This window comes from Aeromonas sp. CU5 (assembly GCF_002586745.1).
Classification (GTDB): Bacteria; Pseudomonadota; Gammaproteobacteria; order Enterobacterales; family Aeromonadaceae; genus Aeromonas; species Aeromonas sobria.
Genome location: NZ_CP023817.1, coordinates 3460943 through 3512500, shown reverse-complemented (window position 1 = coordinate 3512500; position 51558 = coordinate 3460943). Strand labels below are relative to the sequence as shown.

Below are 51558 nucleotides of genomic sequence, written 5' to 3'. Positions count from 1 at the left end.
TTAGCGCAAGCGAAGCTCTTGATCGAAGCCCCGGTAAACGGCGGCCGTAACTATAACGGTCCTAAGGTAGCGAAATTCCTTGTCGGGTAAGTTCCGACCTGCACGAATGGTGTAACCATGGCCATGCTGTCTCCACCCGAGACTCAGTGAAATCGAATTCGCCGTGAAGATGCGGTGTACCCGCGGCTAGACGGAAAGACCCCGTGAACCTTTACTACAGCTTGGCACTGAACATTGAACCTACATGTGTAGGATAGGTGGGAGGCTTTGAAGCGATAACGCTAGTTGTCGTGGAGCCGTCCTTGAAATACCACCCTTGTATGTTTGATGTTCTAACGCAGGGCCCTGAATCGGGCTCGCGGACAGTGCCTGGTGGGTAGTTTGACTGGGGCGGTCTCCTCCCAAAGAGTAACGGAGGAGCACGAAGGTTGGCTAATCCTGGTCGGACATCAGGAGGTTAGTGCAATGGCATAAGCCAGCTTAACTGCGAGACGGACAGGTCGAGCAGGTACGAAAGTAGGTCATAGTGATCCGGTGGTTCTGAATGGAAGGGCCATCGCTCAACGGATAAAAGGTACTCCGGGGATAACAGGCTGATACCGCCCAAGAGTTCATATCGACGGCGGTGTTTGGCACCTCGATGTCGGCTCATCACATCCTGGGGCTGAAGTCGGTCCCAAGGGTATGGCTGTTCGCCATTTAAAGTGGTACGCGAGCTGGGTTCAGAACGTCGTGAGACAGTTCGGTCCCTATCTGCCGTGGGCGTTGGATGATTGAAGGGAGTTGCTCCTAGTACGAGAGGACCGGAGTGAACGAACCTCTGGTGTTCGGGTTGTCACGCCAGTGGCACTGCCCGGTAGCTAAGTTCGGAATCGATAACCGCTGAAAGCATCTAAGCGGGAAGCGAGCCCTGAGATGAGTCATCCCTGACCCCTTGAGGGTCCTAAAGGGCCGTTGGAGACCACAACGTTGATAGGTGGGGTGTGTAAGCGCGGCGACGTGTTGAGCTAACCCATACTAATTACCCGTGAGGCTTAACCATACAACACCCAAGAAGTGTTTCTGGCCTTGTAGCAAGTGCATGAACTACTTAAAAATTCAGTGATAGTGATGAAGCCACGAGCGACATCATTACTCACGTCAGCTTTCTCAGATTGAATTAATTTGCCTGGCGGCCATAGCGCCGTGGAACCACCTGATCCCATGCCGAACTCAGAAGTGAAACGCGGTAGCGCCGATGGTAGTGTGGCATTCGCCATGCGAGAGTAGGACACTGCCAGGCACCCAATTAAACAGTGATGTGAAGAATCACATCATTGGCCGAGAGGATGACACCTCTGATAAGCGGCAAAAGATTTAGCGAAAAGCTAACCAAATAGCGGAGCGGTAGTTCAGTTGGTTAGAATACCGGCCTGTCACGCCGGGGGTCGCGGGTTCGAGTCCCGTCCGCTCCGCCACTAATTTTAAAGGCCTTCCCGAATGGGAAGGCCTTTTTGCTATGGGCAGATTTTGCCCATAGAACCCCTTGTTTGCACACCAGCGCGAACACCAAAGCCCGGTCTCTCGACCGGGCTTTGTCATTTTTAGTGTGTTAAATAGTCAATACTTGGCGTTTACCTGCCGGAAGAGTGCCCAACAGCCTGCAATCCCCTCCTTTTTGTATCTATACCGCGACCTTATCAGCTCAATCTACAGCCATTTGAATGGTGCTATGACCGACCAAATCAGACTTCTGCCGCCTGTTGGCTACAGGGCAGTTCCATATTGACCACCCCATCCTCCATCTGGACGTCGATCTTGAAGCCGAGCCGCTTGGCGAGATTAACGATACCGAGATTGCCGAGCGTGACGGATTAATCAGGTGCAGCGCAAACAAAAAGGCCTTCCCGTTGGGAAGGCCTTTTTTCTTTATCTATCAGGTGATTGCCATCACTTGGTCGATTTATCAGGGCTTCACTTTGCTACCAATGCTCAGGCCCAGCTTGATGGAGAGGGCTGCCAGTAGCAGCAGCATCATGATCAGGGAGAAGAAGTTGCTGCCGAGTTCCGGGTATTGCACCTTGAGCAGCGCGGAGTGGCCGAAGGCACCGATAAAGAAGCAGAGCAGGGTGCAGATGGGGGTGTTGCCCACCATGGGTTCATGGCGATAGTGCTGGAACAGCTGATAGGCCGCCAGCCAGAGGGCAATCAGCGGAAAGAAGGAGAAAGGCACGACCGAGTTGGTCAGTGCTGTCAGAGAAGCATCACCACAGATGCCAATCAGCATGGCCATGGCGAGCGGTTTTTTCGGGATCATAAGCTGTTCAGGCATGTCGTTCTCCATCCTGTGGTCATGGGTGAGTTTCACGGCGCTTCTGGTTTTGCACCTCGGCGCCCATGGCGATCATCCGCAGTTGGCTAATGGTGCGGTCGGAGAGTGCCCGGCACTCTTCGCTGGTCATGTCGAGCGCATCGGCACCGGCACTGAATACGATGGTGACCATGGCTTCTGCCTGGATGTAGGCATCTTCCCGTGGCGCTTCGGTGGTGGCTTCCAGATAGTCGGTCAGCTCGGCGATGAAGTGCTGGATCTCGCGCGCCACCGCCTGACGAAATGCGGCCGAGGTGCCGGAGCGTTCCCGCAGCAGCAGTCGGAAGATGTTGGGGTTGTTCTCGACGAACTCCATAAAGGTCTGCACCGAGGTGCTGATGACACTGCCGCCACCGGCAATGCGCTGGCGTGCCTGGCGCATCAGTTGGCGCAGGGTGAGGCCACCTTCGTCAACCAGGGTCAGGCCCAGCTCCTCCATATCACGAAAGTGGCGATAGAAAGAGGTGGGTGCAATACCCGCTTCACGAGCGACTTCCCGCAGGCTGAGATTGGAGAAACTCCGATTGGCGCACAGTTGGCTGAATGCAGCGTCGATCAATGTACGCCGGGTTTTTTCTTTTTGTTGAGCGCGAATACCCACGAAATCAGTCACCTTCAGCTTATTGAGGCCAAATGATAACCCGAAGGCGCCTCAGGGGTCAGGTTTGTATCCTACTTTTTTACCATTGACCGTGAGGAAATCACCATAGAAAATGGCTAACAGCTGTTCGCTGAAAGGATGCAATGAGATGGCCAGACCCCCAATAATTTTGACCAATACCCTACTGTTCTCCCTCTCCGGGATAGTGGCGCTGATTGTCGTGCCCTGGTACGGCGTGAGCCACGGTTACGATCTCTGGCAGTGGGCCAGTTTCCTGTTGTTGTTCTGCCTGAGTGGTCTCTCCATCACCGCAGGCTATCACCGGCTCTGGTCGCATAAGGCCTATAAGGCGCACCCCGCTTTGCAGTGGTTGTTTGCCATCGGAGGTGCATTGGCATTGCAGAATTCGGCCCTGCACTGGTCAGCTGATCACCGCCGTCACCATCGTCATGTGGATGACAACGAAAAAGACCCCTACAGCGCGGGGCGCGGTTTCTGGTACTCCCACATCGGCTGGATGTTGCGGGAGCATCAGGGAGAGCGCTATGGCGATTACAGCAATGTGCGGGATCTGCAGAATAACCCTGTGGTCGCGTTTCAGCATCGCCACTATCTGGCGCTGGTGCTGGCGACCAATCTGGGCCTGCCGCTGCTGTTTGGCCTGATCCACGGGGACCTGCTCGGCATGCTGTTGTTGGCGGGCGTGCTGCGGACGGTGATGACTCACCACACCACCTTCTTCATCAATTCGCTGGCCCATATCTGGGGCAGTCAGCCCTATACCGACCGCAATACCGCTCGCGACAACGGCATCCTGGCCTTTTTCACCTTTGGCGAGGGGTACCACAACTTTCACCACCTGTTCGAGAATGACTACCGCAACGGCATTCACTGGTGGCAGTTCGATCCGACCAAGTGGCTGATCCGGCTCGCCTCATGGTGCGGTCTGGCGGGGGATCTCAGATCCTCGCCGGAGGAGCGTATCGAGCAGGCAAGGCTGCAGATGCAACTGAAACGGGCGCAAGCCAGATTGCGCAAGCAGGAAGATCGCGAGCTGTGGCAGGAGTTGCTGCAGGAGGAGTACGACAAACTGAGCGAGCAATTGCAGCACTACTACGCCAGTCGCAAACGGCTGCTGGAGTTGCGCAAGCGCAAGGCATTGGCCCGTTATGATCGCCTCAAGCTGCAACTGGAGTATCGGGCCCTGCGGGACGGCTTCATCGCAGGTAAACGCAACTGGAGTCGCCTGCTGGCAGGCATTGCATGATACCGTCCGGGTATCACACAGACCAATAGAGAAGACCGCCAGTTGGCGGTCTTCTCTATTGGTCTGCATGTTTGAACGGGCTAGTTGGCTTGGCTCTGCTGTTGCAACTGATCCAGTGCCTGTTGCTCCTGCTGGCTGAGACCCAGCTGTTCGCAGGCTTGCTCAAAGCTGATCCCCAGATGGCACATCATGATGTCCAATAACGGGAGGGCTAGTTGGCTTGGCTCTGCTGTTGCAACTGATCCAGTGCCTGTTGCTCCTGCTGGCTGAGACCCAACTGTTCGCAAGCCTGCTCAAAGCTGATCCCCAAATGGCACATCATGATGTCGATGGCGGGCAGATAGTTTTTCATAGCTTCTTCCATGGTGATCCTCCAGACCCGTCTCTTATGCCCTGAACCACACGAGGGGGCAATTAGACTTTAGGCTTAGTCTGCCCATTTGATAAGCACCTCTGCCACTGCAGCAAGGAATTTGTTACCCTGCACCATGATAAAAACGGTTGCCGTATGACTGCGAGCAACAGGTGAGGAGCAGGGCATGTTATTGAGTTTCTTGATCATCGCTTCCGGTTGGTGGCATATCCGCGCTGCCTACGGTTCAGATAGTCGCCAGTTTTATATCAGCAAGCCGCTGACCATGCTGCTGATCATTGCGCTGGCGTTCGGTTATCAGAGTTATGACCACGATGGTTCTCACGCCTGGATCTTGCTCGGTCTCTGCCTCTCGTTAGCGGGAGATGTATTGCTGATGCTGCCAACTGATCGCTTTATTCAGGGACTGGCCGCATTTTTTGTCGCGCACCTCTGCTATATCGTCGGCTTTGCCCAGGGGCCGCTGGTGCTCAAGTTGGTCGATGGCTTGCTGCTGTTACTGGTCGCAGGCATGGTGTTTGGCATCTTGTGGGGCAAGCTGGGGGAGATGCGGATCCCGGTCTTCTGCTACATGCTGGTGATCATCGGTATGGCTTGGGTTGCAGCCGGTGCCTGGCACGCCTCTCTCACCGCAGGTTCTGCGGCAGCGCTGGTCGGTGCCCTTATGTTCCTCTTCTCCGACTGCATGCTGGCACTTGATCGTTTCCGCCGCCCCTTTCCCCACGCCCGCGCCTGGGTCATGAGCAGTTACTTTGCCGCGCAATTCCTGATTGCGGGGTCACTGGCGGGATAGTGCCATGTGGTTGAGTGCAGGTAACAGATAAAGAAAAACGGGCGTTTGCCCGTTTTTTGTTTTATGCCCCGGCTGTTTTTCAAGCCTCCAGCGGTTCTGCATCCGCCGCCCGCGGGGCCGGGGATTTGAGCAGCAACATCAGGGCGCTGGCGATCAGCAGAAAGATCCCCATGATGTAGAACACCTGATTGTAGGCCATGATGGCTGCTTCCCGGTTGATGGTATTGGTCAGCATGGCTTGTGCCTGCTGCTGGGCGATCTCCGGGCCTGATCCCTGATCCATCATGGTTTGGGCCAACTGCAGCAGATAGCTCTGCCCCTCGATACTGCTGGCGGCCAGGGTGCTGCTGATCTGCACCACATGAGTGCGAGTATCGTTGTCGAGCAGGGTGGCGATAATGGCGATACCGAATGCACCACCGAGGTTGCGCAGCACGTTGAGCAGGGTCGAGGAGGAGGGGATTTCGTCGTGGGTCAGGCTGGCGGTCGCGACCAGGGAGAGCGGCACCATGATGAAGGGTTGCCCCAGTGCCCGTACGATCAACGCTTGTATTAACTGTGGCCCGGCATAGTCAGCACTCATATTGACGTTCATAAAGCAGCTGACGGCGAAGATCAGAAAGCCGAAGCTCACCAGATAGCGCGGGTCTATCTTGTGGGTCAACCTGGGCACCAGCGGCAGCACCAGCAGTTGCGGCAGTCCCATCCACATCAGCACCTCGCCGATTTCCAGCGCGTTGTAGTTGTGGATCTGGGTCATGTAGAGCGGCAGCACATAGATGGAGCCCATCAACGCCATCCCGAGGATCAGATAGGCGAAGCAGGCCAGCGCGAAGCGCGGGTTGTGCAGCAGCCGCAAATTGACCAGTGGGTGACGGCGAATAAGCTGGCTGATGACGAAGAACACCAGTGCCACCGCCGAGATGACCGCCAGTCGTACGATGAAACTCGAGCCGAACCAGTCCTCTCGGTTGCCCTCCTCCAGTACCACCTCCAGCAGGCCCAGGCCGAGTGCCATAGTGACGATGCCGATCAGATCGACTTGCTTGATCACTGCCCAGTCCACCGGTTTCTTGTCCAGCCCGTAGGCCAGCATCGCCATCACCAGCAGTCCCGGCGGCACATTCATGTAAAAGATGTAGTGCCACGATATCTGTTCGGTGAGCCAGCCACCCAGGGTGGGGCCAATGGCCGGGGCGAAGGTAGCACAGAGGCCGAACAGCGCCATGCCGGTGGCTCGTTTATGCAGTGGCAGCAGGGTAACAATGAGGGAGAAGGCCATCGGGATCAGCGCGCCACCGGTGAAGCCTTGCAGCGCCCGGAAGATGATCATGCTGGTGAGGTTCCAGCTGAACGAGCAGAGCACGGAGGCGACGATAAAGGCGCCGGTGGTCCAGAGCAGGTAGCGGCGCACGCTCAGCCCCCGGCTCAACCAGCCGCTCAGGGGGATGGCGATCATCTCCGCCACCAGATAGGAGGTGGAGATCCAGGAGCTTTCGCTCAGGGTGGCAGAGAGCGCCCCCTGAATGTCCTTCAGGGAGGCATTGGTGATCTGGATATCGAGGATGGCCATGAAGGCGCCGATAAGGCCCCCCATGACCGCGATCCAGTTGCGACGTGGAATGGGTTCCATCAGTTGGCGGCAACCACGGCTTCAGGAGTATGGGTATCCACGATCACCTCGCTGGAGAGACCCGGCAGCAGCTTCCCTGCCAGCGGGCCCGGCTCGGGGATGCGGATCTTGACCGGTACCCGCTGGACGATTTTGGTGAAGTTGCCGGTGGCGTTCTCCGGTGGCAGCAGGGCGAACTTGGCGCCAGTGGCGGGGGAGAGACTGTCGATAATCCCCTCGACCGGCTGATCCGGGTAGGCATCCAGTACAACTTCTACTTTTTGGCCCGGCAGCATGTGGGCGAGCTGGGTCTCCTTGAAGTTGGCCTCGACCCATACCTGTTGTAGCGGTACCAGACTGGCGACCTGCATGCCGGACTGGACATAGAGTCCCTCCCGCAAGCTGCGCTTGCCGATGATGCCATCGGCTGGCGCCCGCAGTTCGGTGTAAGTCAGCTCCAGCCTCGCCTCTTCCAGTTGTGCTTCGCTCAGGGCCAGCCTGGCCAGATTCTGTTTGCGTTCGGCATCCAGTACCAGTAGTCGCTCGCGGGCGGCCTGCAGAGCGGCTCTTGCCTCTTGCTCCTGTGCCAGATTGACCTGCAGACCGGCCCGCACCTCGTCCAGACTGTCTTGCGAGCTGTAGTGACGCTGGTTGAGCTGGCTGATCCGGTTCACTTGCTGGTGGGCACGCAGTTGCTCGGCACTGGCGGAGGCGACTCTGGCCTCCGCTTGCTGGATCAGGCTCAGCTGCTGGGTGCGGGTGGCGGCCAGATTCTCGGCGGTGGCCTGATTGAGTTGCAGATTGGCTTGGGCTTCTGCCACCTTGTTCTTGTATTCGCGGTCATCAAGACGGGCGATTAGCTGGTCTGCTTTGACCGGCTGGTTATCGGTGACCAGTACTTCGCTGATATAGCCCGGCAGTTTGGATCGGATCCCGGTCACTTCACTTTGCAGATAGGCGTTGTCGGTACTTTCGAAATAGCGGCCGTGCAGATACCAGTAACCGGCGAACAGCAGACCGATCATCACCAGTATCATGGCGGCCAGCAGGGGAATTTTTTGGTGTTGACGCATTTGGCGGGATTCCTGAACGTAAGGCGGGCAGGCTAACACTGGCTGACTGTTTCGATTAGTATTGGTTCACGAGATATACAGTTTCACTGGTGCAACAATGGATCTCAATGCAGCCTTAATTCTGGTGCGTATTGTCGACAAAGGTTCGTTTACCGCCGCCGCTCAGGAGTTGGGGATGACCAAGGCGATGGTGAGTCGTCGTATCGCCGAACTGGAGCAGCGGCTCGGGGTACGTCTGCTCTATCGTTCTACCCGTCAGCTCACCCTGACCGAGGAGGGGGAGAAATACTACCTGCACTGCAGCAAGGCGGTCGATGCCCTGACCGAGGCGGAGCTGATGTTGAGCGCCAGCCAGCAGGAGGTGACTGGCACCCTCAAGCTGGCAGTGCCCATCGAGACGGGGCAGTTGGTGATCGGGCGTATGGTCGCCAAATTTTTGCAGGTCTATCCCGGCTTGCAGGTAGAGCTGGAGTTGACCAACCGGGTGATCGATCCCATCAGCGAAGGGCTGGATGCGGTGGTGCGGGTCGGTGACATGAGCGACTCCAATCTGGCTGCGCGGCGACTCTGGAGCACGAGTCGGCTGCTCTGTGCCAGCCCTGACTATCTGGCGCGTAGTCCGGCCATTACCCGGCCAGAGGATTTAACCGACCATGAGCGGGTGACGGTGAGCAGTGGCTTTCTCGCTTCTCACTGGTGTTTCGACCGGGATGGCAAAGAGGTGCTGGTTGACCCCCCATCCCGTTTTCGGGTCAATAATATTACCTGTGCCCGAGAGGCGGCGAAGGCGGGGATCGGCTTGGCTTCACTACCCGCTATGCTTTGTCAGGAAGAGCTGGCCAGTGGCGAACTGGTGATCTTGCTGCCGGACTGGCAGCAGCCCAGGGTGCCGATTTACCTGCTGTTTCCGGAACGGCGGCTGATGCCGCGCAAGCTGCGGGTATTTATCGATTTCATGATGGAAAATAGCGCCGAGTTTGGCATCGACAAGTTGTTGTAAGGGGGAGCTATGGATAACTGGATCAATCTTTATCGCGCTTCTCATACCCTGGAGGCCCACGCCCTGAAAGGGGCACTGGAGGCGGAAGGGGTGGTGGTGCGGCTCAATGGCGATGGACTGTTTGGCGCCCTGGGAGACCTGCCGGTAGACATGCTGCAGGTGACCCTGCTTGTGCGTGGCGAAGACCGCAGCAAGGCGGGGCGGGTCATCGAGCGTTACCAGCAGCGCCAGGGTAATGGCTGGCTCTGTGGCCAGTGCGGGGAGGAGAATGGCGCCAACTTTGAGGTCTGCTGGCGCTGTCATCACGATCCCCACGACAGCTGATCTCTCTTCCGCTAGCGCAGCGGGAACTCGATATCTTCCCCTGCGCTGGCATCATGGTAGGTCGTCAGATCCAGCTCGTTCTCGCTGCGGGCGATCAGCACAGATACCAGAATATCCCCCGATACGTTGACCGTAGTGCGCGCCATGTCGAGGATCCGGTCAATACCTGCAATCAGCGCCACTCCTTCCAGCGGCAAACCGACCGCCGTCAGGGTCAGGGTCAGCAGCATTAGCCCGGTACCCGGGGTGCCTGCCGTGCCGATACTGGCCAGGGTGGCGATGCTGATGATGGTCAGGTAATCCACCATATGCAGATCTACCCCGAACGCCTGTGCCACAAACAGTGCGGTGACTCCCTGATAGAGGGCTGTGCCATCCATGTTGATGGTGGCACCGATGGGCAGCACCTTGGCGGTAATAGTGGGTGAGACACCCAGCCGCTGCTCGGCGCAGGCCAGAGTGATGGGCAGGGTGTTGTTACTGGAGCTGCTGGTGAAGGCCACTGCCTGGGCATCGACGATGCTCTTGAAGTAGTGCAGCGGATTGAGCCGTGCCAGCAGGAGCAACAGGGTGCTGTAAACGCCGAGCACGTGCAGCAGACAACCGAGGTAGACAGCGCCGATCACCTTGAGCAGCGGCAGTAGCAGCTCTAGGCCGTACTTGCTGGTCATCCAGGCCATCAGGGCACAGACTCCGTAGGGCGCGAGCGCCATCACCATCTGGGTCAGCTTGAACATCCCCTCGGCCAGCGAGGTGAAAAAGAGAATGGCAGGACGGCCACGACGACCACAGGCGTTGAGGGCCACCGCCAGCGCCACCGCAAAGACGATCACCTGCAGAATTTTTCCATCCACCATCGCTTGTACCGGATTGCTTGGCACCAGGTTGCCGAGCACGTTGGCTAGCGAGGGTGACTCCAGCATCGCTCCGGGCCGCAGATAGGGGCCCATGTCGGCGCCCACGCCCGGTTCCAGCAGCCAGCCCATCATCAGGCCGATGCAAATGGCGATGGCGGTGGAGCAGAAGTAGAGGCAGATGGCTTTGATGCCGATGCGATCCAGGGCCTTGCCCTTGAGCAGCGAGGTGAGGCCAGCGATGACCGAGCAGAAGATGAGGGGCACCATCAGCATCTGGATAGTGTTGACGAACAACACGCCAATGGGCTTGAGCTGCAAGGCTTGCTCTTCAATGCCGACCCCGAGGCCGACCCCCAGCAACATGCCGATCAGGGTCTTGAGCCAGAGCGGACGACGAGTCCAGATCTGCCAGGGCTTGATAGCCTCTCCATGGAACTGCATGACGCCAATATCCTTATAAATTGTCTGCGATGGCTAAAATGGGGCGCCAGTGTAGCGATCCCTGCACCGGGTTGCCACATTATCGACAAAGCGTGGGCGCTGACCACCCCTCTGGTCAGCTAATGCGCGGTTTGTTGGTTTATATCAAGGTCTCCCGGTGCGAGGCAGGCTTTAATGTACATTCTGCATATTTATTATTGGGGTAGAAAATGTCGCAATCGGTACATGGTCATGAAGTGATGGAGATGATGCTGGAGCAAGAGGGGCAATTTAGCCGCGCCAGCCTCAAGCAGGCGATGGCGGAACGGTTCGGGGTCGATGCGCGGTTTCATACCTGTAGCGCCAGCGAGATGGATGCGGAGGCGTTGATCGACTTTCTGGCCGCCCGCGGCAAATTCATCGACTCGGCTGATGGCTTCCAGACCCGCGCCGACAAGATCTGCAACCACGGTTGACTCTCCTGCGAGCGCATCATGGCGCTCGCTGAATTCTTCGCCTTTTGCTATATTTCGCCCCCTCTCTTTTCCCTATTCAAGGCGTAGCCAGGGCGTTGTATGGATACTTTCTCTGCCGCAGTCATGCTGTTTCTGATCATGGATCCGCTGGGCAACCTGCCGGTGTTCCTCTCTATCTTGCGTCATATCGATCCCAAGCGGCGGCGCAAGGTGATGATCCGCGAACTGCTCTTCTCGCTGGCGATCATGATGCTGTTCCTGTTTGTCGGTCAGCAGATCCTCGGTTTCCTCAACCTGCGGCAGGAGGCGGTCAGCATTGCCGGCGGCATCATCCTGTTCCTGATCGCCATCAAGATGATCTTCCCCAGTGAAGGGGGCGTCACCGGGCTGGCGGCGGGTGAGGAGCCTTTCCTGGTGCCGATGGCGATCCCGATGATCGCCGGTCCCTCGATCCTGGCCTCCCTGATGCTACTGGCCAATCAGGAACCCGCCCGGATGGTGGACTGGTCGCTGGCACTCTTTATTGCCTGGGCTGCCAGCGCGGTGATCCTGATGTTCTACGAGGTATTCAACAAGCTGCTTGGTGAGCGAGGGCTCACGGCGGTAGAGCGGCTGATGGGCATGCTGCTGGTGATGATCGCGGTCCAGATGCTGCTGGATGGGGTACACCACTATCTTTCGGTGACCGCCATCCCCTGAACTTAGTGACCCGAAGCTGGCTGTAGCTGACTCATGATCTGGGTCAGTAGTAGCTCCCGCAACCAGCGATGACCCGGATCCTCGCTGTGGCGCTGATGCCAGATCAGCAGGTGGGAGATGCTGTCCAGCGCGATGGGCAGCGGTAGCTGCAACAGCGGGTAGACCTGGGTGGCGTTGCGGGCGTAGAGCTTGGAGAGGGTCACAATCATGTCGGAGTGCATCCCCATCCGCAGTGCGGCCTCGAAGGAGGGGACGGTGGCCTCGATGCGCCGGTAGAGATCCTGCTCTGCCAACTTGTGATCCAGCATCCAGCGATCCCGCCCCTCGCAGTAGGTCTGCACATGGGGATAGCTGAGGTAGTGTTCCAGATTCCAGTTGGGCTCCCGCAGCGCGGGGTGGTGCTGCTGTACCAGACAGGTGAGATCATCGACGGCCAGCAGTCGCTGGCAGATGTTGCCGGGCAGGGTGTCGAGCCGGTAATCGGAGCTGATGCAGTTCTCCCGCACCGCGAAGGCGATATCCACCTGCCCCTGACTCATCTCGGTCAGGCTGGTTTCGGTCCACTCCTCATAGCGCAAGCGGATCCGTGGTGCCTGCCGTTTCAGCTCGCTCAAGTACAGTGGTGCAAACAGGGTAAAAGCGCTGTCCATGCTGGCAATGACGAATTCCCGCTCCGAGCTGGCGGGATCGAATTCGGGCGGCTGGATCAGGTTGTCCAGCGATAGCAGGATGGGTTGCAACTGCTGCTGCAACGCAAGGGCGCGACCAGTGGGTTCGAGTCCGTAGGCTGAGCGGATAAAGAGAGGATCATCGAAAGTGTCACGCAGGCGCCCGAGCGCCTTGCTGACGGCAGACTGGCTTAGATGAAGGCGGCGTGCCGCCTTGCTGCCGTTGCGCTCTTCCAGCAGCACCTGCAGGATAATCAGCAGATTGAGGTCGATGCGACCCAGTTGTTCCAGTAGCATGATATGAATCTCACTCAATTCTAAGATGAATTTATACCATTTGTTTTCATATCTTGGCGATCTTATCCTCAAATGGTCTCAGGTTCGCATGAACCACTGGTACAGGATGTAGCGGTTGAGGGGACACGTAGCACAATCAATATGGCGACCTTTGGGTCGCCCTATTTTTTGGTTATGATTTATTTGCTCACTTGCGCCCGCCTTGATTTTGCCCAACAATCCCTGCGCTCTATTTTGATACAACTGATAGATATCTCTTTGTGAGGGAGTATCCCTATGGGACTCGGTGGAATTCATATCTGGCATATGTTGATCCTCTTGCTGGTAGTCGTACTGGTTTTCGGCAGCAAACGTCTTGCCAGTGCAGGTGAGGATCTGGGTACCGCCATCAAAGATTTTCGCAAGGCGATGCGTGACGACGCAAATCATCCGAAATAAGCAGTAGGAGTAGAAAATGTCTGTAGACGAAAAAGTAGAATTGAACGAAACCTGTGACAGCTGCGGCTGTTTTGCCGAGATCGGCACCATCATAGGTGAAGGTGATGAGGTGATGGAGCTAGCGATTGAAGCCGCGACCGAAGCTGATGCCCGTGCCAAACTGGCTGCCTATGAAGCACTGGCCAAACAGGTCACTGCCGAAGCCCAAGTGAGCAGCGAACTGACCCAGGGCGCCAACGGCGTGATCCTGAAAGCCCGCCTGCAGTTTACCTGCACCGCTGAAAAGCTCATTTTTGAGCTGCGTGCCCGCTCTATCTGATTAATGTGATAACACGGCAGCACAGCCTGCCGTGTTGACCCTTCTGCTGTGGGTCGCCGTTCTATAGTTACTCTACCCCACAGACGTTTTTGCCCGGCGCGAGTCGGCCAACAGAAGGCGTAAACATCATGACGCAGCGATGGATCTCTGCCCCCAATCCCACCTTCTATCGTGATCTGTGCTGCCGACAAGCAGCAGGAGTGATGTCAGCGCAGGAGCCATTGTGATGCGGCGCTGGATCTGGGCTCTGCTGGCCCTCTGCTGTTTTCCCCTGCTGGCGGCTGAACTCAAGCCACTGCGTCTGCCCCAACCCGGGGACCTCGAAAGTATTCTGCAAAAACGCGAACTCAGGGCCCTGGTGGTCTATGAGCGCGGCTTCTATTTTCTCGATCGTGGCTCCCAGTACGGCATTCTGGTCAATCAGCTGCAAGGGTTCGAGCGTTGGCTGAACAAGACCTATCTCGCCAAGGAGAAGGTCAAGCTCAAGGTGGTCTACATCCCGGTGCGTCAGGACAAGCTGCTGGACTATCTGGCAGAGGGGCGCGGCGATCTGGTGGCGGCGACCATGACGGTGACCCCGACCCGGCGTGAGCAGGTGGCCTTCTCTCGGCCGCTCATCTCTTCCATCGAGGAGTGGGTGGTGAGCCAGAAGGGCCTGCCCGCCTTCAGCCGCATTACCCAGCTCTCCGGCCGTCGGGTCTGGGTGCGCGCCAGCTCCAGCTACTACGAGAGTCTGCGCCAGCTCAACTGGCTGTTTCGCGAACTGGGGCTGCCCCCCGTCTATATCGAGACGGTGCCCGAATACCTGCAAGATGGCGATCTGCTGGAGATGGTGGCCGCCGGCATTATTCCCCTGACGGTGACCGACAGCTACAAGGGGCGGATCTGGCTGGGGGGCATGATCTCCGGCCTCAAGGCCCACAAGCTGGTACCGCTGCGCAGCAATGGCGCCAGCGCCTGGGCGCTGCGCAAGAACAGCCCCGAGCTGCTCAAGGCGGTCAACGGCTATCTGGCGAGCGTCAGCAGCAGTAGCCTCTATAGCGACATGACCTTGCGGCGGTTGCTGGTTCACAGCGATCAGATGAGCAATATCCTGGCCCCGGATCCCATGGGGCGCCTCGCTACCATTCGCAAGGTGCTGGAGAAGTACGCCAATCAATACGATCTCGACTGGCTGATGCTGGCTGCGCTCGGTTACAAGGAGTCCGGCCTCAATCCCAAGGTGCGCTCGCACAAGGGGGCCGTGGGCCTCATGCAGCTGCTGCCCAGCACGGGGCGGGAGGTCGGCATTAACGGTGCCAGGCTAACCACCCTTGAGGGCAATGTGGAGGCTGCTTGCCGCTACATGCGGTTGATCCTCGATACCTATTTCAATGATCCCAAACTGGATCGGCTCAACCGACACCTGTTTGCCCTCGCCGCCTACAACGCGGGGCCGAACCGGGTGCAGGCGCTGCGGGGCAAGGCGGAGAAGCTGGGGCTCGATCCCAACGTCTGGTTTGGCAACGTGGATCAGCTGGTGGCCAACGAAGTCGGGCAGGGACCGATCAACTATGTCGGCACCATCTACAAGTACTACGTGGCCTATCGTTTCAGCCTGCCCCAGATCGAGGGCAAGGCCGCCGCTATCGAAGCGGCTCAGCCCTGAGCCGGTTGACCGGCAGGGTTGCCTGCACGGTCGGCAACTGCCAGTCACCGTCCCTGTGTTGCAGGAGCCAGTGGGCGGGGTCTGTGGCGGGGATGAGATCTGGCTGGCTGAGCTGGCCCAGATAGCGCAACATCGGGGTATCATGCAGTTCCATCAGCAACTCCTTTTGAATATCTGACGAGGCTCGCCAGCGTTATGACACCCGGCCATGACAGCAGGATGACACCATGATCTCCGGATCCTTTGCCCTGATCGATGCTCCCCTGCTGGCACTCAAGGTGCGCTGCCACTGGATCCGCCATGCCCGCGAGCGGATCCAGGCACAGTATTACAGCTGGGAGGAGGACAGCAGCGGCAAGCTGCTGCTGAGCGAGCTGCTCCACGCCGCCCGGCGTGGCGTCAAGGTGCAGCTGCTGGTGGATGATCTCTATGCCGGTGACAACCGCTTTCTGGAGATGGTGGCTCACTACCCGGGGATCGAGGTGCGGCTGTTCAACCCCTTCTGGCTGCGGGGCTGGCGCCCGCTGGCCCTGCTGCTGGAGGGGCTGCTCAGCTTTCGCCGCATCAACCACCGGATGCACAACAAGCTGCTGCAGGTGGATGGCAAGCTGGCGCTGATTGGCGGGCGTAACATCGGCGATCGCTACTTCGGTCTGGATCCGCAGGCCCCCTTTGTGGATCTCGATCTCGCCTGTCAGGGGGGGCTGTGCCAGCAGATGGCACAGGGGTTCGAGCAGTTCTGGCACAGCCGCTGGAGCCACCCCATCCGCCACCTGCTACGCCGTGAGCTGCTGCCCGCCGAAATTCAGGTGGTCAACGACTTCCTGTTCACCATGACGGATCCGGCGGTGGCAAGGGTCTACGATCTGCCAGCGGAGCTGTTTGATGAGGCTGACGTGCCGCTGCAGTGGTATGAGGGGCGGGCCGAGGTGTGGTTCGATCGTCCAGGTAAGGGGCTTATCTCCCGTCCCACCACCGCTCGCCAGCTGTGGCGCCAGTTGGCAAATAATCCCCACCGCTTGGCGTTGGTCACCCCTTACCTCATTCTCACCCGTGGATTTCGCCATCGTCTGGCGCGGCTGCGTCGCCATCGACATTCTCACCAACTCGCTGGCCAGTACCGATGTGCCACTGGTTTATGGCGCCTATCAGCGTTATCTCGGCTGGTTGCTGCGCCAAGGGATCCGGGTCGCCGAGTTTGACCATGGCCACGGCAGCCTGCACGCCAAGCTGATCCTGCTGGGGGAGGAGCGGGCGCTGTTTGGCAGCCTCAACCTCGATCCCCGCTCGCTGTTTCTCAATACCGAACTGATGCTGCATCTGCACTGCCCGCCGATCTGCGAGGCGCTGCGAGATTGGTTGGCTTGCTGGCAGGATCAGGCTGGCGGATCACCGCGCAAACCCGAGGGGTGGTCAAGGCGGCTGATAGCCCGCCTGAGCGACTGGTTGCCGCTGCGCCGCTGGTTGTGAGGCGGCCATTTTTTGTGCGAGATCTCGCAAAGCCTTGTAAGCTATTGCTGATGCCCTTTGCGGGTGAATAACCACGCATGAATATATCTTGCTGTTTTATAACAATTTAGTGGTGATGATAAGGCTGTTTTTTGTACTCCAATGTGAATGGAATGGGCATAAAAACGTTTTTTATTTTGTTTTTATGCGTAATATTTCAGTTGCAAGGACAAACACGGTGGCTTGTCTGCCGTGTGGACGAAGGTTGTAACGGGTAGCTGGCCACTTGTATAACTGCAATTGGCGCGCACTTTTCAGATGGGTCGCGAACTATCGGAAAGTGAAACAGAAACCCGGCGTGGCCGGACTCCAATATGGAACATGCTATTTGCGAGGGGGTGACATGGACATGTCACCCCACTTTTTTTGGCCGCTCGCCACCGTTTAGCTTTTTCCATGACTACCGCCTCTCGCAAAAGCCGCAGAGGGCAAGGCAATAAAAAAGAGGGCCGCAATAGCGGCCCTCTGTCTCATTTGCTCGGCGGATTAACCGGCCTTGACGCTGCGGCGACGCTGCAGCCAGACGATCACCCCGAACAGCAGGAAGCCCGGGATCCACATCCACTCCTTGGTCCAGCGCTCGGTGGGCGCCTTGACGGTGAGGATCTCCTGATCGAACTCCAGTCCCATGGTGGCGGCCGGGCTGCCAAAGGCGACGTTGTCGATCAGCGTCTTGCCATCCTGCTCATAGAGGCTCAGCCCCAGATTGGCCAGCCGCTCCTCGCCATTTTCCCCATCCGGTACGGCGACCAGCAGGGTGAACTTGCGTGGCTTGCCCACCGCATCTTCACCGAGGATCCGCAGCCGCAGGGTGCTCTCCGCCTCCACTTCACCCATGGTTTGGGCCAGTTGGGCAGGCGGGCTCTCGCGATAGGGATCGTGCACCATGTCCATCCAGAAACCCGGGCGGAACAGGGTGAAGGCAACCAGCAGCAGCAGCACGCTCTCGTACCAGCGGCTCTTCACCAGGAACCAGCCCTGGGTCGCGGCGGCGAAGATCAGCATGGCGATGGTCGCCACCATGAAGATCAGCACCCCGTGGGCGAAGTCCACGTCGATCAGCAGCAGATCGGTGTTGAAGATGAACAGGAACGGCAGCGCCGCGGTACGCAGGCTGTAGTAGAAGGCGGTGATCCCGGTTTTGATGGGATCTCCCTTGGAGACGGCGGCTGCCGCGAAGGAGGCCAGCCCCACCGGCGGCGTCACATCCGCCATGATGCCGAAGTAGAAGACGAACAGGTGCACCGCGATAAGCGGCACGATCAGCCCATTCTGCTGCCCCAGCGTCACCACCACCGGCGCCAGCAGGCTGGATACCACTATGTAGTTGGCAGTGGTGGGCAGCCCCATGCCGAGAATAAGGCTCAGCAGGGCGGTCAGCAGCAGCATCAGCAGCAGGTTGCCCATGGAGAGGAACTCCACCAGATCCGCCAGCACCAGACCAACCCCGGTCTGGGAGACCGCACCCACGATAATCCCCGCAGTGGCGGTGGCAATGCCGATACCAATCATGTTGCGGGCACCGGCGACCAGCCCTTCCCGCAGATCCACTACGCCGTCAGCGACGGTGCCGTAGTCGTGCTTGCCGTCCTGGCGCAGCCAGTTGAGCAGCGGGCGCTGGGTCAGCAGGATGATCACCAGCATCACGGTGCCCCAGAAGGCCGACAGTCCCGGCGAGAGGCGCTCCACCATCAGGCACCACACCAGTACCACCACCGGCAGCATGAAATGCAGGCCGGAGAGCAGCACGGCACGGGTATCGGGCAGTTCGGTGAGCGGCTTGTCGGGATCTTCCGCCGCCAGCGGTTCGTTGCTGGCGGCGATCTTCAGCAGTCCCAGATAGGCCAGCGCCAGCAGCAGGCTGATCCCCGGCAGGGCGTAGTCACCCAGCACAGGCTTGAGCCAGCCGAGGCCATAGTAGACCGCCAGCGACAGTCCGCTGATCAGGGCGGCGCCAAAGGCAAAGCCGGTCAGACGGCGCAGCCAGGGCTTGGGCTGATGGCCACCGATGGGCTGCATGCCCAGTTTCAGCGCTTCCAGATGGACGATATATAGCAGCGCGATATAGGAGATGGTGGCAGGCAGGAAGGCGTGCTTGATGATCTCCACATAGGGGATACCCACATACTCCACCATCAGGAAGGCGGCCGCCCCCATCACTGGTGGCATGATCTGGCCGTTGACCGAGGAGGCCACCTCGACCGCCCCCGCTTTCTCGGCGCTGAAGCCGACCTTCTTCATCATCGGAATGGTGAAGGTGCCGGTGGTCACCACGTTGGCAATCGACGAGCCGGAGATCAGACCGGTCAGGCCGGAGGCGACCACTGCCGCCTTGGCCGGGCCGCCGCGCAGGTGGCCGAGCAGGCTGAAGGCGAGCTGGATAAAGTAGTGACCGGCACCGGCCCGCTCCAGCAGGGCGCCGAACAGCACGAACAGGAACACGAAGCTGGTGGAAACGCCGAGGGCGATGCCGAACACCCCTTCGGTGGTGATCCACTGGTGGTTGGCCAGCGCGGTAAAGCTCACCCCGCGGTGGGCCAGTAGCCCCGGCATCCAGGGGCCCGCCAGACTGTAGACCAGAAAGGCGATGGCGATGACCGCCAGTGCCGGCCCCAGCGCGCGGCGCGCCGCTTCCAGCAGCAGCGGCAGACCGATACAGGCGGTGACCAGATCGGCGGTGGCGAGGGTACCGGGACGCAGCGCCAGCGCTTCGTACATCACAAACAGATAGGCGGCGGCACCCGCGGCGATCAGGCCGAGGGCGATATCGCTGAGGGGCACCCGATCTCGCGGCGAAGAGCGAAATGCCGGGAACACCAGAAAGGCCAGCAACAGGGCAAAGGTGAGGTGAATGGATCGGGTTTCGGTGTCATTGAGGACGCCAAACCCCACCATGAAGGGGAGTGGTGAGGCGATCCAGAGCTGGAACAGCGACCAGGCCAGCGCCAGGGCGGTGATGATCCAGCCCAGAGGGCCTAACGGCAGACGAGCGCCCACATCCTGGGCGATCAGTTCCTCGGTAGAAAGTTGGTTATCTTGCATAGGGTTAACTTGTGCCAGCGAGTACAACAAGAGCGACACCCGCCTCCGCAATCAGGCGGCAGACGGGTGTCGAAGAGAATGACAAAGGCCCCGGGGCCAGAAATCAGAGCCAGCCGCGCTCTTTGTAGTAGCGGGCAGCCCCTTCATGCAGCGGTGCAGAGAGACCCACCTTGATCATGTCGGCCTCTTTCAGGTCGGCAAAGGCAGGGTGCAGGCGCTTGAAGCGATCCAGGTTGTCGAACACCGATTTGACCAGCTGATAGACCACTTCCGGATCGGTTTTGGCGCTGGTGGAGAGCACCGCTTTGCCACCAATGGACGGGGTCGGCTTATCGCTGCCCTTGTAGATGCCGCCCGGGATCTCGGCCTTGCTGTAGTAACTCTTCTCGGCCAGCAGCTTGTCGATATCTGCGCCGGTCACCGGTACCAGTACTGCGTCTGTGGTGGTGGAGGCTTCCTGAATGGCGCCGTTCGGATGGCCGACGAAGTAGCTCATGGCGTCGATGTTGTTGTCACCGAGGGCGGAGGCCTGTTCGGCAGGCTTCAGCTCTGAGACCAGACCGAAGTCACCCTTCTTCCAGCCTTTGACCGCCATGATCTCTTCCATGGTGTCACGCTGGCCGGAGCCCGGGTTGCCGATGTTGACCCGCTTGCCTTTCAGATCGTCGAAGCTGGCGATCTTGGCATCGCGGCGAGCCAGAATGGTGAATACCTCACTCTGCAGGGAGAAGACGGCGCGAATGTCATCCATGGCCCCTTCGGCCTGGAACGGCGGCAGCCCTTTCATCGCCTTGAACTGGTGGTCGGATTGCATGATGCCGAAGTTGAACTCACCGCTGCGGATGCCGTTGACGTTGGCAACACCGCCGCCACTGGCCGGGGCATTGCACTTGATTTGGTGATCGGCTGCGCCGCGATTGAGGAAGCGGCAGATGGACTGGCCCGCCACGTAGTAGACGCCGGTCTGACCGCCGGTGCCTATGGTCACGAAGCGCTCCTGCGCTTGTACCGGACCACCAAATGAGACACCGACCAGAGCCGCCGACAGGGCGCACGCCAAGGTTAATCCTTTCATCTATTCCATCCTTTTCATTGATTTATCTCACCCGTTCCACGGGTGAATGTGCGGTCAAGTCCCGTTTTGCGTCGGGCTTGCCGATAGGGCCTCATGCGAGGAATGGTCGGGCTGTTACCCCCTCCCAAAAAAAGCCACCATCATCCTGCGGTGAGATAACCGGCGTCCTGCCAGCAGAAGATAATTTGGCCCCTGAGGGGCCAAATAAAAAGCGATAACGACTTCGATTAAGCACATTGTGCCAACATAAATCAAACAAAACGGCAAAAAAGCAGCGTTAAATATCGAAAAGTTTGATGTCGATCATCAATTTCTTGATCCGAGATTAATTTTTCGAGCAGGGCGGGGAACGTATGGGGAGAGTCTTATGCGGCCCTTGCGTGGCAAGGGCCGGAGTCATGATGGATCAGTTGGCCGGGGTGGCCAGATCCAGGATAAAGGCGTATTCCAGCGCGATATCTTCGTAGGCTTTGAAGCGGCCCGACTTGCCGCCGTGGCCGGCGTCCATGTCGGTATTGAGTAACAACTTGTTATCATCCGTCTTCAGCTCGCGCAGCTTGGCGACCCACTTGGCGGGCTCCCAATACTGCACTTGCGAGTCGTGCAGCCCGGTGGTGACCAGCAGGTTGGGGTAGGCTTGCGCCTTCACCTGATCGTAGGGGCTATAAGCCTTCATGTAGTCGTAGTAGCGCTTCTGGTTCGGGTTGCCCCACTCGTCATACTCCCCGGTGGTGAGGGGAATCGACTCGTCCAGCATGGTGGTGACCACATCGACGAACGGCACCTGCGCCACTACACCGCGATAGAGTTCGGGCGCCTGATTGATGACGGCCCCCATCAGCAGGCCACCGGCACTGCCGCCCATGGCGTAGACCTGATCCCTGGCGCCATAACCCTGAGCGACCAGCGCCTCGGTGACATCGATAAAGTCATTAAAGGTGTTCTGCTTGTTCAGCAGTTTGCCATCTTCGTACCAGTGACGGCCCAACTCTTCGCCACCCCGGATATGGGCGATGGCGTAGACGAAGCCGCGGTCCAGCAGGCTCAGGCGCGAGCTGCTGAAGTCGGGATCCATGCTGGCGCCGTAGGAGCCGTAGCCATAGACCAGCAGCGGATTCTTGGGCGCATCGGCCTGCTCTTTCTTGAACTTGTCCTTGCGATAGACCAGCGACACCGGCACCGATACGCCGTCACGGGCGGTGACCCAGAGCCGCTCGCTGGCGTACTGGTCGGCCTTGAAGCCTGCCACCGGCTGCTGCTTGAGCAGGGTGCGCTTGCCGCTCGTCATATCCAGCTCATAGGTGGATGAGGGGGTGGTCATGGAGGAGTAGCCGTAGCGCAGGGTGCTGGTATCGGGCTCGGGGTTGTAGGCGAGCCAGGTGACATAGGCAGGGTCGTCGAAGGCGATCTCCTTCTCGTCGCCGCTCTGCCAGTTGATCTGGCGTAGTCGGGTCAGCCCCTTGCTGCGCTCTTCCAGTACCAGCCAATCCTTGAACAGGGCATAGCTCTCCAGCAGCACGTCTGGATTGGGGGCAATGACCGCCTTCCAGCGATCGACCGGGCTCTCTTTGGTCTCATAGAGGCCGAAGTTCTTGCCGTCCTTGTTGGAGCGCACATAGAAGCGGCCACGGTAGTGATCCAGGCTGTATTCGTGATCCACCTGACGGGGCAGAAACAGCCGTGGCCGCTGACTCGGCACGTTGGCATCGATCAGCCGCACTTCGCCGGTGGTGGTGCTGGAGAGGGCGATGACGATGAAATCTTCCGAGGTGGTGGCGTAGAGGCTGACGTAGAAGGAGTCATCCTTCTCCTCGTAGACCAGCTGATCCTTGGCCGGATCGCTGCCAAGCTCGTGGCGATAGACCTGATAGGGCAGCAGGGTCTGCGGGTGCTTGCGCACGTAGAAGACGGTCTTGTTGTCGTTGGCCCACACCAGATTGCCGGAGGTGTTTTCCAGCTTGTCGGTGGCCCACTGGCCGCTCTCCAGATCGAGGAACTGGATCTGGTACTGACGACGGGAGAGGAGATCTTCCGCCACTGCCAGCCAGCGGTTGTTGCGGCTCACCTCAAGGGCGCCGAGGGCGTAGAACTCGTGTCCTTCGGCCCGCTGGTTGCTGTCGAGCAGCAGGCTCGCCTGCTCTTCGCCGAGCTTGGTGCGGGAGTAGATACCGTACTCCTTGCCCGGCTCATAGCGGGTCTGGTAGCGGTAGCCGTTCTTCACATAGGGCACCGACTCATCCTGCTGAGGAATGCGGGCGACCATCTCCTTGTAAAGCTGTTCGCGCAATGGCTGGGTCGGTTTGAGCATGGCCTCGGTGTAGGCGTTCTCGGCCTCAAGGTATTGCAGCACTTCCGGCGCCTGACGCTGGTCGTCTCGCAGCCAGTAGTAGTTGTCGGTGCGGGTATCCCCGTGCTTTTTCAGGGTATGGGGATGTTTGGCGGCCACGGGCGGCTGGATTGGATGTTCGCTTGTCAGCATGGCGGGCTCTTCATTGGCATAAGTGGGGGGGAGAACTGTCAGAAAGGCTAGCAGCAGAACTCCTCGGGAAAAGGTAAACATGTCGCATCCTTGGCGCTGGAAAGGGTTGGTTGACCTGAGCATCGGCTCCATGAATTGGCGTTAAATCTGCCCCTTGTTGCCGGTGGTTGCAAGCAATCCCTTGTTATTGCAGGAAATGTAATCAAAAAAAGCCGCTATCTCGCGATAGCGGCCCTCTTTCTGGCCATGAGCGGCAAAAGTCCGTTCAGGTGTGCCTCACATGATGTGGGAGTGCCCTCTCATGACCAGTTTTCGTCAGCCTGGGTAGCTCGACCAGCGGTTGGTCGCGCCCTCGTTGCTGATACTCAGTACCTCATAGGGATGGCCCGGAATATCCATGCCCGGCGCACTCTGGGGCATGCCCGGAATGGTCAGGCCACGGATCGCCGGTTTTTCCCTGAGCAGCTTCTGCACATCGGCGGCCGGTACATGCCCCTCGATCACATAGCCGTTCACCACGCCGGTATGGCAGGAGGCCAGTTCCGGCGCGATACCGTATTGCTGCTTCACTGCGCCGAGCTGTTCGGTTTCGATGACTTCCAGTTCGAAGCCATTCTGCTCCATGTGCTCGTTCCAGCTTTGGCAGCAGCCACAATATTTGGATTTGTAGACGGTCATCTTCTCGGCCGCGAGAGCCGAAAAGCTGACGGTACCGGCCAGCATGGCCAGTAACAGGGGTTTGTACATCACTCACCTCAGATTTAAAGAAAAGATGCCCGATATGGGATGGCTTTCAGATCCGGGGGCGAGGGGGACGTTCGAGCCGCTCGCACGGGGCGTCCGGCATATAGAGAGAGGGGGGGGAGAATTCGGGGCTATCCGGTTCCAGCACGGCAACCGTCAGGCTGTCGCTGCTTACCAGCGTCATCGAGAGGGCGGTGGTAAAGCTGCCGCAGGGCATCGCTTTTTCCAGGGTGCGCTCGCTCTGGCTGCAGTGGGTAGTCAGGGTACAGAGGTCGGTTGCGGCCCGGCTGCCAAACGACATCAACACCAGCACCAGACTCCACAAGGGGAGCCAGCGACGGGCGTGAGCGAGTTGGCGACGGGTGAGAACCATGGAATGACTCGAAAATAACAAGGGGCACATGGTAACCCTGTGCCCCGGGGGAGGGTCAAGCCCTCCCCATGGTGTCAGTCAGCCCGGATTAAGGTTGCTGACGGGTCGCCGCCAGCACGATCTCGCGCACGCAGACGTTGGCAGGCTGGTTCCAGGCGTAGAGCACGGCATCGGCGATCACTTCCGGCGCAATGACGCCGCCCATCTGATCTTTCCAGTCGTGGTAACCGGCCTTGATGTTCTCGTCAGTGGTGTGGCTGAGCAGTTCGGTCTCCACCGCACCCGGGGCAATGGTCACCATCCGCACACCCACATCGGCCACCTCTTCCCGGATGTTCTCGGTCAGGGCGTGCACGGCGAACTTGGTGGCGCAGTAGGCGGCATGGTTCGGGAAGGTCTTGCGACCAGCGATGGAGCTGATGTTGATGATGGTGCCGCTGCGGCGCTCCTTCATGCCCGCCAGTACCGCATGGACGCCGTTCAGCACCCCCATCACGTTGATGTTGAGCATCTGCTGCCACTCGGCGGGATCCTGCACATCGGCCTGACCCAGCAGCATGACGCCGGCGTTGTTGACCATGCAGCCCACCGGGCCAAATTGGGCTTCTGCCTGCTGGACGGCGGCCTTCATGGCGGCGGTGTCGGTCACATCGACCCCGATGCAGAGGGTATTGGGCAGATTCAGCGCCTGCATCGGCTCGACCCGACGGGCCAGCAGCAGCAGCGGATGACCGGCAGCAGAGAAGGCTCGGGCGATAGCGGCACCGATCCCGGCGGAGGCACCGGTGATCACGACGAGAGATTTGGACATGGGTCTTTCCTTCTGATTCAAGAGTCGGTTTGAGCAAACAGGTGGCTGGCCAGCACGGAACCCAATCACTATAGTCACTGCATCTATAAGTGATAAATATTGTTTTCCGCTGGTTATCATCTGAAAAAACTATGGTTGGTTTATGCTGGACTTGAGATTGCTGCGTTTCTTCATCGCCATCTATGAAGAGAAGAACATCACGGCGGCGGCCGAGCGCTGCCACGTCAGCCAGCCCTCCCTCTCGGCGGGGCTGCGCCAGCTGGAAGAGGCGCTCGGTGACAGCCTGTTTGTCCGGGGCAAAAAGGGGGTGGTGGCGAAAGATCCGGCCCACTATCTCTATCCTCACGCGGTCAAGCTGGTGGAGGAGGCGCGCCGTTTGCCAGAGCTGTTTCGCCAGAAAGCGACGCGTGCGAGGCTCAATATCGCCATCATGCCGGACTTGAGTCGCCGCCGGGTGGCCGGGCTGCTGCAGCAAGTACAGCGTGTGTTGCCGCAGCTGGATCTCACCCTCTCCGACTACGCCACGCCCGCCGACTGCCGCTTGACGCTGGATGCCTTGCGCCGGGAGGACGAGATCTTTCTGCCGCTCTGGGAGGAGGATTACGTGCTCTGCGTGCCGGTCGACCATCCCCTTGCCAGTCGCGAAAGGATCGAGTTGGCCGAGCTGCAACATTATGATTTTATTGAGTGCCCGCCCTGCGAAGCCCATCAGCAGACTATCGGCCTGCTGGCCTGTGACCGCCTTACCCTCAATCTGGTGGCTAAGGCACAGAGCAAGGGGTTGGTGATGGCGCTGGTGCTGGCGGGAGTCGGCATCAGTTTTCTGCCGGACGGGCTGGTGGAAGATGAGGCGGGTCTCTGTACCCTGCCGGTGAGCGGGCCGCGGATGTTTCGCCGGATCGGGCTCTGCTATCCCGCCCACCAGACCCTCAATCCGGCGCTGCGGGAGCTGATCCCCGAGTTGGCAGGCTATGGCGCTTCCTGATAAGGTCGCTCTCCTGTGCACCTTTACGATGCAGCTCCCCAGACTCCCCTTTTCTGTTTACCGCGCCTTGCACCGCAAGGCTTTGTTCGGGTGATGTGGTCATGAAACGCATTCTGGTTATTTTTTCCCATCCCGCGCTGCAGAGCTCGCGGGCCAACAAGCAGCTGTTGCAGGCGATTGAGGGGCTGGAGGGGGTCACGGTTCACGACCTATACCAGCACTATCCCGACATGTTCATCGATGTGAAGCGGGAGCAGGCGCTGCTCTCTGAGCACGATATCATCGTCTTCCAGCACCCGTTTTACTGGTACTCCTGCCCGGCCATCATGAAAGAGTGGATGGATCTGGTGCTGGAGTATGGCTACGCCTACGGCCCCGAAGCCCACGCCCTCAAGGGCAAGCAGTGGCTGAGCGCCATTACCACCGGCGGGGCGCCGGAGTCCTACTGCAGCGAGGGGTACAACAGCCGACCGCTGCTCGATTTTCTGCTGCCATTTCAACAGGCTGCCACCTTGTGTGGCATGAACTGGCTGCCCCCCTTCGTGCTGCACTCCTTTCACAAGATCAAGGATCCCGCCGCCCTGCGCCGCTGTGGTCAGGATTATCGCCAGCTGCTGTGCGCCCTGCGTGACGATCAGCTGACCCCTGAACAGTTGGCTGGGCGTCCTTATCTACGCGACTTGCTGGAGGTACTCTGATGACACATTGGCAGCTTGTTGGCCGACTCCATGAGCCGGATCAGATGTTCACACGGAGGGCTGACTGATGGGCCACGGGATCCTGTTTGATGCCTTTATCTACCTATCTGCCGCCGTCATCGCGGTGCCGCTGGCCAAACGCTGGGGGCTGGGCTCAGTGCTCGGCTATCTGCTGGCGGGGATCATCATAGGCCCCTTCCTGCTGGGGCTGGTGGGGGAGCAGAAGGACGTGATGCACTTCGCCGAGTTTGGCGTGGTGCTGATGCTGTTTCTGGTCGGTCTTGAATTGCGTCCGGCCCTCTTGTGGCAGCTGAAGGGGCCGATCCTCGGCACCGGCGGCCTGCAGGTGCTGCTTACCACGGCGGCGCTGACCGGCGTGGCGCACCTCATCGGCCTGCCGCTGCAACAGGGGCTGGCCATCGGCCTGATCCTGGCGCTCTCCTCCACCGCCATCGTTCTGCAGAGCCTGCAGGAGCGCAAGCTGATGCTGAGCGAGAGTGGTCGCTCCGCCTTTGCGGTGCTGCTGTTTCAGGATATTGCGGTCATTCCGATCCTGGCGCTGCTGCCGCTGCTGGCCATCGCGCCGGTGGCCAGCAATGGCAGCGCCGAGCTGGCAGGTTGGCAGCATGGTCTGCTGGTGGTCGCGGCGATCTCCGGCATCGTGCTGGGTGGCCACTACCTGATGCGGCCGGTGTTTCGCGCCATCGCCCAGTCCCACATGCGGGAGATCTTCGTCGCCGCCGCCCTGCTGCTGGTGATTGCCATCGCGGTGCTGATGGAGTCGGTGGGGCTCTCGCCTGCTCTCGGCTCCTTCCTCGCTGGGGTGGTGCTGGCCGACAGCGAATATCGCCACGAGCTGGAGGCAGACATAGAGCCGTTCAAGGGCTTGCTGCTCGGTCTGTTCTTTATGTCGGTGGGGGCGGGTATCGACTTCGGGCTGTTTGCCGAGCACCCCTTCCTCATTCCCACTTTGGTGGTTGGTCTGATGGCGCTCAAATGGCTGGTGCTGATGGCGCTCGGCTTTGCCATCCGCATCTCGCCGAGCCAACGCTGGACCTTTGCGCTGGCGCTGGCACAAGGGGGGGAGTTTGCCTTCGTGCTCTTTTCGTTTGCCGCCCAGAACCGGGTGCTGCCCGGTGAGACCCTCTCGCTGCTGACATTGGTGGTGGCGCTCTCGATGGCGTTGACCCCGCTGCTGCTGATCCTCAATGATCGGGTGATCCAGCCCTGGTTCGATTACCGTAACCAGAGCGACGCACCGCAGCATGAGCAACCTGAGCTGGTGGAGCATCCGGTGATCATCGCGGGCTTCGGCCGTTTCGGCCAGATAGTGGGGCGCTTGCTGCATGGTCACGGCATCGGTACCACCATCCTCGAGCAGGATGCCAGCCAGATAGAGACGTTGCGCAAGTATGGCTATCAGGTGTTTTATGGCGATGCCAGCCGGATCGATCTGCTCCATGCTGCAGGGGCGCACAAGGCGAAGCTACTGGTGCTCTCCATCAACGATCCGGCTACCTCGCTGGCGGTGATCGAGATGGTGCAGAAGCACTTCCCGCACCTGAAGATCCTGGCGCGAGCGCTGGATCGACCCCATGCCCACGAGATACTGCGGCACGGGGTCGAGAGCGTGCACCGGGAAACCCTGGGCTCAGCGGTCGATCTGGGGGTGGAAGCCCTGACCCAGCTCGGTTTTCGGGCCAACCAGGCCTGGCGGGCGGGTCAGACCTTCAAACAGCACGATAACTGGCTGTTGCGCGAGCAGGTCAACTATCTGGACGACGAACACACTTATATCAACAAGAGCCTGCAATACCGGGAGATCCTCTCCGATCTGTTGCAAGACGACGAGGAGGGGCAGGAGCGTATCCATGCCCACAACTGGAATAGCGGGCTACCCGACGACGACAAGGAAGCAAAATGATTGCCTATTACCCCATGTTCAAACACCTGCATATGACGCTGGCGCTGGTCAGTCTGCTGCTCTTTATCTATCGCTGGCGCCTGGCACTGGCCGGCAGCGATCGGTTGCAGCAGAAGTGGCTGAAGATCCTGCCTCATATCAACGACACCTTCCTGCTGCTGTTTGGCGTGCTGCTGGCGGTGACCTTGCAGCTGAGCCCGGGTCAGCAGCCCTGGCTGATGGCCAAGCTGATTGCACTGGTGCTCTATATCGGTCTGGGTGTGATGGCACTCAAGCGCCCGGCCCGCGGTCAGAAGCTGGTGGCCGGTGTGGCGGCGCTGGCGGTGTTCGGATACATGATCGGTGCGGCCATCACCAAGTCAGCCTGGTCGTGGCTGATGTAAACAGGGGAGGGGGAGGCTAGCCTCCCCCTTTCGAGATAATATTCTGATTAATTATTTATTCATGGAATGTTTAACTGCCATTGGAGTGGCGTGTAGAACTTTAATTTGATGCTTTTCTTGCTAATTTAAGCCTGGGTTGACCCCGATTTGTTCTTTTTTGTGATGTAAAATCAATTACATATCGACGTTTGTATGAAAATGGCGACAGTTGTCGCAGCAAAACTTGCGACATAGACTGTCGCAAGTCACGACTAGCATACAGTCAACGCTAAACCAGTGAAGGCATGCACCATGAGTAAGAAGCTGTTACGACAACTGACCTTGGCGCGTTGCATCCCGCACCGCCCTTACAAGCTGACCGCCAGCCAACTCCAGGTAAAACTGGAAGAGGAAGGTATCCACGTCAGTCTGCGTACCGTGCAGCGGGACCTGGAGGAGATGTCCGGCATGGGACTGTTCGACCTCACCTCGGACGAGCGCAGCAAACCCCATGGCTGGTGCTTCGAGCGCCACGGCCTCAACGACTTTGCCAATATCATGCCGCTCTCGCTGGCGGTGGCCCTGAAAACCTGGAGTGATCAGGCGAGCCAACTGTTGCCGGCGAGTGTACTGACCGAATTGAACCCGCTGGTCGACAAGGCGAGCCAGGTGATCCGCGACAGCCAGAGTGAACTGGCCGAGCGCTGGCTGGAGAGTGTCCACCAGTCGCCGCGCCCGTTTGCCGGCAACCCGGAGATCCGCCGTAGCACCCTGATCCGCGATGCGCTATGGCGTGGCCGCAAGTTCAGCGCTGAGATCCAGCGCGTGATCAAAGAGCGCACCGTGTGGCTCTGCTACGACCGGATCAACCCGCTCGGCATTCTCAATCAGCCGGATGGCCCGATCCTGCTCTGCACCCTGTCTGAGCTGGATCCCAAGGTTTACGGCATCCCGTTCGACCATATCAAGAGCGTGGAGCTGACCAACTTCAGCGCCACCCAGCCGAAGGATTTCAATATCCAAAGGCTGATCCGCGATCAGGGCTATCAGGACGTGAGCGGCCCGATCCGCTTCGTCGGTCGGATCGATGCCAACAGCCAGTCGCTGGTGGATAACCAGATCCCCGGCAACAATCCGCGCATGACCCGCTATGACAAGCGCAGCGTGGTGGTCGAGACAGAAGTGCAAGACACCCCGGAGTTTCGCAGCTGGTTGAACAACATCAGCGGTGAACTGGAGGTGCTGGCGCCGGAATCGCTGCGCAAGGCCTATCTCAATCCGGCCAACCGCTTGAGCTGATTAAAAAATGGCAATGTTGAAGAGTCGAGCCTGGTCTCGGCTCTTTTTTTTGCTGTTTTTTTAAGCATATTTATTCAACTAATTTTTAAGTCTTAACGACAGGATTGAACCGTTTTCCTGCCCCGTTTTTGGGTGTGAAAGCCGTGTAAGAGATCTGCCATAGCTACTGTAAGAGGCTGGCGCGTCAAGCCGTACGTGAAGCCATGCCAGAATGATCGAGCTTTCCCGTGAAACTAAATAAGATGCTGATTTTAAAGCCTTAGTTTTTAAGTTCATTTTTGGGAATGGGATCGCCATCAGATCTTTCTCGGAGAGTGGCTCTTGTTCGAGCCGCACATTTCCTTACTATGGGTCTCACAAGGACGGAGCTGGACCGGCAGGATGCAGGGCAGCGCATAAAGATGGAATAGTCTGCAGGATGCAGGCAAGGACACCTCAGGATGAGCTCGATAATCAGGATGATTATCGTCACGGATGAATAAAGGAACACCGCGGGATGCGGCAGGACACTCTCGGGATGAGAGCAGAACGAACGGAACCTCGTTCTTCTGGATGAACAGGACCTCGCAGGATGCGAGAAGGAATACTTCAGGATGAAGTGAGATAGCCAGGATGGTTATCGGTCAGGATGACGCAAGGAACCCCCACAGGATGTGGTAACGGACACCTCCAGGATGGAGACAGTGAAGCAGTTCAGGATGAATTGCCAGGCCAGGAGCGCCGCAGGACACGCCAACGGATTGGAAAGGGGATATTCCAAAGGATTAGGATAACGTCAGGGATTGCAGGGAGCATTGCAGTTCTAAGGACAGGACGACACGACTCTAGGGGACGGCTACCGCCGTCCCCTTTTCTTTTATGGTTTGCCGGAGAGATTGCCGCGTTGGGCGGCGTTGACGATCTCTTGCAGCCGCTGACGAATGTCGACCATGCCAAACACGCCAAAGATCAGCACAGTGACAAACTCGGCTTTGGTGACCGCGAAGTAGCGTTTACAAGCTGCCTTGATCATGCTGGCCTGCAACCAGTGCAGCAGCGCGACGATCACGCCGCAGACTGGCAGAAAGCCGTTGAGTTTGCCCGGCAGCGGGGCAATCAGGCTCACCAGTACGCCAAACCAGAAAAACAGTACCAGCCCCATCGCCAGCAGATTAAAGACTCGCTTCATTGTTTACCTCCCGCAGATAGAGTTGATAGCAGACCTGACCGGCCTGCTTGTCTTTGAGCAACTGCCAGCTAGCAGGCAGCGCCAGATCGGCCATCTCTTTTTCCCGCTCCAGATAGATCAGGGCATCCGCTGCCAGCCAGCCGCGCTGCTCCAGCAGATCGCAAACTTGCGGCAGCAGCTCGCGGCGAAACGGCGGATCGAGGAACACCAGATCGAAGGGGGTGGCAGGGCCTTGCAGCCAGCTCACCGCATCTGACTGGATAACCTGGCCCTGGCTGCTACCAAGTGCGGCCAGGTTCTTCTTGATCTGGTCGGCGGCACCCTTGTCCATCTCGATCAGGGTTACTTGCTCGGCATAGCGTGACAGCGCCTCCAGCCCCAGCCCGCCGCTGCCGGCGAACAGATCCAGACAGCGGGTGCCACGGACATGGGGGGCCAGCCAGTTAAAGATGGTCTCCTTGACGCGATCCGTGGTGGGTCTGAGCCCCTCCACATCCTTGACCGGCAATTTACGACCTCGCCACTGGCCGCTGATGATTCTCACAAAGCCCGATTTTCCTTGCGGGGCGGGACTTTGGCTCGGGTTGCTACGGCTGGATTTCACTCTGGGCATCGCGTTTCATCGTCAGAAAATAAAGTGGTAGTATAAGGCGGTTCATTTTTATTCCGACCCGCCAAGGGACGGCTATCTTAGCAGTCAGCCAACGAAGTGAGTATTTTTTAGATGGCAAAAGGTTTGTTTTCCTGGCTCGGTTTCGGCCGCAAGAAAGAAGAGGCTGAGGTTGTCCAACCACAGACACCCCAAGCCACCCCCGTTACCGTTGAGCCCGAGGTCGCTACTACCCCTGCTCCCGATACCACGCCGGCTGTTGCACCAGAAGTGCCCGCCAGCGCGCAACATAGCGTTCTGCATGATGATTGCTGTCTGCCGACCGAGCTGGATGACCATGGCCCGCTGGTGGTGGAGGAGTGTGCCTCCGACCTGGAGCCGGTGATTGTCAACGAAGCGCTGATCGCCGAAGAAGAGCGTGCTGCCGAAGCCGCTCGTATCGCTGTTGAAGCGCAAGCTGCCGAAGCTGCTCGTATTGCTGCGCAAGCGCAGGCTACCGAAGCTGCGCGTATTGCTGCGCAAGCACAAGCTGCCGAAGCCGCTCGTATTGCTGAGCAAGCGCAAGCTGCCGAAGCCGCTCGTATTGCCGCAGAAGCGCAAGCCGCCGAAGTTGCCCGTATTGTTGCTGAAGCACAGGCTGCTGAAGAGGCCCGTATTGCTGCGGAAGCACAGGCTGCTGAAGCTGCTCGTATTGCCGAAGAAGCGCAAGCCGCCGAAGCCGCTCGTATTGCCGCGCAAGCCCAGGCTGCTGAAGCTGCTCGTATTGCCGCAGAAGCGCAAGCCGCCGAAGTTGCCCGTATTGCAGCGCAAGCACAGGCTGCCGAAGCTGCCCGTATTGCCGCTGAAGCTCAGGCTGCTGAAGAGGCACGTATCGCCAAAGAGGCCCAGCGAGCGGAAGATCTGCGGCTGGTAGCCGAGATGGAGGCTGAGGCCGCCGCGCTGGCTGCTCTGCCGCTGGCCGCTGCAGTGGATGATGACACTCAGGACAAGCCGCAGCGGGAGGGCTTTTTTGCCCGCCTCAAGCGCAGTCTGGTTCGTACTAAGGAGAACATAGGTTCCGGTTTTATCGGTCTGTTCCGTGGCAAGAAGATCGATGATGAACTGTTTGAAGAGCTGGAGACCCAGCTGCTGACGGCAGATCTTGGCGTGGATACCACCCGTCGTATCATCGATGGGTTGATTCAACATGCTGATCGCAAGCAGCTCAAAGATGCCGAGGCGCTCTACGGCCTGCTCAAGCAGGACATGGGCGAGATGCTGGCCAAGGTCGAGCAGCCACTGGTGATCGATACCAGCAAGAAGCCTTACGTGATCCTGATGGTCGGTGTGAACGGGGTCGGCAAGACTACCACCATCGGCAAGCTGGCCAAGCAGTTCCAGGCGGAAGGCAAGAGCGTGATGCTGGCGGCGGGTGACACCTTCCGTGCCGCAGCGGTCGAGCAGCTGCAGGTATGGGGTCAGCGCAACAACATTCCGGTGATTGCCCAGCATACCGGCGCCGACTCCGCTTCCGTCATTTATGACGCCATCGAGGCCGCCCGCTCCCGTGGTGCCGATGTGCTGATTGCCGACACCGCCGGTCGCCTGCAGAACAAGAGCAACCTGATGGAAGAGCTCAAGAAAGTGGTGCGGGTGATGAAGAAGCTGGATGAAGAGGCGCCCCACGAGATTATGCTGACCCTGGATGCAGGCACCGGCCAGAACGCCCTGAGCCAGGCCAAGCTGTTCAGCGAGGCGGTGGGTCTGGACGGGATCACGCTGACCAAGCTGGATGGTACTGCCAAGGGCGGGGTTATCTTCGCGGTGGCCGACAAGTTCCAGATCCCGATCCGTTATATCGGGGTGGGTGAGGGGATCGACGATCTGCGTCCCTTTGTGGCGAATGACTTTATCGAAGCGCTGTTTAGTCGTGATGAATAACTCCGGTCGCGATGAGTAAGTGTCCCATGCCCCGACTTTGGTCGGGGTTTGTCACTATTGGGTTTTTGGATGTCGTTTCGACAAAGGTGGCAAGATGGTTGGCTGTGGATCAGCCATTTCATCAAGGCCCAGTGCCGGCGGCGATGAGCCAGCGCGCCATACTTCGATCCTGGCCGGGGTTGGTCAATATCAGGGAACCGTTATGATTCGTTTTGATAAGGTCAGCAAGGTATACAGCGGTGGCCATCAGGCGCTGCAAAAGGTCAGCTTTCACCTGCAGAAGGGAGAGATGGCCTTTCTGACCGGACACTCGGGGGCGGGCAAGAGTACCCTGCTCAAGCTGATCAGCGTGATGGAGCGTCCGACCGATGGCCGGGTGTTCTTTCATGGCGACGATGTCAGCCATATCCAGCGCAGCCAGATCCCCTATGTGCGTCGCCAGATCGGGATGATCTTTCAGGATCACCGGCTGCTGATGGATCGCACCGTGTTCGACAACGTGGCACTGCCGCTAGTGATCGATGGCTATAGCCACGCCGACATCAACAAGCGGGTCGCTGCAGCCCTCGACAAGGTGGGGTTGTTGGGCAAGGAGCGTTACCAGCCACGCCAGCTCTCCGGTGGTGAGCAGCAGCGGGTCGGTATCGCCCGTGCCATCGTCAACAAGCCACCCCTGCTGTTGGCGGATGAACCGACCGGTAATCTGGATCCCCAGCTCTCCATGGACATCATGCGGCTATTTCAGGAGTTCAACAATTTTGGGGTATCGGTGTTGATCGCCACTCACGATCTGGGATTGATTGCCCGTATGCGTTATCGCACCCTGACCCTCAAGGCGGGTCGTATGTATTCAGCCGGGGAGCAGCTCTGATGGCCATCGTTCGACATAAACAACCGCCACTGCGCCGTCTGATGATGTATGGGGTTGACCACGTGCGTCAGGCATTTGCCAGTCTGGGGGAGCTGTGGCGCAACCCGCTTGCTTCCCTGATGACTCTGGCGGTACTGGGCGTCAGTCTGGCGCTCCCCTCCTGCTTCCATGTGCTGCTGAAAAATGCCGAGGTGGTGGAGGGAAGCTGGCAGACCAGCTCCCAGATCTCGCTTTATCTGCGCAAGGATCTGCCGGAGCAGAGCATTCTCGATCTGCAGCAGCGGATCCTGCTCTACCCCGAGGTGGACTCTGTCACCTATCTGAGCCGGGACGATGCGTTGCGGGAGTTTCGCGAGATTTCCGGCTTTGGTGATGCCCTCGATTACCTCGACAGCAACCCGTTGCCACCTGTGCTGAGCGTCATTCCGGATCCGCGCTGGCAGAACCCGGAAGGGGCCGCCGAGTTGCTCGGCAAGCTCAACAACGAGGTGGGGGTCGAGCAAGGCAAGCTTGATCTGCAGTGGTTGACCCGTCTGCAGGGGATCATGAACCTGCTGCGCCACACTATTACCGGCATCGCGGTGCTGTTGCTCTCCGCCGTGCTGCTGATCGTCGGCAACACCCTGCGCCTTAATATCCTTAACCAGCGCTCCGAGATCGAGGTGCTTAAACTGATTGGAGCGACCGATTCCTTCATCCATCGCCCTTTCCTTTATACCGGTATCTGGTTTGGCATCATTGGCGGCATGCTGGCCTGGTGGCTCACTGAAGTGATGGTGATCTGGAGTGAAGGGGTGGTGAAGGAGCTGGCGGGTTTGTATAACAGTAATTTCCGGCTGGTCGGTATGGGGGCAGTAGACGGGATCAACCTGATCCTGCTGGGTGCCCTGTTGGGGTTGATCGCCTCCTGGTTTTCGGTCCATCGCCACATTCGCGATATCGAACCATCTTGATTGATTTGTCATCAAAGTAAATCACTGGATTTTGAGAAGCGGATCAAGTAAAAGAGGGGCCGTTTCTGGCTTGGCCCCTATTGTCAGAGTATTCTGAATAACAATGATCTTCCGGATCTTTGCTAGATCCGTTGAACCTTCTGATTTATAAGCAGTCTATTAAAGCTGAAGCATTTATACGAGTGTGGCCCCTCTGCCTTGCTCGTCAGACTTGGCAAGCATGTGAAGGTTGCGAGCTCCGCAACAATGGACTTAGCATGCTACTTTTCGGGGGTCCTTCATTGTGACCCCCTTTTTTTGACTGTTCATTCATGATTCATCCTGCAGGCCTAAGATAACCCGGTCTTAAACTGGGTCGGTATCTTTGATACAGGCCGCAGAATGGCATCCGGTCGGTAGACAGACCCTCTCAGGGTGTTAGACTGATTCGATTGAAAAGTAAGAGGTAACAGATGGGAACTTCATTGCAGCGCACCATGGCCCTGATTCCGCAAGGTAGTCTGGAAGGCTATACCCAGGCAGTAAATTCTATTCCGGTGCTAAGCGCAGAGGAAGAGCGTGAGCTGGCTGAGCGTTTGCAGCAGGATGGCGATCTCGAGGCTGCTCGTCAGCTGATTATGTCGCACCTGCGCTTTGTCGTTCATGTTGCCAAGAGTTATGCCGGTTACGGCCTGCCCCAGGCCGATCTGGTACAGGAAGGCAACATCGGCCTGATGAAGGCGGTCAAGCGCTTCGACCCGACGGTCGGCGTGCGTCTGGTCTCCTTTGCCGTGCACTGGATCAAGGCCGAAATCCACGAATATGTGCTGCGCAACTGGCGCATGGTCAAGGTGGCCACCACCAAGGCCCAGCGCAAGCTCTTCTTCAACCTGCGCAAATCCAAAAAGCGTCTGGGCTGGCTGAACCACGAAGAGGTTCAGGCCGTGGCTGCCGATCTTGGTGTCTCTGCCGCTGACGTGACCGAGATGGAAGGGCGGATGGCCAACTACGATCAGGCGTTCGATCTGGTTGGTGATGATGAAGAGGAGGGCGGTTTCTCGCCGGTTCACTATCTGGAGGACAAATCCTCCGATCTGGCCGCTACCATCGAGAACGACAACTGGGACGATCACGCGACCCGTCGCCTGAGCTCGGCCCTCGCCACCCTGGATGAGCGCAGCCAGCACATCATCCGCGCCCGCTGGCTCGATGATGACAGCAAGACCACCCTGCAGGAGCTGGCCGATACCTACGGCGTCTCTGCCGAGCGAGTGCGTCAGCTTGAGAAGAACGCACTCAAGAAGCTGAAAGATGCCATGGAAGCCTGATGCTTCCTCGCTGAAAACAGGGCCTGATGGCCCTGTTTTTGTTTCTGTCGCCGGTAATCGAGGCTTGCCCTGATAACCCTTGGGTGTGTTATGTTGCCGCAACTGCCACATTAGGGAGAGCAGAAGTGAAACTGTTGAACGACCTGTTTACCAACAACCGTGAGTGGGCCGAACGGATCAAGGCCGAAGATCCCGCCTTCTTTGCCACCCTCTCTGCCCAGCAGGCCCCCGAATACCTCTGGATCGGCTGCTCCGACAGCCGGGTCCCCGCCAACCAGTTGATGGGTCTGCTGCCGGGGGATGTCTTCGTCCACCGCAACGTCGCCAATCTGGTGGTGCATACCGATTTCAACTGCCTCTCGGTGCTGCAATACGCGGTGGAAGTGCTCAAGGTGAAGCACATCATCGTCTGCGGTCACTACGGTTGCGGCGGCGTCAAGGCCGCGATGCAGAACCAGGAGCTGGGTCTCATCGACAACTGGCTGCGCAACATCAAGGATGTCTACTTCAAGTATGGCGAGCAGCTTGAAGCGATCGAGGATGAGCACGAACGCTTCGACTACCTGTGCGAGCTGAACGTGGCCGAGCAGGTGGCTAACGTCTGCCACACCACCATCATCCAGAACGCCTGGCGCAAGGGGCAGGAGCTGGCGGTGCATGGCTGGATCTACGGCATCAAGGATGGCTTGCTGCACGATCTCGATCTCTGCATCAGCGGGCCGGATCAGATCCCCGACGTCTATCGCGCCTGGCCGGACATGCGTCCGCCCCACCGTCGGCGCTAGGGAGCTTCATGGTGGCGCCAGCCCTCTATCTGCAGATCAAGCAGCACATTCTGGACGGGATCCGCGAACGCCATTATCAGGCGGGGGACAGGATCCCGACCGAAGCGGCCCTGTGCGAGCAGTTCACCGTGAGCCGGATGACGGTCAACCGGGCGCTGCGGGAACTGATGGCGGAAGGGTGGCTGGTGCGTACCGCCGGTTCCGGCAGCTTCGTGGCGGACCGGCGTACCGAGTCGCCGCTGCTGGCCATTCGCAACATCGCTGACGAGATCGCCGAGCGTGGCGGCGAGTACAGTGCCCGGGTGATCCGGCTGCAGCGGCTGGCCGCCGACGAGAAGGTGGCGGTACAACTGGGACTGCGGGTTGGCGCCCCGATCTTTCACAGCCTGATCGTCCATCAGGCTGATGGTGAGCCGCTGCAGCTGGAGGAGCGCTTCGTCGATGCCGGGCGCTTGCCGGGCTATGGCGAGCAGGATTTCACCCAACAGACCCCCAACCGCTATCTGATGGAGGTTTGCCCCCTCTCCGAGATGGAGCACGTGGTGGAAGCTGTGCTGCCGAGCGCCGGTGAGGCGGGATTGTTGCAGATCCGCGTAGATTCCCCTTGCCTGTTGTTGCACCGGCGCACCTGGTCGGAGGGGCATCTGGTCTCCTACGCCCGTTTGCTCTCCCCCGGTTCTCGCTACAAGCTCAGCTCCAAGACTCAGCTAGAATAAATGTCTATACAGCTCGATTTTTCAAAGCCCACCTCTTGGTGGGCTTTTTTGTGCTTAAACTCTAAGTTTGATGCTGTTATCAGGATGTGAACTCTGCTCTTTCTTTCGTCATAGAGATCGACTATAAGGATATGTATATACATTTGAGGTCGCTATGAACAAGGAACTGTTGAACTGCGAGCGGGTCTGGCTCAACGTGACGCCCGCCACCCTGAATGACGAGCTGGCCGACTACGGCCTGTTGCCGCTCCACGCCATCGGCGTGAAGGATGGCAAGATCCATGCGCTGATGCCGATGGCCGAGCTGAAGGGGCCCTATCCCACCCACTGGCAGGATATGCAGGGCAAGCTGGTCACCCCCGGCCTTATCGATTGCCACACCCATCTGGTCTTTGCCGGCAGTCGCGCCGAGGAGTTCGAGCTGCGCCAGCAGGGGGTGCCCTACGCCGAGATCGCCCGTCGGGGCGGCGGCATCATCAGCACGGTGCGCGCTACCCGTGAGGCCTGCGAGGAGAAGCTGTTCGAGCTGGCACTACCGAGGGTGAAATCCCTGATCCGGGAAGGGGTCACCACGGTGGAGATCAAGTCCGGCTATGGCCTGACGCTGGATGACGAACTCAAGATGCTGCGGGTGGCCCGCCGACTGGGGGAGGCGTTGCCGATCCGGGTCAAGACCACTTTGCTGGCGGCCCATGCGGTGCCGCCGGAGTATCGCGATGATCCCGACAGCTGGGTCGAGACCATCTGTCAGGAGATCATCCCGGCCGCCGCCGAGGCGGGTCTGGCCGATGCGGTGGATGTTTTCTGCGAGCACATCGGCTTCTCGCTGGCCCAGACCGCACAGGTCTATCTGGCTGCGGATCAGTACGGCCTGCCGGTGAAAGGGCACATGGATCAGCTCTCCAATCTGGGGGGCAGCACCTTGGCCGCCCACTTTGGCGCCCTCTCGGTGGATCATCTGGAGTATCTGGATCCGGAAGGGATCCTGGCGCTGGCCCACCGTGGCGTGGTCGCCACCCTGCTGCCCACCGCCTTCTATTTTCTCAAAGAGACCAAGCTGCCGCCGGTCGCTGCCCTGCGCAAGGCGGGGGTGGCGATGGCGGTCTCTTCCGACATCAACCCGGGTACGGCCCCCATCGTCTCGCTGCGGATGGCAATGAACATGGCCTGCACCCTGTTTGGCCTGACCCCGGTGGAGGCCATGGTCGGGGTGACCCGTCACGCCGCCAAAGCGCTCGGCGAGCAGGATCGCCTTGGCCAGCTCAAGGCGGGCATGGCGGCCGATTTTCTGATCTGGCACTGCGCCCATCCGGCCGAGCTGAGCTACATGGTCGGCGTCGATCAGCTGGCGGGCCGCATCTTCAACGGTGAGGAGACTCTCCATGGATAAGTTCAACCCGATCGACATGTTGCTCTGGCAGGGGCGGCAGGATCCTGAAGATGGCGAGCTGGCCTTGCGCTGGCATGACAAGGTGCAGCCCTGGGCCGCCGGGGCACAAGAGCCTGCCGGGGCGCAAGAGGCTGCCGGTGTGGTACTGCTCGGTTTTGCCTGTGACGAAGGGGTGCGCCGCAACAAGGGACGTGTCGGCGCCGCCGGTGCGCCGCAAGCTGTGCGCAAGCTGCTGGCCAACACCGCCTGGCACCTGAATCGCCCCGTCTACGATGGCGGGGATGTGAGCTGCCCCGATGGCGATCTCGATGCTGCCCACGGCCGACTGTCCGAGCGGGTCGCTGCTGCGCTCAATCTGGGTCACTTCCCGCTGGTGCTGGGGGGCGGCCACGAGGTGGCCTTCGGCAGCTGGAGCGGTCTTAACCGTCATTTGGGCGGCAGTGGCAAGGTCGGCATCATCAATTTCGACGCCCACTTCGATCTGCGGATGAAGCTGGAACTGGCAAGCTCCGGCACCCCCTTCTTCCAGATCGCCGAGCAGTGTGCAGCTCAGTGCACGCCGTTTCACTACGCCTGCCTCGGGGTGGCCGAGACTGCCAATACCCAAGCCTTGTTTGCCCGGGCCGACGAGTTGGGGGTCTGGTATGTGAAAGATGAAGCCATGAGCGAGCGTGCTCTACCCACCTTGCAGAGCGGACTGGATGCATTTATCGCCCAGTGCGAGCACCTCTACCTCACCATCGATCTCGATGTGCTGCCCGGCAACCTGATGCCGGGAGTGAGCGCGCCCGCCGCTCGTGGTGTGGATCTGGCGGTGATCGAACCGCTGATTGCCCATATCCGCGCCAGCGGCAAGCTGCGGCTCGCTGATTTGGCCGAGCTTAACCCGACGCTGGATCAGGACAACCGCAGTGCCCGCGTGGCTGCGCGGCTGGTTCATCTGTTGACCCGTTAACCCTTTGGCCGCAGGTCGCCGAAGGCACCCTATTGATACAACAAGGAGTGTGTATGTCTGTGCAACACCAGGATCCTCGCGCTGATTCCAGAACTGACCCTAACCGCGTGATCCGTGCCCCGCGCGGCACCTCGCTGACCGCCAAGAGCTGGCTCACCGAGGCGCCGCTGCGGATGCTGATGAACAACCTGGATCCCGAGGTGGCCGAGCATCCCCAGTCGCTGGTGGTCTATGGCGGCATTGGTCGCGCCGCTCGCAACTGGGCCTGCTACGACAAGATCGTCGAGGTGCTGACCCGGCTCGAGGAAGACGAGACCCTGCTGGTGCAATCCGGCAAGCCGGTTGGGGTGTTCCAGACCCACAAGGATGCGCCTCGGGTGCTGATCGCCAACTCCAATCTGGTGCCGCACTGGGCCAACTGGGAGCACTTCAACGAGCTCGATAAGAAGGGCTTGATGATGTATGGCCAGATGACCGCAGGCTCCTGGATCTACATCGGCACTCAGGGGATCGTGCAGGGCACCTACGAAACTTTCTTCGCGGTGGCTAACCAGCACTTCAACGGCGAGCCTGCGGGGCGCTGGATCCTCACCGGTGGTCTCGGTGGCATGGGCGGCGCCCAGCCGCTGGCCGCCACCATGGCCGGTTTCTCGATGATCGCCGTGGAGTGCGACGAGACCCGCATCGATTTTCGCCTCAAGACCCGCTATGTGGACAAGAAGGCCCACAGCCTGGATGAGGCGCTGGCGATGGTCGAAGAGGCCAAGCAGAGCGGCACCGCCGTTTCCGTCGGCCTGCTTGGCAACGCCGCCGACGTCTTCACCGAGCTGGTGGCCCGTGGCATCACGCCAGACGTGGTAACCGACCAGACCTCTGCCCACGACCCGATCCACGGTTACCTGCCCCAGGGTTGGAGCGTGGCAAAGTGGCGCGAGCTGCAACAGAGCGCCCCGCAGGAGGTGAATCTGGCTGCCCGTCGCTCCATGGCCCGTCAGGTGGAGGCGATGCTGACCCTGCAAGCCCGCGGCGCCGCTACGCTGGATTACGGCAACAACATCCGCCAGATGGCGCTGGAAGAGGGAGTGACGAACGCTTTCGATTTCCCCGGCTTCGTCCCCGCCTACATTCGCCCGCTGTTCTGCGAGGGGATCGGCCCCTTCCGCTGGGTGGCCCTCTCCGGCGATCCGGAAGATATCTACAAGACCGATCAGAAGGTGAAAGAGCTGATCCCGGACGATCCTCACCTGCACAACTGGCTCGACATGGCCCGCGAGCGCATCGCGTTTCAGGGGCTACCGGCGCGGATCTGCTGGGTTGGGGTCAAGGATCGGGTGCGGCTCGGTCTGGCCTTCAACGAGATGGTGAAAAATGGCGAGCTGAAGGCGCCCATCGTGATTGGCCGCGACCATCTGGATTCCGGCTCGGTGGCGAGCCCGAACCGCGAGACCGAGTCGATGATGGATGGCTCCGATGCCGTCTCCGACTGGCCGCTGCTCAACGCCCTGCTCAATACCGCCGGTGGTGCGACTTGGGTGTCGCTGCATCACGGCGGTGGTGTGGGCATGGGCTTCTCCCAGCACTCCGGCGTGGTGATCGTCTGCGACGGCTCCGATGATGCGGCTCGCCGGGTGGGTCGGGTGCTGCGCAACGATCCGGCCACTGGCGTAATGCGCCACGCGGATGCGGGTTATGAGATTGCCATCAACTGTGCCCACGAGGCGAAACTGGATCTGCCGATGTTAGGCGGCGCCAACGGTGTCAAAGGAAAGGTGTAACACCATGTTTGAATTGACTATTACTCCGGGCGAGCTGGATCTTGCCACCCTGCGTCGCGTCAGCCGCGAGCCGGTACATATTTCACTGGATCCGGCTGCCCTGCCGGGGATCCACGCCTCCGCTGCGGTGGTCACCAAGGTGATCGAGCAGAACCGGGTGGTGTACGGCATCAACACCGGCTTTGGCCTGCTGGCCAACACCCGCATTCCGGTGGAGCAGCTGGACGAGTTGCAGCGCTCCATCGTGCTCTCTCATGCGGCAGGGATTGGCACCTATATGGATGATGCCACCGTGCGGCTGATGATGGTGCTCAAGCTCAACTCGCTGGCGCGGGGCTTCTCCGGCATCCGGCTGGCGGTGCTGGAGGCGCTGATGACTCTTGTCAATGCCGAGGTCTATCCGGTGGTACCTAAGAAGGGCTCCGTCGGCGCCTCTGGCGATCTGGCGCCGCTGGCCCATATGAGCTGCCTGCTGATCGGTGAAGGCAAGGCGCGCCACAAGGGCGAGCTGATCGACGCCGCCACGGCGCTGAAAATTGCCGGGCTTGAGCCCATCGCGCTGGCGCCGAAAGAGGGACTGGCGCTGCTCAACGGCACTCAGGCCAGCACCGCCTTTGCGCTGGAAGGGTTGTTCCACGCCGAAGATCTGTTCGCCGGTGCCATCACCATCGGCGCCATGAGCGTGGAGGCCGCCCTTGGCAGCCGCCGTCCGTTCGATGCCCGTATTCACGCGGTGCGCGGTCAGCGTGGCCAGATCGATGCGGCCGCCTGCTATCGCCACCTGCTGGTGGATGGTAGCGAGATCGGCATGTCCCATCACAACTGCGAGAAGGTGCAGGATCCCTACTCACTGCGCTGCCAGCCGCAGGTGATGGGGGCTTGTCTGGCCCAGATCCGCCACGCCGCCGAGGTGCTGGTGTGCGAGGCCAATGCGGTCTCCGACAACCCGCTGGTGTTTGCCGATGACGAGGAGATCCTCTCCGGCGGCAACTTCCACGCCGAGCCGGTGGCCTTCGCCGCCGACAATCTGGCGCTGGCCATTGCCGAAATCGGCTCGCTGTCAGAGCGGCGGATGGCGCTGTTGATCGACTCGCGCATGTCCGGTCTGCCCGCGTTTCTGGTCAACAACGGCGGGGTAAACTCCGGCTTTATGATCGCTCAGGTCACCTCGGCGGCCCTCGCCTCCGAGAACAAGAGCCTGGCTCATCCCGCCTCGGTAGACAGCCTGCCCACCTCCGCCAATCAGGAGGATCACGTCTCCATGGCCACCTTCGCCGCTCGTCGATTGGCGGACATGGCGGAGAACACCTGCGGCATTCTGGCGGTTGAGCTGCTGGCGGCGGCACAGGGTCTGGACTTCCGTGCGCCCTTGCGCAGCACCGAGCTTATCGAGCTGGCCAAGGGACGACTGCGGGGAGAGGTGAGCTTCTACGACAAGGACAGGTATTTTTCGCCGGATATCGAAGCGGCAGCTGCCCTGCTGGGTCGTGCCAGCTACAACGACCTGATCCCGGCCGGGGTGCTGCCCAGCCTGTAAGCCTTGATCCCCCTTCTCCCCTGGCGGGAGAAGGGTGGGGGATGAGGGGGAAGCCGCTTCACTGGCGCCGGTGAGATCCGGGAGCAGATGACAAAAGACCGCCCAATCGGGCGGTCTTTTCGTTTCTGGCGTTGGCTAAACGCGGTTATTCGTGCTCGAACATCAGGAATAGATAGACGACGAACAGCACCGGGATAGGTGCTGGCGCCTGTTATTCGTGCTCGAACATCAGGAACAGGTAAACGACAAACAACACCAGATGGGTGGCGCCATGAAGCACATTGGTGCGGCCACTGCTGAAGGTCACTTTACAGACCATGAGAGTGGTGACCAGCAGCACCATGTCGGCGGCCGAGAGCCCGAGGCGCACCTCTTGCCCCATGATGGCGCCGATAAGAAGTACCGCCGGTACTGTGAGGGCAATGGTAGCCAGCACAGAGCCGAAGTAGAGGTTCATCGCCCGCTGCAACTGGTTGTTGAAGGCGGCCTTGATGGCACCGACCGCTTCGGGCGCCAGCACGATACAGGCCACGATAAAACCACCCAGTGCTGCAGGGGCCTGCATCACATGTACCCCGTAGTTGATGGGGATGGCCAGCGTCTTGGCCAGCAGGATCACCACCACCAGATAAACGAGTAGCAGCAGGGTGTGATAGACGTTGCTCTGCAGCGGGCCGTGGTGCTCTTCGTAATCCTCGTGATCACTGTCGACGAAGAAGTGGCTGTGGCTGCGGGTCTGGATCAGCAAAAAGACCCCGTAGAGCAGGACTGAAATGATGATCAGCATCCATGACATGGGGCTCGACATGCTGCCGACCGTGCCGCCCCGGGTGAAGTTGGGCAGCACCAGACAGAGCAGCGCCAGCGGGATGATGGCCACCAGATAGGATTTGACCCCGTCCAGATTGAAGCTCTGGGTGTGGTAGCGCCAGCCGCCAAACAGCAGGGTGAAGCCCACCAGCCCGGTGCTCACCAGCATCACCACCGCAAACATGGTATCGCGGGCCATGGTGGGGTTGGGCTCGCCGGTCAGCATCACCGAGGAGATCATCACTACCTCCAGCGAAATGACCGACAGGGTGAGGATCAGGGTGCCGAAGGGTTCGCCCAGCTTGATGGCGAGGGCGTCGGAGTGGCGCACCACCGAGAAGATGGCCCAGGTAACGACGGCCAGCAGAGCCAGCGAGACCGGAAGATAAATCGCGAGCGGAGTTGTCTCTGTCAGCAGGTCGCTGCCCAGGGTCTTGAAAAAGAGCAGGGTCAGCAGGCCAACGGGCAGGGCAATCTCTTGCCGGATAAATGTCTTCATAGGCAATGGTTCTCTTCTGGGGGTCTGAGCGACCGGATGACATAAACAGGCTGCGTAGTTATCGGTTGCGCGATAACCAGCCCCTTATGATAAAGGCAGTGACCCCCATCCGGGCAGATCATTTTGTTGCGGAATGTAAATGAGCGGTTGAAGGGGTTGGGTCGCTCTCCCCGATAGGGATAGGTATCGGGCCCGTGCAGGGGTAGCATGGCGAGGTAGCGGTCGTTGCGGCAATCCTGCCGCTGTGGCTGCTATCCCCGCGATAAGGGTGCTTATGTCAGCGGTTCGTCTGCGTTACCACACCATCGAATTTGGTGAGCTGGATATCCATCTGCGCACATTGCGCGACAATCAGCAGTTCTCCGACGATGGGGGCGAGGCAGAGGCACTCGGCATCTCCTCGGCCTTCTGGCCGCTGTTCGGGATTGTCTGGGACTCTGGCCGGGTGCTGGCCAGCCAGATGGTGTGTCAGGAGGTGACAGGACTGCGGATTCTGGAGGTGGGCTGCGGCATTGGATTGGCCAGTCTGGTGCTCAACCATCGTCATGCCGACATCACGGCCACCGACTATCACCCCGAGGCGGGCGCTTTTCTGGCCCGGAATGTGTTGCTCAATCAGGGGGCCGAGATCCCCTTCATCCGTACCGGTTGGGCTGATGCCGCCACCGATCTGGGTCGTTTCGATCTGATCATCGGCAGCGACTTGCTCTATGAGCGCGGCCATGTGGAGATGCTGGCGGCCTTTATCGAGCAGCATGCCAACTCAAGCTGCAAAGTGATCCTGGTGGATCCGGGGCGCGGTCAGCAGGGGCGCTTTACCCGGCTGATGGCCGGGCTGGGCTACCGGCACAGCCAGCACCAGCCTGATGATGTCGAGCAGCTTGCCCAGCCGTTTCGCGGTCAGATCCTGCAATATCTGCGCTAGCTGGCCTCGCGGTATTGCTGCTGCCACTCCTGTTGCCAGCTGGGCAACATCTTGAAAGGCATGGGCTTGCCGAAGAAGTAGCCCTGGATCAGATAGACGCCGTGCTGGCTCAGATAGTCGACTTGCAGCTGGCTCTCGACCCCTTCGGCGATCATCTCCATGCCGGACTCCCGACCAAAGACGATGATGGCATCCAGCACGCTGCGCTTGAGGTCGTTGGTGCCTATGGTATCGACGAACATCTTGTCGATCTTGATCTGGCGGATCCCCAGGCTCTGCAGGTAGGCAAAGCCGCCGTAACCGGTACCGAAATCATCTAGCTTGAAGTGATAGCCCATCTGCTGCAGCAGGGTGATCTCCTCGGTAGCCGCCTTGATGTCGTGGATCGGTTTGCGTTCGGTCAGCTCAAAGGTGAGCTGGTCAGGGGAGGGGTTATGGTGTTTTGCCAGCAGCTGGCGCAGTAGTGGTTGTTCGATATGGGTGGCGACCAGATTGACGCTGACCCACTGCTCCGGCGCCAGCAGCGGCAGGTCGCTGATCACCTGCTCCAGCAACTGCTCGGTCATCGGCAGGATCAGCCCCTGTTCCTCTGCATAGTCAATAAAGGAACCCGGAGGAATTAACTCGTTTCCACGTTGCCAGCGCAGCAGGGCCTCAAAGCCAACAACCTGGCGAGTTTGGCTATTCACCACTGGTTGGTAAAAAGGCACAAATTCCCGCTTGGCTAGCCCCGTTTGCAGTAGCCCCTTGAGGGAGCGCCGATAGTTGCGCAGTAGCCAGTACGCGGCACTGAGCAGGGTGCCTAGCACTATGCCGGACCAGAGGCCGTAGTGATTGAGCTGGTCATGGGCATATTGCTCCAGCGCCTTTCCCGCCCAGACTGTCTGTCTGGTGAGCTCGCTCGGATCGTAGAAACTCAGGCTGCGGCTGCCCTCTTCGTGCTTGATGGCCTTGTCGCCACGGGGAAAGTTGATGGTCTTTGCATTGGGAGCCTGCCGGCTGAACTCCAGATAGAAGCAGTTGGCACAAGGGCCTTTTAGCTTCGAGTGACCCCAGCTGTTGTCCAGCACCCAGTAGGCGAGGTTGCCGCCGGATTGGTAGTAGGCCACCAGCTCCTGCTCGGTATTGAATTTGGCCACAGTGGCAGTAATCCCCAGTTTTCCGTACTTCTGCCCGTTGTTTTGGGCATCTTTGAGCATCGTAATCCCCACTCCCAGACTGGAGCAGCTGGTACCGGAGGCGAGCTCCAGCCCCTGCAAACGGATATGGGTGCGGTAGAACCGGGGATCGCGCAGCAGCATCATGTCCTTGGCACCACAGTCGAATTTAAACTGTGCCAGCTGCTTGCTGATGTCTTCATTCAGATCTTTGTGGCGTTCTGCCATAGCCCCCTTGATCTCGGAGACTTTCTGCTCCAGCAGGTGATAGGCCATCGGTTTGGCAAACCACAGGCCGAGCGACTGGCTACCCACGATAGGCAGGGCGAACAGCAACAGAGAGATCCAGACGGGAGATATGCGCAAAGGGAGTACCTGCCAGTTTCATAAGACACAGTTGGAGATTGTCATCATAATGGATTAGTACAATCAATTTGAATCAGAGTTATCAAACTGATTGGATGGCCTGTTATTTATTTGATTTGTAATGATTTTTATTATTTTCACGCAAGATTCAATCGCTGACCTGTCATAAATGACAATTGCTCGGCTTATCCGAACTGGATTAAAGTGACAGTGCGGTTTGACTCACCGTGTGTTCAATACTCCTGTATCTGTTTTTTTATCAGTAGCACAGAGTGTTAGTTTTGATATGAGTGTTCCTTTTGGTCCCCTTTGAGGGACCATTTTTCTGTCAGCTATCTCCCTTGGTACCGCATCAGTACCGCATCACCTCCCCCCATTCTTGGTATTCTCACCGTGCTTTGGTTATGCTGCCCGCTTAAATTGCAGAAGCGGGATCTTCATCCATAGCTGCGGTGCTGACGTCGCTGCTAGCATGAGGTCACATGGATGGTACCGGGCATACGGAAAGGTGCATGAAACTCACAACACAGCTTGTCTCCTTTATCACCCTGTGCGTGATTGCCGCCATGGCAACCGTGCTGATTGGCGGGGTGTTCAGCTTTCGCCAGCTGGGCATGGAGTTGCAGCAAAAGAAGGTTGATGCGCTGGTCGAGGTGATCGACAAGCAGCTGGATGTGGCTCATGACATGGAGGATATGAGCCGTTGGCTGCCCACCCTGTTGCGAGCTGCCCATGTGGTGGAGCTGGAGGTTCGTCAGAACGACCAGCGGGTCTACTGGTTCCGCAACGTGCAGGATTCAGTCGATGAACAGCTGCTGCAGCCATACAGCCTGCCGTTGCCCCACCAGGCTGACATGCAGGCCAATTTCAAGCTGGAGCGCCCCTTCAAGGAGGCGGAGTACTCCATCAGGGCGATGTCCGGCATCTCGTTCGGCGTCTTTATCGTGGTGTTCGGTCTCTGGTACTCCATTCGCTGGCTGCGCCAGCAGTTGCGCGGTGCCGAGCTGTTGAGCATTCGCGCCCAGCTGATCCTCGATGACAAACTCTCCAAGCTGAATCATGACCCCGCCGAAGAGTGGCCAGTGGCCGCCAGTCAGGCCCTCGACCACCTGCTCGCCGAGCTGGCGGATGCTCGCAAGGAGCGCAGCCGCTTCGACAACTTTATCCGCAGCAACGCCTATGTCGACAAGATGACCGGTATCGGCAACCGGTTGTTTTTTGACAACCGGCTGGAGAGCGCCATCATGGAGGCGAGCGTGATGAGTGGTGGCGTGTTGCTGATCGATCTCGCTTGCCTTGAAGAGCTGGAGTCCGAGCCGCTCGAGCTGCAGAGCCGTGACCTGCTGTTGGAAGCGAGTGCCACCATTGGTGCTTTCGTGCGTAAACATAACGGTGCTCTGCAGGCCCGTTATGCCGGACAAGTGTTTGCCGTGTTGCTGCCCAATATGTCCGAAAGCGAAATGGTGGAGGGGGCGAACCAGCTGCTCAAGAGCCTGCAACGGCTGCACTGGCCACAGACAGTCAATCCCGAAACGGCAGTCTATCTAGGTGCCGTCTGTTATCAGGCCGAAGATAGCCTGCTCAAGGTACAAGAGGAAGCTGAGCTGGCCCTCAAGAGCGCCCGCCTGCAGGGCCACAATGGCTGGTTCCTCTATGAGAAGCAGTTGAATGAGGAGCAGAGCAGCAAGGGCTCGGTGCGCTGGCGCACCCTGATCAGCCGTCGCCTGGAAGAGCAGGGCATCGAGTTCTATAGCCAGCCGATCCAGCAGGATCGGGACCAGGTGGTGCTGCAGCAGGAGTTGCTGACCTATCTCCATGACGAGCAGGGACGGGCACTGCAGGCGGGGATTTTCATGCCGATGGCGGAGAAGGTGGGGCTGTTGTTGCCACTGGATCGCTGGGTGGCAGAGCAGACCTTGCTCTTGCTGCGTCAGGGATCAGAGCAGAGCTGCCCCATCAGCCTGACCCTGAGTGCCCAGAGCCTGCTCAACCGCGAGTTTCAGCGCTGGCTGTTTTTTGCTCTGTTCCAGCTGCCCCGCAGCACCAACGAGCGGTTGGTTCTGCAGTTGTCAGAATCCCAGGTCACTCGCCATTTTGAGGCGCTCAAACGGCCGCTGCGCTCCCTGCGGATGCTCGGTTGTCGGCTGGCCATCGATCACGCTGGTCAGGATGTGGTGAGCACCCAGTACATCAAAGAGTTTGAAATTAACTTCCTCAAACTGCATCCCAGCCTGGTGCGGGAGATCCATCTCCGTCAGGTGAACCAGATGGCGGTGCGCAGTCTGGTGGGGGGCTGTGCCAATACCGGCACCCGGGTGCTGGCGGTGGGAGTGGAGAGTGGCGACGAGTGGAAGATGCTGCGCCACCTCGGAGTACATGCTGGTCAGGGCCCCTGGTTTGCTCCGCCTCAGCGGCTGTTCATTGAGCCAGCCTGAGCCTGAAAGAGGGTTGCTGCTTAGAGGCGGCCTTGCTCTTTCAAGCCCGCCAATCCCTGCATGCCGCCGGTGTGGATAAAGACGATCTTGCTGCCGGGGGCGATGCGGCCCGCCGCCAATTCGCGAAACAGCCCCCACATCGCCTTGCCGCTGTAGATGGGCTCAAGGGGTAGGCCGGTTTGGGCGCTGAAATCCTGCACCCACAGCCAGAGGGCCGGGCTGAATTTGGCGTAGCCACCATCGTGGTGATCCAGCGCGATCCGCCAGCCGGGTATAGTGGTGGCCGTAGGATGAAGGCGGCACACCTCGTCGGCGATAAAGCCACCCCCCTTGAGCACGGCAATGGCGAGGATCTGTTCTTGTTGTCGCTTGCCTGCAATCAGCCCTGCCAGGGTACCGCCGCTGGCGCAAGGCAATACCCAGAGATCCGGCGAAAATGGCACTTCACTGACCAGTTCAGCGACACCGGGGATGGCCAGCGGGCTGCTGCCCCCTTCCGGCACGATCAGAGTGTCGCTGGCAGCAAATTGGGCTAGCCAGTCGGGATCCTGCCGTCGCCGGTAACTCTGGCGGTCGACGAAAACGAGATCCATGCCCCAGCACTTGGCATCCTGCAGGGTAGAGTTACTGACGGCATAGGATTCGCCCCGTATGATACCGGTAGTGCGAAGACCAGCTTGGCACCCTGCCGCCGCCAAGGCGTGGATATGATTGGAGTAGGCGCCGCCAAACGACAGCAGATGCTGCTTGCTCTGCGCTTTGGCGTGCAGCAGATGATGTTTGAGCTTGCGCCACTTGTTGCCTGATATGGTTGGATGGATCAGGTCATCCCGCTTGCACCAGAGCTCGACACCATAGCGGTG

45 protein-coding genes, 1 tRNA gene, 2 rRNA genes and 1 pseudogene (2 of these 49 only partly in view) are annotated in these 51558 nt (G+C 59.3%); 30 read left to right on the top strand and 19 right to left on the bottom strand.

Annotated elements, in window-relative coordinates:
- The 3 genes from CK911_RS15725 to CK911_RS15715 form a co-directional block, all read left to right on the top strand.
- Positions 1-1042, top strand: a 23S ribosomal RNA gene (locus CK911_RS15725); it begins 1848 nt to the left of the window's first position.
- Between the two features lie 125 nt (positions 1043-1167).
- Positions 1168-1282 (top strand): 5S ribosomal RNA (gene rrf / locus CK911_RS15720).
- 98 nt (positions 1283-1380) lie between these two features.
- Positions 1381-1457 (top strand) — tRNA-Asp (locus tag CK911_RS15715).
- A 488-nt stretch (positions 1458-1945) separates the two neighbouring features.
- Here the strand turns inward: CK911_RS15715 and CK911_RS15710 are convergent.
- Positions 1946-2311, bottom strand: a complete 366-nt coding sequence (locus CK911_RS15710; protein ID WP_068978310.1) for a YijD family membrane protein — start codon at positions 2309-2311, stop codon at positions 1946-1948.
- Positions 2312-2330: 19 nt separating this feature from the next.
- Positions 2331-2951, bottom strand: coding sequence for an HTH-type transcriptional repressor FabR (gene fabR, locus CK911_RS15705; protein WP_098971116.1), 621 nt, complete (start codon positions 2949-2951; stop codon positions 2331-2333).
- Between the two features lie 148 nt (positions 2952-3099).
- On the opposite strand from fabR, the gene CK911_RS15700 reads away from it, so the two are divergent.
- Positions 3100-4218, top strand: a complete 1119-nt coding sequence (locus tag CK911_RS15700; RefSeq protein WP_098971114.1) for a fatty acid desaturase — start codon at positions 3100-3102, stop codon at positions 4216-4218.
- A 211-nt stretch (positions 4219-4429) separates the two neighbouring features.
- Here the strand turns inward: CK911_RS15700 and CK911_RS15690 are convergent, their stop codons facing one another.
- Positions 4430-4570, bottom strand: a complete 141-nt coding sequence (locus CK911_RS15690) for a hypothetical protein (RefSeq protein ID WP_172953930.1) — start codon at positions 4568-4570, stop codon at positions 4430-4432.
- 187 nt (positions 4571-4757) lie between these two features.
- On the opposite strand from CK911_RS15690, the gene CK911_RS15685 reads away from it, so the two are divergent.
- Positions 4758-5384 (top strand): lysoplasmalogenase, encoded by a 627-nt coding sequence (locus CK911_RS15685; RefSeq protein WP_042019753.1) that lies wholly within the window; start codon positions 4758-4760, stop codon positions 5382-5384.
- A 79-nt stretch (positions 5385-5463) separates the two neighbouring features.
- On the opposite strand, the gene CK911_RS15680 is transcribed toward CK911_RS15685, so the two are convergent.
- On the bottom strand, positions 5464-7017 hold the full coding sequence (locus tag CK911_RS15680) for a DHA2 family efflux MFS transporter permease subunit (RefSeq protein ID WP_098971110.1): 1554 nt from the start codon (positions 7015-7017) through the stop codon (positions 5464-5466).
- Positions 7017-8069: an HlyD family secretion protein gene (locus tag CK911_RS15675; RefSeq protein WP_098971107.1), complete on the bottom strand. Its 1053-nt coding sequence runs from the start codon at positions 8067-8069 to the stop codon at positions 7017-7019. The genes CK911_RS15680 and CK911_RS15675 overlap by 1 nt, the downstream gene beginning before the upstream one ends.
- Before the next feature lie 97 nt (positions 8070-8166).
- Here CK911_RS15675 and CK911_RS15670 point away from each other — a divergent pair, with 97 nt between their 5' ends.
- Positions 8167-9069 (top strand): LysR family transcriptional regulator, encoded by a 903-nt coding sequence (locus tag CK911_RS15670; RefSeq protein ID WP_098971105.1) that lies wholly within the window; start codon positions 8167-8169, stop codon positions 9067-9069.
- 9 nt (positions 9070-9078) lie between these two features.
- Positions 9079-9393, top strand: a complete 315-nt coding sequence (locus tag CK911_RS15665; RefSeq protein WP_042019746.1) for a DUF2007 domain-containing protein — start codon at positions 9079-9081, stop codon at positions 9391-9393.
- An 11-nt stretch (positions 9394-9404) separates the two neighbouring features.
- Here CK911_RS15665 and CK911_RS15660 read toward each other — a convergent pair whose 3' ends face one another.
- A complete protein-coding gene (locus CK911_RS15660; RefSeq protein WP_098971102.1) occupies positions 9405-10691 on the bottom strand; it encodes a dicarboxylate/amino acid:cation symporter in 1287 nt (428 codons plus the stop codon).
- Positions 10692-10900: 209 nt separating this feature from the next.
- Between CK911_RS15660 and CK911_RS15655 the strand changes: the two genes are divergently transcribed.
- The gene (locus tag CK911_RS15655) at positions 10901-11146 is read left to right on the top strand and encodes a YecH family metal-binding protein (RefSeq protein ID WP_098971099.1); all 246 of its coding nucleotides are present in this window, start codon (positions 10901-10903) and stop codon (positions 11144-11146) included.
- A gap of 99 nt (positions 11147-11245) precedes the next feature.
- Complete coding sequence (locus CK911_RS15650; RefSeq protein ID WP_042019740.1) at positions 11246-11845, top strand: YhgN family NAAT transporter; 600 nt, start codon at positions 11246-11248, stop codon at positions 11843-11845.
- Between the two features lie 2 nt (positions 11846-11847).
- Here the strand turns inward: CK911_RS15650 and CK911_RS15645 are convergent, their stop codons facing one another.
- Positions 11848-12810 (bottom strand): LysR family transcriptional regulator, encoded by a 963-nt coding sequence (locus CK911_RS15645; RefSeq protein ID WP_098971097.1) that lies wholly within the window; start codon positions 12808-12810, stop codon positions 11848-11850.
- 276 nt (positions 12811-13086) lie between these two features.
- On the opposite strand from CK911_RS15645, the gene tatA reads away from it, so the two are divergent.
- From tatA to CK911_RS15630, 3 genes are all read left to right on the top strand, one after another.
- Entirely contained in the window at positions 13087-13248 is a 162-nt protein-coding gene (gene tatA, locus CK911_RS15640; RefSeq protein ID WP_005339944.1) for a twin-arginine translocase TatA/TatE family subunit, read from the top strand.
- Between the two features lie 16 nt (positions 13249-13264).
- Positions 13265-13567 (top strand): YfcZ/YiiS family protein, encoded by a 303-nt coding sequence (locus tag CK911_RS15635; RefSeq protein ID WP_042019736.1) that lies wholly within the window; start codon positions 13265-13267, stop codon positions 13565-13567.
- Between the two features lie 226 nt (positions 13568-13793).
- Positions 13794-15215 (top strand): lytic transglycosylase F, encoded by a 1422-nt coding sequence (locus CK911_RS15630; RefSeq protein ID WP_098971095.1) that lies wholly within the window; start codon positions 13794-13796, stop codon positions 15213-15215.
- Here the strand turns inward: CK911_RS15630 and CK911_RS21380 are convergent.
- A complete protein-coding gene (locus CK911_RS21380; protein ID WP_172954035.1) occupies positions 15193-15369 on the bottom strand; it encodes a hypothetical protein in 177 nt (58 codons plus the stop codon). The two genes, CK911_RS15630 and CK911_RS21380, sit on opposite strands and share 23 nt — an antisense overlap.
- Positions 15370-15442: 73 nt before the next feature.
- Here CK911_RS21380 and CK911_RS15625 point away from each other — a divergent pair.
- Positions 15443-16685: pseudogene (locus CK911_RS15625) on the top strand (phospholipase D family protein).
- A 525-nt stretch (positions 16686-17210) separates the two neighbouring features.
- On the opposite strand, the gene CK911_RS15620 reads toward CK911_RS15625, so the two are convergent.
- The 6 genes from CK911_RS15620 to CK911_RS15595 all read right to left on the bottom strand — a co-directional run bounded on the left by CK911_RS15620 (position 17211) and on the right by CK911_RS15595 (position 25248).
- A complete protein-coding gene (locus CK911_RS15620) occupies positions 17211-19766 on the bottom strand; it encodes a TRAP transporter permease (RefSeq protein WP_098971093.1) in 2556 nt (851 codons plus the stop codon).
- 103 nt (positions 19767-19869) lie between these two features.
- Positions 19870-20841, bottom strand: coding sequence for a TAXI family TRAP transporter solute-binding subunit (locus tag CK911_RS15615; protein ID WP_042057072.1), 972 nt, complete (start codon positions 20839-20841; stop codon positions 19870-19872).
- Between the two features lie 406 nt (positions 20842-21247).
- Positions 21248-23401: a S9 family peptidase gene (locus tag CK911_RS15610; RefSeq protein ID WP_172954034.1), complete on the bottom strand. Its 2154-nt coding sequence runs from the start codon at positions 23399-23401 to the stop codon at positions 21248-21250.
- Between the two features lie 234 nt (positions 23402-23635).
- Positions 23636-24067, bottom strand: coding sequence for a DUF411 domain-containing protein (locus CK911_RS15605; RefSeq protein ID WP_098971088.1), 432 nt, complete (start codon positions 24065-24067; stop codon positions 23636-23638).
- Between the two features lie 46 nt (positions 24068-24113).
- Positions 24114-24437, bottom strand: coding sequence for a hypothetical protein (locus tag CK911_RS15600; protein ID WP_098971086.1), 324 nt, complete (start codon positions 24435-24437; stop codon positions 24114-24116).
- Positions 24438-24525: 88 nt separating this feature from the next.
- Entirely contained in the window at positions 24526-25248 is a 723-nt protein-coding gene (locus CK911_RS15595) for an SDR family oxidoreductase (RefSeq protein ID WP_172954033.1), read from the bottom strand.
- Between the two features lie 142 nt (positions 25249-25390).
- Between CK911_RS15595 and CK911_RS15590 the strand changes: the two genes are divergently transcribed.
- The 5 genes from CK911_RS15590 to CK911_RS15570 all read left to right on the top strand — a co-directional run bounded on the left by CK911_RS15590 (position 25391) and on the right by CK911_RS15570 (position 30516).
- Positions 25391-26233 carry a LysR family transcriptional regulator gene (locus tag CK911_RS15590; RefSeq protein WP_098971081.1) on the top strand — a complete coding sequence of 281 codons (843 nt, stop codon included), beginning with the start codon at positions 25391-25393 and terminating at the stop codon, positions 26231-26233.
- A 101-nt stretch (positions 26234-26334) separates the two neighbouring features.
- A complete protein-coding gene (locus tag CK911_RS15585) occupies positions 26335-26931 on the top strand; it encodes an NAD(P)H-dependent oxidoreductase (RefSeq protein ID WP_068978326.1) in 597 nt (198 codons plus the stop codon).
- A 67-nt stretch (positions 26932-26998) separates the two neighbouring features.
- Entirely contained in the window at positions 26999-28855 is a 1857-nt protein-coding gene (locus CK911_RS15580) for a monovalent cation:proton antiporter-2 (CPA2) family protein (RefSeq protein WP_098971078.1), read from the top strand.
- Positions 28852-29238, top strand: coding sequence for a SirB2 family protein (locus CK911_RS15575; RefSeq protein ID WP_033137694.1), 387 nt, complete (start codon positions 28852-28854; stop codon positions 29236-29238). Before CK911_RS15580 ends, CK911_RS15575 begins: the two co-directional genes overlap by 4 nt.
- A 291-nt stretch (positions 29239-29529) precedes the next feature.
- Positions 29530-30516: a YafY family protein gene (locus tag CK911_RS15570; RefSeq protein ID WP_068978328.1), complete on the top strand. Its 987-nt coding sequence runs from the start codon at positions 29530-29532 to the stop codon at positions 30514-30516.
- Between the two features lie 856 nt (positions 30517-31372).
- On the opposite strand, the gene CK911_RS15565 is transcribed toward CK911_RS15570, so the two are convergent.
- Entirely contained in the window at positions 31373-31684 is a 312-nt protein-coding gene (locus CK911_RS15565; RefSeq protein WP_033137695.1) for a DUF1145 domain-containing protein, read from the bottom strand.
- Positions 31668-32297 (bottom strand): 16S rRNA (guanine(966)-N(2))-methyltransferase RsmD, encoded by a 630-nt coding sequence (gene rsmD / locus CK911_RS15560; protein WP_098971072.1) that lies wholly within the window; start codon positions 32295-32297, stop codon positions 31668-31670. The genes CK911_RS15565 and rsmD overlap by 17 nt, the downstream gene beginning before the upstream one ends.
- A 111-nt stretch (positions 32298-32408) precedes the next feature.
- On the opposite strand from rsmD, the gene ftsY reads away from it, so the two are divergent.
- The 10 genes from ftsY (at position 32409) to hutH (ending at position 44503) form a co-directional block, all read left to right on the top strand.
- Entirely contained in the window at positions 32409-34214 is a 1806-nt protein-coding gene (gene ftsY / locus CK911_RS15555) for a signal recognition particle-docking protein FtsY (protein WP_098971069.1), read from the top strand.
- 202 nt (positions 34215-34416) lie between these two features.
- Positions 34417-35085 carry a cell division ATP-binding protein FtsE gene (ftsE, locus tag CK911_RS15550; RefSeq protein WP_042019703.1) on the top strand — a complete coding sequence of 223 codons (669 nt, stop codon included), beginning with the start codon at positions 34417-34419 and terminating at the stop codon, positions 35083-35085.
- The gene (gene ftsX, locus CK911_RS15545) at positions 35085-36038 is read left to right on the top strand and encodes a permease-like cell division protein FtsX (protein ID WP_042019701.1); all 954 of its coding nucleotides are present in this window, start codon (positions 35085-35087) and stop codon (positions 36036-36038) included. The genes ftsE and ftsX overlap by 1 nt, the downstream gene beginning before the upstream one ends.
- Positions 36039-36490: 452 nt before the next feature.
- Positions 36491-37345, top strand: a complete 855-nt coding sequence (gene rpoH, locus CK911_RS15540; RefSeq protein ID WP_042019699.1) for an RNA polymerase sigma factor RpoH — start codon at positions 36491-36493, stop codon at positions 37343-37345.
- Between the two features lie 125 nt (positions 37346-37470).
- Positions 37471-38130 (top strand): carbonate dehydratase, encoded by a 660-nt coding sequence (gene can / locus CK911_RS15535; protein WP_042019698.1) that lies wholly within the window; start codon positions 37471-37473, stop codon positions 38128-38130.
- Positions 38131-38141: 11 nt separating this feature from the next.
- Positions 38142-38846, top strand: a complete 705-nt coding sequence (gene hutC, locus CK911_RS15530) for a histidine utilization repressor (RefSeq protein ID WP_098972725.1) — start codon at positions 38142-38144, stop codon at positions 38844-38846.
- A 154-nt stretch (positions 38847-39000) separates the two neighbouring features.
- Positions 39001-40236, top strand: coding sequence for an imidazolonepropionase (gene hutI / locus CK911_RS15525; protein WP_098971067.1), 1236 nt, complete (start codon positions 39001-39003; stop codon positions 40234-40236).
- Complete coding sequence (gene hutG, locus CK911_RS15520; protein WP_098971064.1) at positions 40229-41191, top strand: formimidoylglutamase; 963 nt, start codon at positions 40229-40231, stop codon at positions 41189-41191. Before hutI ends, hutG begins: the two co-directional genes overlap by 8 nt.
- Positions 41192-41244: 53 nt before the next feature.
- On the top strand, positions 41245-42966 hold the full coding sequence (gene hutU, locus CK911_RS15515; RefSeq protein WP_098971061.1) for a urocanate hydratase: 1722 nt from the start codon (positions 41245-41247) through the stop codon (positions 42964-42966).
- A 4-nt stretch (positions 42967-42970) separates the two neighbouring features.
- On the top strand, positions 42971-44503 hold the full coding sequence (gene hutH / locus CK911_RS15510) for a histidine ammonia-lyase (RefSeq protein ID WP_098971059.1): 1533 nt from the start codon (positions 42971-42973) through the stop codon (positions 44501-44503).
- A gap of 211 nt (positions 44504-44714) precedes the next feature.
- Here the strand turns inward: hutH and CK911_RS15505 are convergent, their stop codons facing one another.
- A complete protein-coding gene (locus tag CK911_RS15505; protein ID WP_042019692.1) occupies positions 44715-45812 on the bottom strand; it encodes a calcium:proton antiporter in 1098 nt (365 codons plus the stop codon).
- Positions 45813-46086: 274 nt separating this feature from the next.
- Between CK911_RS15505 and CK911_RS15500 the strand changes: the two genes are divergently transcribed.
- A complete protein-coding gene (locus tag CK911_RS15500; RefSeq protein ID WP_098971056.1) occupies positions 46087-46737 on the top strand; it encodes a methyltransferase in 651 nt (216 codons plus the stop codon).
- Here the strand turns inward: CK911_RS15500 and CK911_RS15495 are convergent.
- Complete coding sequence (locus CK911_RS15495) at positions 46734-48260, bottom strand: EAL domain-containing protein (RefSeq protein WP_098971054.1); 1527 nt, start codon at positions 48258-48260, stop codon at positions 46734-46736. The genes CK911_RS15500 and CK911_RS15495 overlap by 4 nt on opposite strands.
- Positions 48261-48772: 512 nt before the next feature.
- On the opposite strand from CK911_RS15495, the gene CK911_RS15490 reads away from it, so the two are divergent.
- On the top strand, positions 48773-50695 hold the full coding sequence (locus CK911_RS15490; RefSeq protein ID WP_042019687.1) for an EAL domain-containing protein: 1923 nt from the start codon (positions 48773-48775) through the stop codon (positions 50693-50695).
- A 20-nt stretch (positions 50696-50715) separates the two neighbouring features.
- Here CK911_RS15490 and CK911_RS15485 read toward each other — a convergent pair whose 3' ends face one another.
- On the bottom strand, positions 50716-51558 hold the 3' portion of the coding sequence (locus CK911_RS15485) for a 1-aminocyclopropane-1-carboxylate deaminase/D-cysteine desulfhydrase (RefSeq protein WP_098971049.1). The gene runs 81 nt beyond the window's last position; 843 of the gene's 924 nt are visible here — the last part of the coding sequence; the start codon falls outside the window, past its right edge; its stop codon occupies positions 50716-50718.

Excerpts from the sequence above, each read along its gene's own strand:
- CK911_RS15710 (WP_068978310.1), bottom strand. The coding sequence starts at position 2,311 with ATGCCTGAACAGCTTATGATCCCGAAAAAACCGCTCGCCATGGCCATG.
- CK911_RS15700 (WP_098971114.1), top strand. The coding sequence starts at position 3,100 with ATGGCCAGACCCCCAATAATTTTGACCAATACCCTACTGTTCTCCCTC.
- CK911_RS15690 (WP_172953930.1), bottom strand. The coding sequence starts at position 4,570 with ATGAAAAACTATCTGCCCGCCATCGACATCATGATGTGCCATTTGGGG.
- CK911_RS15685 (WP_042019753.1), top strand. The coding sequence starts at position 4,758 with ATGTTATTGAGTTTCTTGATCATCGCTTCCGGTTGGTGGCATATCCGC.
- CK911_RS15680 (WP_098971110.1), bottom strand. The coding sequence starts at position 7,017 with ATGGAACCCATTCCACGTCGCAACTGGATCGCGGTCATGGGGGGCCTT.
- CK911_RS15675 (WP_098971107.1), bottom strand. The coding sequence starts at position 8,069 with ATGCGTCAACACCAAAAAATTCCCCTGCTGGCCGCCATGATACTGGTG.
- CK911_RS15670 (WP_098971105.1), top strand. The coding sequence starts at position 8,167 with ATGGATCTCAATGCAGCCTTAATTCTGGTGCGTATTGTCGACAAAGGT.
- CK911_RS15665 (WP_042019746.1), top strand. The coding sequence starts at position 9,079 with ATGGATAACTGGATCAATCTTTATCGCGCTTCTCATACCCTGGAGGCC.
- CK911_RS15660 (WP_098971102.1), bottom strand. The coding sequence starts at position 10,691 with ATGCAGTTCCATGGAGAGGCTATCAAGCCCTGGCAGATCTGGACTCGT.
- CK911_RS15655 (WP_098971099.1), top strand. The coding sequence starts at position 10,901 with ATGTCGCAATCGGTACATGGTCATGAAGTGATGGAGATGATGCTGGAG.
- CK911_RS15650 (WP_042019740.1), top strand. The coding sequence starts at position 11,246 with ATGGATACTTTCTCTGCCGCAGTCATGCTGTTTCTGATCATGGATCCG.
- CK911_RS15645 (WP_098971097.1), bottom strand. The coding sequence starts at position 12,810 with ATGCTACTGGAACAACTGGGTCGCATCGACCTCAATCTGCTGATTATC.
- tatA (WP_005339944.1), top strand. The coding sequence starts at position 13,087 with ATGGGACTCGGTGGAATTCATATCTGGCATATGTTGATCCTCTTGCTG.
- CK911_RS15635 (WP_042019736.1), top strand. The coding sequence starts at position 13,265 with ATGTCTGTAGACGAAAAAGTAGAATTGAACGAAACCTGTGACAGCTGC.
- CK911_RS15630 (WP_098971095.1), top strand. The coding sequence starts at position 13,794 with ATGCGGCGCTGGATCTGGGCTCTGCTGGCCCTCTGCTGTTTTCCCCTG.
- CK911_RS21380 (WP_172954035.1), bottom strand. The coding sequence starts at position 15,369 with ATGGAACTGCATGATACCCCGATGTTGCGCTATCTGGGCCAGCTCAGC.
- CK911_RS15620 (WP_098971093.1), bottom strand. The coding sequence starts at position 19,766 with ATGCAAGATAACCAACTTTCTACCGAGGAACTGATCGCCCAGGATGTG.
- CK911_RS15615 (WP_042057072.1), bottom strand. The coding sequence starts at position 20,841 with ATGAAAGGATTAACCTTGGCGTGCGCCCTGTCGGCGGCTCTGGTCGGT.
- CK911_RS15610 (WP_172954034.1), bottom strand. The coding sequence starts at position 23,401 with ATGTTTACCTTTTCCCGAGGAGTTCTGCTGCTAGCCTTTCTGACAGTT.
- CK911_RS15605 (WP_098971088.1), bottom strand. The coding sequence starts at position 24,067 with ATGTACAAACCCCTGTTACTGGCCATGCTGGCCGGTACCGTCAGCTTT.
- CK911_RS15600 (WP_098971086.1), bottom strand. The coding sequence starts at position 24,437 with ATGGTTCTCACCCGTCGCCAACTCGCTCACGCCCGTCGCTGGCTCCCC.
- CK911_RS15595 (WP_172954033.1), bottom strand. The coding sequence starts at position 25,248 with ATGTCCAAATCTCTCGTCGTGATCACCGGTGCCTCCGCCGGGATCGGT.
- CK911_RS15590 (WP_098971081.1), top strand. The coding sequence starts at position 25,391 with ATGCTGGACTTGAGATTGCTGCGTTTCTTCATCGCCATCTATGAAGAG.
- CK911_RS15585 (WP_068978326.1), top strand. The coding sequence starts at position 26,335 with ATGAAACGCATTCTGGTTATTTTTTCCCATCCCGCGCTGCAGAGCTCG.
- CK911_RS15580 (WP_098971078.1), top strand. The coding sequence starts at position 26,999 with ATGGGCCACGGGATCCTGTTTGATGCCTTTATCTACCTATCTGCCGCC.
- CK911_RS15575 (WP_033137694.1), top strand. The coding sequence starts at position 28,852 with ATGATTGCCTATTACCCCATGTTCAAACACCTGCATATGACGCTGGCG.
- CK911_RS15570 (WP_068978328.1), top strand. The coding sequence starts at position 29,530 with ATGAGTAAGAAGCTGTTACGACAACTGACCTTGGCGCGTTGCATCCCG.
- CK911_RS15565 (WP_033137695.1), bottom strand. The coding sequence starts at position 31,684 with ATGAAGCGAGTCTTTAATCTGCTGGCGATGGGGCTGGTACTGTTTTTC.
- rsmD (WP_098971072.1), bottom strand. The coding sequence starts at position 32,297 with ATGCCCAGAGTGAAATCCAGCCGTAGCAACCCGAGCCAAAGTCCCGCC.
- ftsY (WP_098971069.1), top strand. The coding sequence starts at position 32,409 with ATGGCAAAAGGTTTGTTTTCCTGGCTCGGTTTCGGCCGCAAGAAAGAA.
- ftsE (WP_042019703.1), top strand. The coding sequence starts at position 34,417 with ATGATTCGTTTTGATAAGGTCAGCAAGGTATACAGCGGTGGCCATCAG.
- ftsX (WP_042019701.1), top strand. The coding sequence starts at position 35,085 with ATGGCCATCGTTCGACATAAACAACCGCCACTGCGCCGTCTGATGATG.
- rpoH (WP_042019699.1), top strand. The coding sequence starts at position 36,491 with ATGGGAACTTCATTGCAGCGCACCATGGCCCTGATTCCGCAAGGTAGT.
- hutI (WP_098971067.1), top strand. The coding sequence starts at position 39,001 with ATGAACAAGGAACTGTTGAACTGCGAGCGGGTCTGGCTCAACGTGACG.
- hutG (WP_098971064.1), top strand. The coding sequence starts at position 40,229 with ATGGATAAGTTCAACCCGATCGACATGTTGCTCTGGCAGGGGCGGCAG.
- hutU (WP_098971061.1), top strand. The coding sequence starts at position 41,245 with ATGTCTGTGCAACACCAGGATCCTCGCGCTGATTCCAGAACTGACCCT.
- hutH (WP_098971059.1), top strand. The coding sequence starts at position 42,971 with ATGTTTGAATTGACTATTACTCCGGGCGAGCTGGATCTTGCCACCCTG.
- CK911_RS15505 (WP_042019692.1), bottom strand. The coding sequence starts at position 45,812 with ATGAAGACATTTATCCGGCAAGAGATTGCCCTGCCCGTTGGCCTGCTG.
- CK911_RS15500 (WP_098971056.1), top strand. The coding sequence starts at position 46,087 with ATGTCAGCGGTTCGTCTGCGTTACCACACCATCGAATTTGGTGAGCTG.
- CK911_RS15490 (WP_042019687.1), top strand. The coding sequence starts at position 48,773 with ATGAAACTCACAACACAGCTTGTCTCCTTTATCACCCTGTGCGTGATT.